Annotated in this window: 49 protein-coding genes; 29 read left to right on the forward strand and 20 right to left on the reverse strand. The window is 61.9% G+C overall.

Going from position 1 to position 41126, the window contains the following annotated elements:
* The first annotated feature begins 223 nt into the window (after nt 1–223).
* Nucleotides 224–952: a glycosyltransferase family 2 protein gene (locus NKI72_RS26195; RefSeq protein ID WP_352766841.1), complete on the forward strand. Its 729-nt coding sequence runs from the start codon at nt 224–226 to the stop codon at nt 950–952.
* Nucleotides 945–1277: a lipid-A-disaccharide synthase N-terminal domain-containing protein gene (locus NKI72_RS26200; protein ID WP_023674681.1), complete on the forward strand. Its 333-nt coding sequence runs from the start codon at nt 945–947 to the stop codon at nt 1275–1277. The genes NKI72_RS26195 and NKI72_RS26200 overlap by 8 nt, the downstream gene beginning before the upstream one ends.
* 42 nt (nt 1278–1319) lie before the next feature.
* Here NKI72_RS26200 and NKI72_RS26205 read toward each other — a convergent pair whose 3' ends face one another.
* Together NKI72_RS26205 and NKI72_RS26210 are read right to left on the reverse strand one after the other, a co-directional pair.
* Nucleotides 1320–1970, reverse strand: a complete 651-nt coding sequence (locus NKI72_RS26205; RefSeq protein ID WP_352836343.1) for an FMN-binding negative transcriptional regulator — start codon at nt 1968–1970, stop codon at nt 1320–1322.
* 6 nt (nt 1971–1976) lie between these two features.
* Complete coding sequence (locus NKI72_RS26210) at nt 1977–2651, reverse strand: alpha/beta hydrolase (protein ID WP_023674683.1); 675 nt, start codon at nt 2649–2651, stop codon at nt 1977–1979.
* 255 nt (nt 2652–2906) lie between these two features.
* Here NKI72_RS26210 and NKI72_RS26215 point away from each other — a divergent pair, with 255 nt between their 5' ends.
* From NKI72_RS26215 to sufA, 8 genes are all read left to right on the forward strand, one after another.
* On the forward strand, nt 2907–4085 hold the full coding sequence (locus NKI72_RS26215) for a cysteine desulfurase family protein (RefSeq protein ID WP_352836340.1): 1179 nt from the start codon (nt 2907–2909) through the stop codon (nt 4083–4085).
* Nucleotides 4086–4273: 188 nt separating this feature from the next.
* Nucleotides 4274–5791 carry a Fe-S cluster assembly protein SufB gene (gene sufB, locus NKI72_RS26220; RefSeq protein ID WP_023674685.1) on the forward strand — a complete coding sequence of 506 codons (1518 nt, stop codon included), beginning with the start codon at nt 4274–4276 and terminating at the stop codon, nt 5789–5791.
* Between the two features lie 19 nt (nt 5792–5810).
* Complete coding sequence (locus NKI72_RS26225; protein ID WP_352836337.1) at nt 5811–6077, forward strand: hypothetical protein; 267 nt, start codon at nt 5811–5813, stop codon at nt 6075–6077.
* A complete protein-coding gene (sufC, locus tag NKI72_RS26230) occupies nt 6077–6832 on the forward strand; it encodes a Fe-S cluster assembly ATPase SufC (RefSeq protein ID WP_023674687.1) in 756 nt (251 codons plus the stop codon). The genes NKI72_RS26225 and sufC overlap by 1 nt, the downstream gene beginning before the upstream one ends.
* 43 nt (nt 6833–6875) lie before the next feature.
* Entirely contained in the window at nt 6876–8144 is a 1269-nt protein-coding gene (gene sufD, locus NKI72_RS26235; RefSeq protein ID WP_352836334.1) for a Fe-S cluster assembly protein SufD, read from the forward strand.
* A gap of 179 nt (nt 8145–8323) precedes the next feature.
* Entirely contained in the window at nt 8324–9565 is a 1242-nt protein-coding gene (locus NKI72_RS26240; protein WP_352836331.1) for a cysteine desulfurase, read from the forward strand.
* 5 nt (nt 9566–9570) lie between these two features.
* Entirely contained in the window at nt 9571–9963 is a 393-nt protein-coding gene (locus NKI72_RS26245; RefSeq protein ID WP_352474719.1) for an SUF system Fe-S cluster assembly protein, read from the forward strand.
* A gap of 111 nt (nt 9964–10074) precedes the next feature.
* Nucleotides 10075–10455 carry a Fe-S cluster assembly scaffold SufA gene (sufA, locus tag NKI72_RS26250; RefSeq protein WP_006206001.1) on the forward strand — a complete coding sequence of 127 codons (381 nt, stop codon included), beginning with the start codon at nt 10075–10077 and terminating at the stop codon, nt 10453–10455.
* 143 nt (nt 10456–10598) lie between these two features.
* On the opposite strand, the gene NKI72_RS26255 is transcribed toward sufA, so the two are convergent.
* Nucleotides 10599–11096: a GFA family protein gene (locus NKI72_RS26255; RefSeq protein WP_352851214.1), complete on the reverse strand. Its 498-nt coding sequence runs from the start codon at nt 11094–11096 to the stop codon at nt 10599–10601.
* Nucleotides 11097–11186: 90 nt separating this feature from the next.
* On the opposite strand from NKI72_RS26255, the gene NKI72_RS26260 reads away from it, so the two are divergent.
* Entirely contained in the window at nt 11187–11510 is a 324-nt protein-coding gene (locus NKI72_RS26260; protein WP_352541445.1) for a TfoX/Sxy family protein, read from the forward strand.
* A 34-nt stretch (nt 11511–11544) separates the two neighbouring features.
* On the opposite strand, the gene NKI72_RS26265 is transcribed toward NKI72_RS26260, so the two are convergent.
* Nucleotides 11545–12468: a PfkB family carbohydrate kinase gene (locus NKI72_RS26265; RefSeq protein WP_352836327.1), complete on the reverse strand. Its 924-nt coding sequence runs from the start codon at nt 12466–12468 to the stop codon at nt 11545–11547.
* Nucleotides 12469–12745: 277 nt separating this feature from the next.
* Here NKI72_RS26265 and recA point away from each other — a divergent pair, with 277 nt between their 5' ends.
* From recA to NKI72_RS26285, 4 genes are all read left to right on the forward strand, one after another.
* Nucleotides 12746–13843: a recombinase RecA gene (recA, locus tag NKI72_RS26270; RefSeq protein WP_023674696.1), complete on the forward strand. Its 1098-nt coding sequence runs from the start codon at nt 12746–12748 to the stop codon at nt 13841–13843.
* Between the two features lie 259 nt (nt 13844–14102).
* A complete protein-coding gene (gene alaS / locus NKI72_RS26275) occupies nt 14103–16769 on the forward strand; it encodes an alanine--tRNA ligase (protein ID WP_352851220.1) in 2667 nt (888 codons plus the stop codon).
* 64 nt (nt 16770–16833) lie between these two features.
* On the forward strand, nt 16834–17214 hold the full coding sequence (locus NKI72_RS26280; protein ID WP_352851215.1) for a PhzF family phenazine biosynthesis protein: 381 nt from the start codon (nt 16834–16836) through the stop codon (nt 17212–17214).
* The gene (locus NKI72_RS26285; protein WP_352851216.1) at nt 17151–17627 is read left to right on the forward strand and encodes a PhzF family phenazine biosynthesis protein; all 477 of its coding nucleotides are present in this window, start codon (nt 17151–17153) and stop codon (nt 17625–17627) included. Before NKI72_RS26280 ends, NKI72_RS26285 begins: the two co-directional genes overlap by 64 nt.
* Before the next feature lie 134 nt (nt 17628–17761).
* On the opposite strand, the gene NKI72_RS26290 is transcribed toward NKI72_RS26285, so the two are convergent.
* From NKI72_RS26290 to NKI72_RS26300, 3 genes are read right to left on the reverse strand one after another with little or no spacing between them, the layout of a single operon-like run.
* Nucleotides 17762–18343, reverse strand: a complete 582-nt coding sequence (locus tag NKI72_RS26290; RefSeq protein ID WP_352819650.1) for a demethoxyubiquinone hydroxylase family protein — start codon at nt 18341–18343, stop codon at nt 17762–17764.
* Nucleotides 18344–18358: 15 nt separating this feature from the next.
* Nucleotides 18359–18979 (reverse strand): glutathione S-transferase family protein, encoded by a 621-nt coding sequence (locus NKI72_RS26295; RefSeq protein WP_352614106.1) that lies wholly within the window; start codon nt 18977–18979, stop codon nt 18359–18361.
* 11 nt (nt 18980–18990) lie between these two features.
* The gene (locus tag NKI72_RS26300) at nt 18991–20202 is read right to left on the reverse strand and encodes an NADP-dependent isocitrate dehydrogenase (RefSeq protein WP_352449387.1); all 1212 of its coding nucleotides are present in this window, start codon (nt 20200–20202) and stop codon (nt 18991–18993) included.
* Nucleotides 20203–20408: 206 nt separating this feature from the next.
* Here NKI72_RS26300 and NKI72_RS26305 point away from each other — a divergent pair, with 206 nt between their 5' ends.
* The 5 genes from NKI72_RS26305 (at nt 20409) to NKI72_RS26325 (ending at nt 24112) form a co-directional block, all read left to right on the forward strand.
* Nucleotides 20409–21275, forward strand: coding sequence for an RNA methyltransferase (locus tag NKI72_RS26305; protein WP_352766825.1), 867 nt, complete (start codon nt 20409–20411; stop codon nt 21273–21275).
* 116 nt (nt 21276–21391) lie between these two features.
* Entirely contained in the window at nt 21392–22144 is a 753-nt protein-coding gene (locus NKI72_RS26310) for a hypothetical protein (RefSeq protein WP_352745694.1), read from the forward strand.
* 106 nt (nt 22145–22250) lie between these two features.
* Nucleotides 22251–22895 (forward strand): DUF805 domain-containing protein, encoded by a 645-nt coding sequence (locus NKI72_RS26315; RefSeq protein ID WP_352836321.1) that lies wholly within the window; start codon nt 22251–22253, stop codon nt 22893–22895.
* Between the two features lie 139 nt (nt 22896–23034).
* On the forward strand, nt 23035–23847 hold the full coding sequence (gene murI / locus NKI72_RS26320) for a glutamate racemase (RefSeq protein WP_352851218.1): 813 nt from the start codon (nt 23035–23037) through the stop codon (nt 23845–23847).
* A 76-nt stretch (nt 23848–23923) separates the two neighbouring features.
* Nucleotides 23924–24112 (forward strand): DUF3008 family protein, encoded by a 189-nt coding sequence (locus tag NKI72_RS26325; RefSeq protein ID WP_023674705.1) that lies wholly within the window; start codon nt 23924–23926, stop codon nt 24110–24112.
* Nucleotides 24113–24202: 90 nt separating this feature from the next.
* Here the strand turns inward: NKI72_RS26325 and NKI72_RS26330 are convergent, their stop codons facing one another.
* Nucleotides 24203–24415: a hypothetical protein gene (locus NKI72_RS26330; protein WP_023674706.1), complete on the reverse strand. Its 213-nt coding sequence runs from the start codon at nt 24413–24415 to the stop codon at nt 24203–24205.
* Nucleotides 24416–24795: 380 nt separating this feature from the next.
* Between NKI72_RS26330 and rpsD the strand changes: the two genes are divergently transcribed.
* The 4 genes from rpsD (at nt 24796) to NKI72_RS26350 (ending at nt 27729) form a co-directional block, all read left to right on the forward strand.
* A complete protein-coding gene (gene rpsD / locus NKI72_RS26335) occupies nt 24796–25413 on the forward strand; it encodes a 30S ribosomal protein S4 (protein WP_023717376.1) in 618 nt (205 codons plus the stop codon).
* Between the two features lie 154 nt (nt 25414–25567).
* Nucleotides 25568–26455, forward strand: a complete 888-nt coding sequence (gene ttcA, locus NKI72_RS26340; RefSeq protein WP_352851219.1) for a tRNA 2-thiocytidine(32) synthetase TtcA — start codon at nt 25568–25570, stop codon at nt 26453–26455.
* Nucleotides 26445–27272 (forward strand): inositol monophosphatase family protein, encoded by an 828-nt coding sequence (locus NKI72_RS26345; protein ID WP_352772761.1) that lies wholly within the window; start codon nt 26445–26447, stop codon nt 27270–27272. Before ttcA ends, NKI72_RS26345 begins: the two co-directional genes overlap by 11 nt.
* A 49-nt stretch (nt 27273–27321) precedes the next feature.
* The gene (locus tag NKI72_RS26350; RefSeq protein WP_352501584.1) at nt 27322–27729 is read left to right on the forward strand and encodes a UCP034077 family protein; all 408 of its coding nucleotides are present in this window, start codon (nt 27322–27324) and stop codon (nt 27727–27729) included.
* An 18-nt stretch (nt 27730–27747) separates the two neighbouring features.
* Here NKI72_RS26350 and NKI72_RS26355 read toward each other — a convergent pair whose 3' ends face one another.
* Complete coding sequence (locus NKI72_RS26355; protein WP_502893744.1) at nt 27748–28947, reverse strand: multidrug effflux MFS transporter; 1200 nt, start codon at nt 28945–28947, stop codon at nt 27748–27750.
* Between the two features lie 207 nt (nt 28948–29154).
* Nucleotides 29155–29490 (reverse strand): Grx4 family monothiol glutaredoxin, encoded by a 336-nt coding sequence (gene grxD, locus NKI72_RS26360; protein WP_023674712.1) that lies wholly within the window; start codon nt 29488–29490, stop codon nt 29155–29157.
* Nucleotides 29491–29653: 163 nt separating this feature from the next.
* On the opposite strand from grxD, the gene NKI72_RS26365 reads away from it, so the two are divergent.
* Nucleotides 29654–30460, forward strand: a complete 807-nt coding sequence (locus NKI72_RS26365) for a phosphodiester glycosidase family protein (protein WP_352684188.1) — start codon at nt 29654–29656, stop codon at nt 30458–30460.
* A 12-nt stretch (nt 30461–30472) separates the two neighbouring features.
* Here the strand turns inward: NKI72_RS26365 and NKI72_RS26370 are convergent, their stop codons facing one another.
* The 3 genes from NKI72_RS26370 to NKI72_RS26380 form a co-directional block, all read right to left on the reverse strand.
* Nucleotides 30473–30706, reverse strand: coding sequence for a BolA/IbaG family iron-sulfur metabolism protein (locus NKI72_RS26370; protein WP_023674714.1), 234 nt, complete (start codon nt 30704–30706; stop codon nt 30473–30475).
* An 85-nt stretch (nt 30707–30791) separates the two neighbouring features.
* Nucleotides 30792–33029 (reverse strand): phosphoribosylformylglycinamidine synthase subunit PurL, encoded by a 2238-nt coding sequence (purL, locus tag NKI72_RS26375; RefSeq protein WP_352836318.1) that lies wholly within the window; start codon nt 33027–33029, stop codon nt 30792–30794.
* A gap of 148 nt (nt 33030–33177) precedes the next feature.
* Entirely contained in the window at nt 33178–34590 is a 1413-nt protein-coding gene (locus tag NKI72_RS26380) for an aminotransferase-like domain-containing protein (protein WP_352836315.1), read from the reverse strand.
* A 93-nt stretch (nt 34591–34683) separates the two neighbouring features.
* Here NKI72_RS26380 and NKI72_RS26385 point away from each other — a divergent pair, with 93 nt between their 5' ends.
* A complete protein-coding gene (locus NKI72_RS26385; protein ID WP_352449398.1) occupies nt 34684–34929 on the forward strand; it encodes a DUF1127 domain-containing protein in 246 nt (81 codons plus the stop codon).
* Nucleotides 34930–34955: 26 nt separating this feature from the next.
* On the opposite strand, the gene NKI72_RS26390 is transcribed toward NKI72_RS26385, so the two are convergent.
* From NKI72_RS26390 to purQ, 4 genes are read right to left on the reverse strand one after another with little or no spacing between them, the layout of a single operon-like run.
* Nucleotides 34956–35597: a Pr6Pr family membrane protein gene (locus NKI72_RS26390; protein WP_352836312.1), complete on the reverse strand. Its 642-nt coding sequence runs from the start codon at nt 35595–35597 to the stop codon at nt 34956–34958.
* A 4-nt stretch (nt 35598–35601) separates the two neighbouring features.
* Nucleotides 35602–36012, reverse strand: a complete 411-nt coding sequence (locus NKI72_RS26395; RefSeq protein WP_352836309.1) for a hypothetical protein — start codon at nt 36010–36012, stop codon at nt 35602–35604.
* 2 nt (nt 36013–36014) lie between these two features.
* Nucleotides 36015–36680, reverse strand: coding sequence for a glutathione S-transferase family protein (locus NKI72_RS26400; RefSeq protein WP_352836307.1), 666 nt, complete (start codon nt 36678–36680; stop codon nt 36015–36017).
* Between the two features lie 31 nt (nt 36681–36711).
* Nucleotides 36712–37380, reverse strand: a complete 669-nt coding sequence (gene purQ, locus NKI72_RS26405) for a phosphoribosylformylglycinamidine synthase subunit PurQ (protein WP_352836305.1) — start codon at nt 37378–37380, stop codon at nt 36712–36714.
* 119 nt (nt 37381–37499) lie between these two features.
* On the opposite strand from purQ, the gene NKI72_RS26410 reads away from it, so the two are divergent.
* A complete protein-coding gene (locus NKI72_RS26410; RefSeq protein ID WP_352766805.1) occupies nt 37500–38246 on the forward strand; it encodes a hypothetical protein in 747 nt (248 codons plus the stop codon).
* Here NKI72_RS26410 and NKI72_RS26415 read toward each other — a convergent pair.
* From NKI72_RS26415 to purC, 3 genes are read right to left on the reverse strand one after another with little or no spacing between them, the layout of a single operon-like run.
* On the reverse strand, nt 38232–38450 hold the full coding sequence (locus NKI72_RS26415) for a hypothetical protein (RefSeq protein WP_352766803.1): 219 nt from the start codon (nt 38448–38450) through the stop codon (nt 38232–38234). The genes NKI72_RS26410 and NKI72_RS26415 overlap by 15 nt on opposite strands.
* Nucleotides 38451–38468: 18 nt before the next feature.
* Nucleotides 38469–38711 (reverse strand): phosphoribosylformylglycinamidine synthase subunit PurS, encoded by a 243-nt coding sequence (gene purS, locus NKI72_RS26420; RefSeq protein ID WP_352766801.1) that lies wholly within the window; start codon nt 38709–38711, stop codon nt 38469–38471.
* A gap of 40 nt (nt 38712–38751) precedes the next feature.
* Nucleotides 38752–39546: a phosphoribosylaminoimidazolesuccinocarboxamide synthase gene (gene purC, locus NKI72_RS26425; protein WP_023674725.1), complete on the reverse strand. Its 795-nt coding sequence runs from the start codon at nt 39544–39546 to the stop codon at nt 38752–38754.
* 270 nt (nt 39547–39816) lie between these two features.
* Here purC and NKI72_RS26430 point away from each other — a divergent pair, with 270 nt between their 5' ends.
* Nucleotides 39817–40137 (forward strand): DUF1476 domain-containing protein, encoded by a 321-nt coding sequence (locus tag NKI72_RS26430; RefSeq protein ID WP_254817651.1) that lies wholly within the window; start codon nt 39817–39819, stop codon nt 40135–40137.
* 120 nt (nt 40138–40257) lie between these two features.
* Complete coding sequence (locus NKI72_RS26435; RefSeq protein WP_352474655.1) at nt 40258–41031, forward strand: HpcH/HpaI aldolase family protein; 774 nt, start codon at nt 40258–40260, stop codon at nt 41029–41031.
* The last annotated feature ends 95 nt before the right edge of the window (nt 41032–41126 follow it).

The raw sequence follows: 41126 nt of genomic DNA on the forward strand, positions 1-41126 counted from the left end.
GAGGGGTGTTGGACGGAGTGCCGTCGTTGCCAAGCTGGAACACCCCTCATCCGACCGCGCTTCGCGCGGCCACCTTCTCCCACAAGGGGAGAAGGGAGAACCCCAAGCGTGCGGCCTGCTTGCGTCATTGTTTCGGCTGGCGTAATGAGGCGCCGCGCCAGCGGGGCTCTTCCACTGGACCGCGCGGCATCGATCGAATGCCATATCCTGTGACAGAGTCGAGATGCCGGAGATATCCATCGTCATTCCTTGCCGGAACGAGGCGGCGAACCTGCCGCTTCTGCTCGACGAGATCGGCACTGCCATGGCCGGGCGGGACTTCGAGGTCATTGTCGTCGACGACGGCTCGACAGACGATACACCTTCGGTGCTTGCCGCAGAGGCAGCGCTTCGCCGGTTTCCGCTGCGCCATCTCAGGCATGAAAAATCCGCCGGCCAGTCGCTCTCGGTGCGCTCAGGCGCCTGGGCGGCGCGCGGCGATATCGTCGCCACCATCGACGGCGACGGCCAGAACGACCCCTGTTATATCCCAGTGTTGATCGACGCGCTGCGGCAGGCTGGTCCCGAAGTCGGGGCCGCGCAGGGACAGCGTCTGAAGCGCCGCGACAGCAAGATCAAGCAACTGGCGTCGCGTTTCGCCAACGGGCTGAGAAAAGCCATCCTGCACGACGAGACGCGGGATACCGGCTGCGGCCTCAAGGCGATCTACACCGACATTTTGCGGAAATTGCCGTTCTTCGACGGCACCCACCGCTTTGTTCCGGCGCTGGTCATCCAGGAGGGCTACCGCGTCGTCCATTGCGATGTCGTCGACCGCTCCCGCCGTCACGGCAAATCGAATTACGGCATCTTCGATCGCGGCCTGCAGGGCGTGCTCGATCTTGCCGGCGTCTGGTGGCTGCGCCGCAGGCGCCGCAGAATGCCCAAAGTAGAGGAAATCAGGCATGGGTAACGTGCTTCAGGAATTGGCGACCTGGCTTCACGATGTTTTCGTCAAGCAATTCGATGCCTGGGTTCTGCTCGGCTTCGTCGCCCAGTTCTTCTTCACCATGCGCTTTCTGGTGCAGTGGGTGGCGTCGGAAAAGGCCAAGCGCAGCGTCGTGCCGATCGCCTTCTGGTTCTTTTCGCTGTTCGGCGGCGGCCTGCTGCTGATCTACGCCATCCAGCGTCAGGATCCGGTGTTCATCGCCGGCCAGGCCATGGGCCTGTTGATCTACATCCGCAATCTCTGGCTGATCGCCAACGAGCGCAAGGCGGCGATGACCAAGGTCGATTGAGCCCGCCACCGCGGCCTGAACCGGTCGAGCAAGCAATCCGGATTACTTGCCGTCCAGCCCGCCGTAAGACCTTACCAGCCGGACCATGTCGGCCGAATCGGCAGTCTCGCTCTCGAGCCCCTCGGCGACACCGACGCGGTCGGCGGCCGGGCGGTTCTGGCTGACTTTCCATTTGCCGCTGATTTCGGTGATTTCGATCTCCAGGCCGACGATGCCTTTGATCTGCGACTGGATGAAGGGTGCCGGCGCGTCGGTCACCGCCCACGGCGCCGAGCGGCTGCCCTCCTGCGACATCGTCAGATCGGAAATCTGCTCGGCCAGCCAATCCTGGTCTTCGATCACCGTGACGCTGCCGCGCACCTGGACGATGGCGTAGTTCCAGGTCGGTACCACCTTGCCGGTTTCACGCTTGGTCTCGTACCAGGACGGCGTCACATAGGCATCGGCGCCCTGGAAGACGACCAGTACCGGCGCCAGGGGATTGTCGGCCAAAAGCCGCCATTGCGGATTGGCTTTGGCCAAATGGGCGCGCAGCCTGCCGTTCGGTGGCACATCCGCGTCTAGAAGAAAGGGAATCGCGTTGGCGACCGGCCCCTCGACGCCGTTCGACACCAGCAGGCCAAGCGGATGCGCCCGGATCAGCCCGTGCAGGACGTCCGGCCGTGTTTCCTGGAAGTGAGGCGGTTGGTACATCGCCGATTATCTCAGCCGCTTCGGCCGTGGGTCGGACAGTTCCCCAGCCAGCCGGCGATCTAGATAGTCCGCGCATTCCTCGATCAGAAGCTCCGCATGGTTGGCAAAGAAATGGTTGGCGCCGGGCAGGGTCTTCTGGGTGATGGTAATGCCCTTTTGCGTGTGCAGCTTGTCGACCAGGCCCTGCACGTCCTTGGGCGGCGCGACCTTGTCGGCGTCGCCGTGGATGATCAGGCCGGACGACGGGCATGGCGCCAGGAACGAGAAATCATAGGTATTGGGCTGCGGCGCGACCGAGATGAAGCCCTCGATCTCCGGCCGGCGCATCAGAAGCTGCATGCCGATCCACGAGCCGAACGAATAGCCGGCAACCCAGCAGCTCTTGGAATCCGGATGCAGCGACTGCACCCAGTCGAGCGCCGCGGCGGCGTCGGACAATTCGCCGGTGCCGTGGTCGAACTCGCCCTGGCTGCGGCCGATGCCGCGGAAATTGAAGCGCAGCGTGGTGAAATTGCGCTTCTGGAACATGTAGAAGAGGTCGTAGACGATCTTGTTGTTCATCGTCCCGCCGAACTGGGGGTGCGGGTGCAGGACGATGGCAATCGGCGCGCTCTTTTCCTTCGAGGGCTGATAACGACCCTCCAGGCGGCCGGCCGGACCGGTGAAAATGACCTCAGGCATGAAATACTCCACTTGGCATAAATTGCGCGGCGCCCGGAACAACTCTTCCTCTGGCCCCAGTCTTCCCTAGGCCTTGACGCAGGGCGAGCGTCTTTCTAGAAGCTAGTTTAGAATTGTTCAAAACTGGGCGGCCAAAAATTGTGGCTCGGCCACCCGCGCCGCAAGCCGCGTAAATAGGACGTCTTGCCTTGCAATTTCAAGGAAATAACGCGCTATCTTCGCGGAACGGCTTTTGAAGGGACCAGTTGGACAGAAATGGCCGGAGCACGCGCCTACCTCGACTACAACGCCAGCGCGCCGCTGCTTGCCTCGGCGCGCGCGGCGGTGGTGGCTGCGCTCGACGTTGCCGCCAACCCGTCCTCGGTTCATGCCGAGGGCCGCGCTGCACGGCGGCTGATCGAGGACGCCAGGCGCGACGTGGCGCGACTGGTCAACGCCAGGGCCGAGCATGTCGTATTCAACTCCGGCGCGACGGAAGCGGCCTCGACGCTGCTGACGCCGGACTGGCAAATGGGGCGCGGCGCTGTCCGTATGAGCCGGCTCTATGTGTCTGAGGCCGATCATCCTTGCCTGCTGCACGGCGGGCGTTTCCCCACGGGGCAGGTAATGCGGATCGGCGTCGACGCCGACGGCGTCGTCAGGCTCGACGTTTTGGCCGAGGCTCTCGCCCAGCATGACAAGGCCGAAGGCTTGCCGCTGGTGGCGATACACGCCGCCAACAACGAGACCGGCGTGATCCAGCCGGTTGGCCGCATTGCCGAAATCGTCAAGGCGGCGGGTGGCATCCTGGTGGTCGATGCCGTGCAGGCGGCCGGCCGCATTCCGCTCGATATGTCAGCGGGTTACGCAGACTATCTGATTCTCTCGTCGCACAAGATCGGCGGCTCAAAGGGCGTCGGCGCCATTGTCGCGGCGTCGGACCTGATGATGCCAAAGCCGCTGGTCAGCGGCGGTGGCCAGGAAAAAGGCCATCGCGGCGGCACCGAAAACCTGGCGGCGATTGCCGGGTTTGGCGCGGCGGCGCGAGAGGCGTCTGCCGGCTTGCAAACGATCGAAACGGTGCGGCAGCGTCGCGACGAAATCGAGGCGATCGTGAAAACGCTTGTTTCGGACGCCGAAATCTTCGGGACCGGCGCGCCAAGGCTTGCCAATACGACATTCTTCGCTATTGCCGGCATCAAGGCCGAGACGGCGCAGATTGCCTTCGACCTGGCCGGTGTGGCGCTGTCGGCCGGATCGGCCTGTTCGTCGGGCAAAGTCGGGCCGAGTCACGTGCTGAAAGCCATGGGTTACGGTGACGGCCTCGGCGCGTTGCGCGTGTCCATCGGCCACGCGACCAGCGCTGAAGACATTGAGCTGTTTCGTTCGGCGCTGGCGACGATCGTCGCGCGCCAAGCCGGTAAGGAAAAGGCAAACAGCGAAAAGGCCGCCTGAGCGCGGCAACGGAACGTTTGGGCCTTGCGGCCTGGTAGAGCCGTGCGTTCGAATTTGGCCGGGTGAATTTCCGGCATGAACGCACTATATGAAACGTACGCCGCCTCGGGTGCCTGATGGGTGCTCGTTTGCGGTGCCATAGTTTGAAAACTGCCGGGCCTTGACCCCGGCGTGGATGGAGAACGCTGATGCCTGCTGTGCAGGAGACGATCGATCGAGTTCGAAAGATCGATGTCGACCAGTATAAATACGGATTCCAGACCGAAATCGCGATGGACAAGGCCCCCAAGGGCCTGAGCGAAGACATTATCCGCTTCATTTCGGCGAAGAAGGACGAGCCGTCCTGGATGCTGGAATGGCGCCTGGAAGCCTATCGCCGCTGGCTGACGCTGGACGAGCCGAAATGGGCGCGCGTCCACTATCCCAAAATCGATTTCCAGGACCTCCATTATTACGCCGCGCCCAAGAGCACGCCGGGGCCGACTTCGCTCAGCGAGGTCGATCCCGAACTGCTGAAGGTCTATGAGAAGCTCGGCATTCCGCTCAGGGAACAGGAAATCCTCGCCGGCGTGCAGAAGACCGATGCGTCGGAGCTCGAGGAAGCCAGCGACAACGTCTACAAGTCGGGCCGCGTCGCCGTCGATGCGGTGTTCGATTCCGTCTCTGTCGTCACCACTTTCAAGAAGGAACTGGCGCAGGCCGGCGTCATCTTCTGCTCGATCTCGGAAGCCATCCGCGAGCATCCGGAACTGGTGAAGAAATATCTCGGTTCTGTCGTGCCGACCTCCGACAATTTCTACGCAACGCTGAATTCGGCCGTGTTCACCGACGGTTCGTTCGTCTTCGTGCCCAAGGGCGTGCGCTGCCCGATGGAATTGTCGACCTATTTCCGCATGAACGAGAAGAATACCGGCCAGTTTGAGCGCACGCTGATCATCGCCGAGGAGGGGGCTTACGTCTCCTATCTCGAAGGCTGCACGGCGCCGCAGCGCGACGAGAACCAGCTTCACGCCGCGGTGGTCGAACTGATCGCGCTCGACGATGCCGAGATCAAATATTCGACGGTGCAGAACTGGTATCCCGGCGACGCCGAAGGCAAGGGCGGCATCTATAATTTCGTCACCAAGCGCGGCGACTGCCGCGGCCATCGCTCGAAGATTTCGTGGACACAGGTCGAGACCGGTTCGGCCATCACCTGGAAATATCCGAGCTGCATCCTGCGCGGCGACGATTCCAGCGGCGAGTTCTATTCGATCGCCGTCTCCAACGGCTATCAGCAGGTCGACAGCGGCACCAAGATGATCCATTTGGGCAAGAACACGTCGAGCCGCATCATCTCCAAGGGCATCGCCGCCGGCTTCTCGCAGAACACCTATCGCGGCCAGGTCTCGGCCCACCGCAAGGCGACCAACGCCCGCAACTTCACCAATTGCGACTCCCTGCTGATCGGCGACCAGTGCGGCGCGCATACCGTCCCCTACATGGAAGCCAAGAACTCGACGGCGCAGTTCGAGCATGAGGCTACAACCTCGAAAATTTCCGAGGACCAGAAGTTCTACGTCATGCAGCGCGGCATCCCGGAGGAAGAGGCGATTGCGCTGATCGTCAACGGCTTCGTCAAGGACGTCATCCAGCAACTGCCGATGGAATTCGCGGTCGAAGCGCAGAAGCTGATCGGGATTAGTCTTGAGGGGAGTGTTGGGTGAGTTAACTGGAACGGCGATCATGGATTTGTTCAAGCGGATAGAAGGCTTGATATTTGCCGTTCTGATGCTCTTGCTGACATTGGCTGTTGGTGGTGCTGTGATGGTGTTGATAGGCGCAGTGTTTGGCTTGAGTTCGACAAAAACTATTGGTGGTTCGATTGCAGGCTTAAGCGCGGCTGGGTTTTTTGGCTGGATGTTGGTCACCAGCAAGTTTGTACGCCCTTTTCGAGCTTTTAGAAAAGTTCCGTCGCAGGCCGGGCACCGCGAACAAGAAAGTGGAAAATAATGCTTGAAATCAGAAACCTCCATGCCCGTATCGTCGATGACGGCACCGAGATCATCCGCGGCCTGAACCTGACGGTCAGGGCTGGCGAGGTTGCCGCCATCATGGGGCCGAACGGCTCGGGAAAATCGACGCTGTCCTATATCCTCGCCGGGCGCGAGGATTATGAGGTCACCGAGGGCGATATCCTCTACAACGGCCAGTCGATCCTCGAAATGGATCCGGCCGAGCGCGCTACCGCCGGCATCTTTCTCGCCTTCCAGTATCCGATGGAGATACCGGGCGTGGCGACGATGGAATTTTTGAAGGTTGCGATGAACGAGCAGCGCAAGGCGCGTGGCCAGGAGCCGCTGAAAATCCCGGAATTCCTCAAGCGCGTGAAGGAAGCGGCCGCCTCGCTCAACATGGACATGGCGATGCTGAAGCGGCCGCTCAATGTCGGCTTCTCCGGCGGCGAGAAGAAGCGTGCCGAGATCCTGCAGATGAAGCTGCTCGAGCCGAAGCTGTGTGTCCTCGACGAGACCGATTCCGGACTCGATATCGATGCGCTGAAGATCGTCGCGGACGGCGTCAACACGCTGCGCTCGCCGGATAGGGCCATTGTCGTCATAACCCACTACCAGCGCCTGCTCCAATACATCGTCCCGGATACGGTGCACGTGCTCTACAGGGGCCAGGTGATCAAGTCGGGCGACAAGTCGCTGGCGCTCGACCTCGAGGCCAATGGCTATGCCGGCGTGATCGGGCAAGCCGCGTGAGATGCAAGCGGGCCCGGAAGGCAAGCCAAACAAGGCGATACTGATGAATATGCACACGACACCCCAGCGGACATTAGCCGAAACGGCGCTGATCGACGCCTTTGGCGAGCGGCTGTCGCTGCTGCCCGGCGACGGCGCGGTGATGCTAAAGCGCGACGACGCCATCGAGGCGATCAAGAGCGGCCTGCCGACGCGGCGCATCGAATCCTGGCACTATACGGACCTGCGCCGGCTGCTGACCTCGGTGCCGGACTTCGATCCGGCAGCGGTCGCGAAAGCCATTGCGCCGATCGTCGAAGGCTCCAGCGTTTTACCGGTGCTGAACGGCGTTTCGAGCGCGAAATGGGCTGTTGTCGAGGGCGTCACGGTGCAGCGCCTGTCGGAGAAGCTGACCGACGGCAGCATCGCTCCGGGGTTAGATTCCTATGGCGCCGACGATGCCATCGGCGCGCTCAACACTGCCTTTGTCGCCGACGGCTATTTCGTCGACATCGCCGACGGTGCCCAACTGGAAAAGCCGATCGAATTGCAGAATTTGCAGGCCGGTGGACAGACGCATGTACGCCTGGCCGTCCGTGTCGGCGCCGGCGCCAAGGCTGTCGTCGTCGAGCGCCAGGCAGGCGAGGGGGCGGCGCTGGTCAGTTCGGTCAGCCAGCTTGTGCTTGGCGAGGGCGCCGAAGTGACATGGCTCATCGTGCAGGAGCATCCGGATACGGCGACGCATCTCGCCCAGTTCAAGGCGCATCTCGGCAAGAATTCGAAACTGACGCTGTTCGTCATGAATGCCGGCGGCAAGCTTGTCCGCCAGGAGGTCGTTGTGAAGACGACCGGCGAGGGCGCCGAATTCACCTTGCGCGGCATCAATCTGCTCGCCGGCGACACCCATACCGACGTCACCATGGTGCTCGACCACGCCGTACCGCACACAGCCTCGACCGAAGTCATCCGCAACGTGGTGACCGGCAAGGCGCGCGGCGTCTTCCAGGGCCGCATCAACGTCCACCAATATGCGCAGAAGACCAACGCCAAGATGGCCTGCAACACGCTGCTTCTGTCGGACGACGGCGAGTTCTCGACCAAGCCGGAGCTCGAAATCTTCGCCGACGACGTCGTCTGCGGCCATGGCGCGACCGTCACCGAGATCGACCACAGCCATCTGTTCTACCTGATGGCGCGCGGCATCGACGAGAAGACCGCGCGCGGCCTGCTGGTCAAGGCCTTCGTCGCCGAGGTGATCGAGGAACTGGACGACGAGGCCATCGTCGAGGCGCTGGAAGCACGGCTCGACGATTGGTTTTTGACGCACGGGTAGAGGTGACCGAGGGGTTGGTGCCAACACCCCTCATCCGTCGCCTTCGGCGCCACCTTCTCCCACAAGGGGAGAAGGAGAGGCGCTCTTCCTTCTCCCCTTGTGGGAGAAGGTGGCCGAGCGAAGCTCGGTCGGATGAGGGGTGCTGGACGGAATGAGGCGGTGCCTCGAGAGAGCTTGTAATGGACCAGAAAGTCGAAAACATCCCCTACGACGTCGAGGCGATCCGCCGCGACTTCCCGATCCTGTCGCGGCAAGTCTACGGCAAACCGCTGGTCTATCTCGACAATGGCGCCTCGGCGCAGAAACCGCAGGCGGTGCTCGACGCCATCCAGCACGCCTATTCCCAGGAATATGCCAACGTCCATCGCGGCCTGCATTTCCTGTCGAATGCCGCGACCGACGCCTATGAGAACGCGCGCAAGATAGTGCAGAGATTTCTGAATGCGCCGAGCACCGACAATATCGTCTTCACCTCCAACACCACGGCGGCGATCAACACGGTTGCTTATGGTTTCGGCATGCCGAACATCGGCGAGGGCGACGAGATCGTGCTGTCGATCATGGAGCACCATTCCAACATCGTGCCGTGGCATTTCATCCGCGAGCGGCAGGGCGCCAAGCTGGTCTGGGTGCCGGTCGACGATCTCGGCGCCTTTCACATCGAGGAGTTCGAGAAGCGGCTGACCAACCGCACCAGGCTGGTTGCCATCACCCATATGTCGAACGCGCTGGGCACGGTGACGCCGATCAAGGAGATTGTGCGCATCGCGCATGCCCGCGGCATTCCGGTGCTGGTCGACGGCAGCCAGAGCGCCGTGCATATGCCGATCGACGTGCAGGATCTCGACTGCGATTTCTTCGTCTTCACCGGCCACAAGGTCTATGGCCCGTCGGGCATCGGCGTGCTCTACGGCAAGAAGGATATTCTGGAGCGCATGCGCCCGTTCATGGGCGGCGGCGAGATGATCGAGGAGGTGACGCAAGACATCGTCACCTACAACGACCCGCCGCACCGTTTCGAGGCCGGCACGCCGCCGATCGTGCAGGCAATCGGGCTTGGTGCCGCGCTCGAATACATGGAAAAGATCGGCCGCGAGCGCATCGCCGCGCACGAGGCCGATCTGAAGGACTATGCGCATCAGCGGTTGCGCGCCATCAACTCGCTGCGCATCTTCGGCGATGCGCCCGGCAAGGGCGCCATCATCTCGTTCGAGCTGCAGGGCATCCACGCCCATGACGTGTCGATGGTCATCGACCGGCAGGGAGTGGCGGTCCGCGCCGGCACGCATTGCGCCCAGCCGCTGTTGAAACGCTTCGGCGTAACATCCACATGCAGGGCGTCGTTCGGCATGTATAATACCAGGGCCGAAGTCGATGCTTTGGCCGATGCGCTGGAAAAAGCGCGAAAATTCTTCGGGTGACGATCATGGATGATGCCAGCCACACCGCCGAGACCAATTCGGAAGCGACGACCAATGCGGCGGTTTCCGGATCGACAATCCCCGCCGACGAATTGGCGCGGCTGACCGACGACATCGTCTCGGCGCTGAAGACGGTCTACGACCCGGAAATCCCGGCCGACATCTACGAGCTCGGCCTGGTCTACAAGATCGACATCGAGGACGACCGCTCGGTCAAGATCGACATGACGCTGACCGCGCCCGGCTGCCCGGTGGCCGGCGAAATGCCGGGTTGGGTCGAAAATGCCGTCGGCGCCGTCGAAGGCGTTTCCGGCGTCGAGGTCAACATGACCTTCGATCCCCCCTGGTCGCCCGACCGCATGTCGGAAGAGGCACAGGTGGCGGTGGGCTGGTATTAGCATCCGACCAGACAGAGGCTGGCGCACTTGCGCCGGGTACAAAACTTCACCATTTTAGGTGAGGAATCATTCGGCAGGCCTTGAACCTGCAAAGAATGGAGAAGGAAAGACATGGGACGCTTCGCCGTCATCACGATGACCGAAAAGGCTGCCGACCGGGTGCGCGAGATCGTCGCGACCCGTGAGAATGCGCATGGCATTCGCCTTGGCATCAAGAAGGGCGGCTGCGCCGGCATGGAATATACGGTCGATCTGGTGACCGAGCCGAACACCAAGGACGACCATATCGAGCGCGATGGCGCCCATGTCTATGTCGCGCCGGAGGCGGCACTTTTCCTGTTCGGCACCGAGATGGATTTCGAGCAGACGACACTGCGAACCGGCTTCACCTTCCGCAATCCGAACCAGAGCTCGGCCTGCGGCTGCGGCGAATCGGTCGAATTGAAGCCGGCTGATCTGAAGGCACTGGCCGAGGCGCGCGCTTCGGCCTGAGGTTTTCGTTCTCCCCGTCACTATACGGGGAGAAGGTGGCCCGAAGGGCCGGATGAGGGGCCGAGCCGGCGTTCGCAATGTTTGCGCCGCCCCACATCTGCCTGCCGGCATCTTCTCCCCGTATAGCGACGGGGAGAAGAACGCTAATCCACCCACATCCCCGTTCGCTTGTGCCAGTCTGCGATCGACTCCTCCGGGTAGACATCGAAAACCTTGTCGCCCTTGCCGATATCCGGCTCGACCCAGTTCGCCTTGTATTTCAGCATCAGATGCACCTTCTCCGGCGGCTTTGGCAGGTCGGTGTCGATCGCCGAGGCAAACGGATGCACCAGCTCCGGCCAGGTCGGATCGTAGAGCCAGAGTGCCGTCCCGCATTTCGTGCAGAAGTTCCGCTCGCCGGTCGAGATCTCGCGTTGCGGGTGCTCGTCGTCCTCGATCTCGGCGCGGTAGACGCCGTGATGGCGCTTGCCCTGGATTTTCAGCGTCTGGTAATCGGCGCCGAGATTGATGGCAAAACCGCCGCCGCCCTGCTGCTTGCGGCAGATCGAGCAGTAGCACAGCATGAACGGCACCGGCGTGTGGCTTTCCACCTCGAAACGCACGGCATTGCACCGGCAGGACCCTTTGAGCAGAAGCGGCATGAGAAACTCCGACGAAAGTGATTTGCACTTTGTCAGGATGGCGCCGGTTGCGGCGATGACAAGGGGAAATCCGGGTGACATGATCGCCGCATGGACAACGAGCGCATAGAAGAGCTTTTCGAAGGCCTCGGCCCGGTCAGCATCCGCAAGCTGTTCGGCGGCAAGGGCATCTATTTCGACGGCGTCATCGTCGCCATCGTCATCGGTGGCGAATTGATGCTGAAGGCCGACGCCGAAAGCGCCCCGGATTTCGAAGCGGCCGGCTGCCGGCAATGGACCTATACCGGCTCGCGCCACGGCAAGCTCGTGTCGATGCCCTATTGGAGCGTTCCCGACAGCGCGTTCGACGATCCCGACGAGATGGCGATCTGGTCGCGCCGCGCCTACGAGGCAGCACGGCGCGCCGGCAAATAGGCTGCGTCATGCTTCGGCAATTCCGGGCCGCACTTCATGCCAGGTCCCGCGCCTCGGGCACGAGCGCCAGCGCCTCGGCAAAGCCAGCGCTGGTGAAGGCGGCACTCTCGACGACGAGCATAGCTGCGGCAATGCCTTCGCGCAGTGCCGCGCGCAGCGTCAGGCCGCGCAGCAGGGCAGCGATCGTGGCGCCTGCCAATGCGTCGCCGGCGCCGGCAGCATCGGTCCGCTTTTGCAGCGGCGGTGGCGAGATCGAGAACGCGCCCAATTCGTCGAAACCGAGCACTGGTTCGTCGCCGGCGGTGATCACGCCGCTTTTCAGCCCGGCGCGTCTCAGGCCGTCGACGATGCCTTGATCGATTTGGACGCCGGCGAGCACGCCGGCCTCGCGCCGGTTCATGAAGGCCATCGCCAGACGGTCGAGCACCGGCGTCAGCCGCGCCGCTTTGTTGGGCGAGACCGCAAGCGCAAACACCGGCTTGCCGGCGGCGAGTGCCGCCAGCCGCTCCAGCGCGGTCGACGGCAGGTTGGCGTCGCACAGCACCGCGTCGGCCGAACCGATCGCTTCCCGCACCTTGGCACGGCGGATCTGCTTGGGAAGCGCCAGTTCGTAGAGCACCATGTCGGCAAGGCCGGCGATCAGCCCGCCGTCGCTGTCGATCAGCATCGTATGGCTTGGCGTCGCGCGGTCGAGGAACACCGCCGACAGGTCGGCAATGCCGGCCTCGGTGACGGCGCGTAAAACCGTGTCGCCAAGGGCATCGCCGCCGCGCACCGAAAGCAGCGAGGCCGAGACGCCGCGGCGCACGGCACAGCGCAAGGCGTTGAAGACGGCGCCGCCGACATGCTCGCGCATCGTGCCCGGATTAGACGCTGCTGGCACGAAGGCGCCGGCAACCCGGCCGCGCCGCTCGATATAGGCGCCGCCCACGGCCAGGATCGTTGAGGATTTGATCATGCCGTCAAAATGCCCTTTAGCTGTTGCCCGGGGGAGACTAGGTCGCCGGGCGGAACCCCGCAATCGCGGGTCCGATTCGGTTGGTGACGGCAACGGCGCCGTATGCGAGGCGAGACACATCGGAAGCAATAATTGCGAAACAAAAATAGAACAAATAGCGATATACGTTATTTTTCAAACCCTTGGTGCTCATTGACAAATGAGAACAAATGAGGTACATTCTTTTAAGGATTGCGGGATTGTCCGGCCTCCATTGACGACCACGGGGTGATGTATCATGGCTCAGAATTCTTTGCGGCTTGTAGAGGACAAAGCGGTGGACAAATCAAAGGCTCTGGATGCGGCGCTGTCGCAAATCGAGCGTGCCTTCGGCAAGGGCTCGATCATGCGGCTCGGCGCGAACGAGCAGGTCGTCGAGATCGAAACGGTGCCGACCGGCTCGCTTGGGCTGGACATCGCGCTTGGCGTCGGCGGCCTGCCACGCGGCCGCATCGTCGAGATCTACGGGCCGGAAAGCTCGGGCAAGACGACGCTGGCGCTGCACACGGTGGCCGAAGCCCAGAAGAAGGGCGGCATCTGCGCCTTCGTCGATGCCGAGCACGCGCTCGACCCGGTCTATGCCCGCAAGCTCGGCGTCGATCTCGAAAACCTGCTGATCTCGCAGCCCGATACCGGCGAGCAGGCGCTGGAGATCTGCGACACGCTGGTGCGCTCCGGCGCCATCGACGTGCTGGTGGTCGATTCGGTGGCGGCGCTGACGCCGCGAGCGGAAATCGAAGGCGAGATGGGCGATTCGCTGCCCGGCCTGCAGGCCCGCCTGATGAGCCAGGCACTGCGCAAGCTGACCGCCTCGATCTCGCGCTCCAACACCATGGTCATCTTCATCAACCAGATCCGCATGAAGATCGGCGTCATGTTCGGTTCGCCCGAGACGACGACCGGCGGCAATGCGTTGAAATTCTATGCCTCGGTCCGCCTCGACATCCGCCGCATCGGCTCGGTCAAGGATCGCGACGAGGTCGTCGGCAACCAGACCCGCGTCAAGGTCGTCAAGAACAAGCTGGCGCCGCCCTTCAAGGTGGTCGAGTTCGACATCATGTATGGCGAGGGCGTCTCCAAGACCGGCGAGCTGGTCGATCTCGGCGTCAAGGCGGGCGTGGTCGAAAAGTCGGGCGCCTGGTTCTCCTACAATTCGCAGCGTCTTGGCCAGGGCCGCGAAAACGCAAAACTGTTCCTGCGCGACAATCCCGACACGGCGCGCGAGATCGAGCTGGCGCTACGGCAGAATGCCGGGCTGATCGCTGAGAAATTCCTTGAGAACGGCGGCTCCGAAAGCAGCGACGACGGTTTCGAGGACGACGCTGGGGTGATGTAGGGCAAGCGACGCCTCGCTGAGCCTCAGCCAGGTTTCGATTTGATGTTTTGATTGTGAGTTTGCGTAATCGATGCGTTTCGAACCGCCGGCCCAGGGCCGGCGGTTCGCGTTTGACGGCGAGGCAGACGCATTTCAAGGCGCTGGTGAAAGCCGGGATTTGAGCCCATTTGGTGTTTCTGGACAGGCTGCGGTGCGACCGCTAAAAGGCCATGTCTATTTTCCGCCGGCAGCCGGCGGTTCTCTCGAAAAGGCAGTATTCATGAGTGGCGTCAACGAGATCCGGTCGGCATTTCTCGACTATTTTCGCAAGGAAGGTCACGAGGTCGTCGCGTCAAGCCCGCTGGTGCCGCGCAACGACCCGACGCTGATGTTCACCAATGCCGGCATGGTGCAGTTCAAGAACGTTTTCACCGGTCTGGAGAAGCGGCCGTATTCGCGCGCCACGACCGCCCAGAAGAGTGTTCGCGCCGGCGGCAAGCACAACGACCTCGACAATGTCGGCTACACTGCGCGCCACCTGACCTTCTTCGAGATGCTCGGCAATTTCTCCTTCGGCGACTATTTCAAGGAGCGGGCCATAGAGCTTGCCTGGAACCTGATCACCAGGGAGTTCGGGCTGAAGAAGGACAAGCTGCTGGTCACCGTCTACCACACCGACGACGAGGCGGCTTCGTACTGGAAGAAGATCGCCGGCCTTTCGGACGATCGCATCATCCGCATCGCGACTTCGGACAATTTCTGGGCGATGGGTGACACCGGGCCTTGCGGGCCGTGTTCGGAGATATTCATCGACCGTGGCGAGCATATCTGGGGCGGCCCTCCCGGCAGCCCCGAGGAGGATGGCGACCGTTTCCTCGAATTCTGGAACCTGGTGTTCATGCAGTATGAACAGGTGACGAAGGACGAGCGCGTCGACCTGCCGCGTCCGTCGATCGACACAGGCATGGGTCTCGAGCGCATGGCATCTATCCTGCAAGGGGTTGAAAGCGTCTTCGAAACCGACCTGTTCCGCCACCTGATCGACGCTGCGTCTTCGGCGCTTGGCAAAGGTCCGGATGCGGGCACCGCCGCATCGTTCCGCGTCATCGCCGACCATTTGCGTTCGTCCTGCTTCCTGGTCGCCGACGGCGTGCTGCCGTCCAACGAAGGCCGCGGCTACGTGCTTCGTCGCATCATGCGCCGCGCCATGCGCCACGCGCAGTTGCTCGGCGCCCACGATCCGCTGATGTGGCGCCTGGTGCCGGCGCTGGTCCGCGAGATGGGCCAAGCCTACCCGGAACTGGTGCGCGGCGAACAGATGATCACCGAAACGCTGAAGCTTGAGGAAACTCGTTTCCGCAAGACGCTGGTGCGCGGCTTGGGCTTGCTTTCCGAGGCGACGGAAACGCTGGCCTCCGGCGACATGCTGGATGGCGAGACAGCGTTCAAGCTCTACGACACCTATGGCTTTCCGCTCGATCTGACGCAGGATGCGCTGCGCCAGCGCAACATCTCGGTCAACCTTGCCGGCTTCACCGAGGCGATGGAGCGGCAGAAGGCGGAGGCGCGCAAAAGCTGGGCTGGTTCCGGTGAGGCCGCAACCGAGACGATATGGTTCGCGGTGCGTGAGGAGACCGGCGCCACCGAATTCCTGGGTTATGAGACCGAGCAGGCCGAAGGCCTCGTCCAGGCGCTGGTCAGGGACGGCAAAACCGTCGACAGCGCCGGCAAGGGTGACGCCGTTGCCGTGGTTGTCAACCAGACGCCGTTCTATGGCGAGTCCGGTGGCCAGATGGGCGACACCGGCGTCATTTCGGGCGACGGGTTCTCGATCGAAATATCCGATACCCAGAAGAAGGCCGATGGGCTTTTCGTCCATCTCGGCAAGGTGGCTACCGGCACGGTCAAGACGGGCGCGACCGTCGAGCTGAAGGTGGACCACGCGCGGCGCACCAGGCTGCGCGCGAACCATTCCGCCACGCATCTGATCCATGAGGCGCTGCGCGAGGTGCTGGGTACCCATGTGGCGCAGAAGGGCTCGCTGGTCGCGCCCGAGCGTCTGCGCTTCGACATCTCCCACAACAAGCCGATCTCGCCTGACGAGCTCGAAGAGGTCGAGCGCATGGCAAACGAGATCGTCGTTCAGAACGGCCCTGTAACCACGCGGCTGATGTCTGTCGACGACGCCATTGCCGAAGGCGCCATGGCGCTGTTTGGCGAGAAATATGGCGATGAAGTGCGCGTCGTTTCGATGGGCACGGGCTTGCATGGCGCCAAGGCCAACCGGCCTTATTCGGTCGAGCTATGCGGCGGCACGCATGTCAGGGCGACCGGCGATATCGGCTTGGTGCGCATCCTGTCCGACAGCGCGGTCGCTGCCGGCGTTCGCCGCATCGAGGCGTTGACCGGCGAGGCGGCCAGAAAGCATCTCGACGAACAGGACAAGCGGCTGAAGGCGGCCGCCGCCGCGCTGAAGATTTCGCCGGCCGATGTGCCGGCCCGCGTCGAGGCGCTGCTCGACGAACGCAAGAAGCTCGAAAAGGAGCTGACAGAGGCGCGCAAGAAGCTGGCGCTGGGCGATCGCTCGCCAGCCGGTGTGCCGGCGGAAAACGAAACCATTGCCGGTGTCGGTTTTCTCGGCAAGGCGGTATCGGGCGTCTCGCCAAAGGATCTTAAGCCGTTGGCCGATGCCGGCAAGAAGTCGCTCGGCTCCGGCATCGTCGTCTTTGTCGGCGCCGGCGAGGACAACAAGGCAAGCGTCGTCGTCGCCGTCACCGATGATCTGACCGGCCGCTTCAGCGCCATCGATCTGGTGCGCGTCGCGTCCGCGGCATTGGGCGGGCAGGGCGGCGGCGGGCGACCCGATATGGCTCAGGCCGGCGGCCCGGACGCCTCGAAGGCCGAAGACGCGATCGCTGCGGTGAAGGCGGCTCTCGAAGCGGCGTGAACCTGCACCGGGGGCGGCACGGCCGAAATGGCGCGTCGCCCAGCGGATATCTTTGAGGGCCGATATGCCGACGCTGACGATGTATCAGGTCGATGCCTTTGCCGAACGGGGCTTCCAGGGTAACCCTGCCGCCGTTCTCCTTTTAGAGGAATGGCTGTCGGAGCAGGTAATGCAGGCCATCGCCAACGAAAACAATCTTGCTGAAACCGCGTTTGTGCGGCCGAATGGCAAAGGTTGGGATTTGCGCTGGTTCACGCCGGTCCACGAAGTCGACTTCTGCGGCCACGCCACTCTTGCGGCCGCCCATGTGCTGGCTACGGAATACAATGGTCAGGGCGAAATGGCCTTCGCCACCCGGGTCGGCGAGCTGCGGGTTTCCCGGTGGGAAGGGGCTATCAGCTCGATCTGCCTTGTTTTCCGCCGCAGCCCGTCGAGGAAGAGCTGAACTCGGCGCTGCAAGCGATATTGCCTCAGCGGCCGGTTGCGAGCTTCCGCAATTTCGAGAACCTGTTTGTCGAGCTTGCCGACGAGACAACCGTGCGATCTTTCGTTCCCGATCTGCTCAGGATCGGACGTTTTCATCCTCTCGGCCTGGTTATTACCGCGCCTGGGCGAGCCCACGATTTCGTCTCCCGTTACTTCGTGCCTGGGGCGGGCATTCCCGAGGATCCGGTAACCGGCTCCATTCATGCGACGCTGGTGCCTTACTGGTCTGAAAAACTCGGCAAGACGCATCTGTCGGCATTCCAATGCTCGCAGCGCGGCGGGCATTTGCTATGCGAACTGGCCGGAGATCGCGTGCTGATCACAGGCCGTGCGAAGACCTTCATGAAGGCGGAGATCTACCTTCCCGATTGAGCGGCTTGCCAATTCGGTGGCTGCTTCGCCTGAGCCAGGTGTCCAGATCACGGTATGGCGTTAGGGCCGGGCGGCGGCCCGATGGCGCAGGGCAGTGGCCCCAAAGAGGCGGCGCTAGAACGGCATAGCGCTCATCAGAGATGCCTTGATGCCTTCAGGGCACGCGTCATTCGCGTCGAGTCCCCCCAGGTCGACAGCCAAATCAGGCAGTCGGTGGTAACGGAGATCGCTGCGCGCAGGCGGTTCAGCAACGGTCCAGGCGAGGTCAGCTGCTCTTCGGCGTGACGGAGATGGGCAAGCTCTTCTTCGCGGATGGACAGGATGATGCCGTGCAACTCGTGATCGCGTCCGGTGAGAAAGAACAGCTGATCATCGAGATGGCGGTGCACCGCCGCTTCGACAGCTGCGGTGCAGGCCCAGACGCCTTGCGGGCCGAGCAGGGCAGTGAGGAAACCCAGCAGCCAGCCGCCCCAGCTCCAGAATTGCATCACGCGACACGGTCGGGAATTTCGCAGTGGCATGGCTGCATGGAAACACGCGCAATGGGTGCGCTCGTGCCCAAGCATCTCCGACAAAGACGGCACGCAGTCCGGCCAGAAACGCTTCGCGACAAGAATCTGTGCCGAATAGATTCTGATCGCGCCGTACTCGCCGGCGTGGTTGACTCTGACTATTCTGGCCACCGTCAGTGCGTCCTGGTGAGAGAGCTTGGCCATGAATGCGCTCGAGAGTTAAGTCAGCCTGCCGGCAACGCTCGCACGCGCCGCAATGCGGGTCCACCAATTCTGGATCTCGGCAAACTCGGCCAGCAGGGCTTGTCCCTCGGCGACCTTGACGAAATAGCCGATGATCGGTGCGGCGTGCAGGTCGGCCAGCGTCAGGTCCGTTCCCAACAGCCAAGGCCCTTCAGCTTTCAGCGAGGAGAGCGCCTGCAATGCCGTTCTTGCCTGCCGCAACCCGTTGGCGATCACGGCTTCGTCGGGCGGCGTTGTTTCCAGCCGCTCGACCGCGACATCCCAGACCATGGTCCTGTAGGCATAGGCGTCGAGCAGGCCGGTGATCTGGTTCATGCGTGCTCGAGGCCGGGCTTCGACCGGTTGCAGCGCCGGGCCGCCAAAGGCTTCGTCGACATAACGGGCAATCGCGCCGGTCTCGTAGAGGCGAAAGCCGTCATGTTCGAAGGCCGGGATGCGGCCGAACGGCTGGTGCTCGAAATACCAGCCGGGAATGCCGTCCGCGGCAAAGATGTCGACGGGCACGAGCTCGTAGCCGACGCCCTTTTCCTCCAGCACCAGCCGCACGATGCGCACATAGACGCTGTAATCCGCGCCGTAGACGACGGGCTTGCCCATGCCGGTTGGGCTCAGGCCATCGCTTTCTGCAAATTCTCGTCGATCTTATCGAGGAAGCCAGTGGTCGAAAGCCATGGCTGGTCGGGGCCGATCAGCAGCGACAGGTCCTTGGTCATGAAGCCGGACTCGACCGTCTGGATGCAGACCCTTTCCAGCGTCTCGGCAAAGCGCCTCAGTTCGGCATTGTCGTCGAGCTTGGCGCGGTGCGCGAGGCCGCGCGTCCAGGCAAAGATCGAGGCGATCGAATTGGTCGAGGTCTCCTCGCCCTTCTGGTGCTGGCGATAGTGGCGGGTGACGGTGCCGTGCGCGGCTTCCGCCTCGACGGTCTTGCCGTCCGGCGTCATCAGCACCGAGGTCATCAGGCCGAGCGAGCCGAAGCCTTGCGCCACCGTGTCGGACTGCACGTCGCCGTCATAATTCTTGCAGGCCCAGACATAGCCACCCGACCATTTCAGGCTCGAGGCCACCATGTCGTCGATCAGCCGGTGCTCGTACCAGAGCTTCTTAGCTTTGAATTCTGTTTCGAACTCCGCCTCGTAGACCTCCTGGAAGATGTCCTTGAAGCGGCCGTCATAGGCTTTGAGGATGGTGTTCTTGGTCGAGAGGTAGACGGGGTAATTACGCAGCAGGCCGTAGTTCAGGGAGGCGCGGGCGAATTCGCGGATCGATTCGTCGAGATTGTACATGGCCATGGCGACGCCGGCGCCGGGTGCGTCGAAGACGTCGTGCTCGATCACCTGGCCGTCCTCGCCGACGAATTTGATCGTCAGCTTGCCCTTGCCGGGGAAGCGGAAGTCGGTGGCGCGGTACTGGTCGCCGAAGGCGTGGCGGCCGACGATGATCGGCTTGGTCCAGCCGGGCACCAGCCGCGGCACGTTCTTCATGATGATCGGCTCGCGAAAGATGGTGCCGCCGAGGATGTTGCGGATGGTGCCGTTCGGCGACTTCCACATCTTCTTCAGCTTGAATTCCTCGACGCGCTGCTCGTCGGGCGTGATCGTCGCGCATTTCACGCCGACGCCGTATTTCTTGATGGCATTGGCCGAATCGATGGTCACCTGGTCGTTGGTGGCGTCGCGGTGCTCGATGCCGAGGTCGTAATATTCGAGCTTGAGGTCGAGATAAGGGTGGATCAGCTTGTCCTTGATGAACTGCCAGATGATGCGGGTCATCTCGTCGCCGTCGAGTTCGACGACCGGGTTCGCCACCTTGATCTTCGCCATGGAAAGAATGCCTCGCTTTTGGGGAACGGAACGGCCTTGCCCGCACGGCTGCCGGCCCTGGGATGCGGCCCGTATATCAAAGGCTTTTTGGCCGCGCAAACGGCGAACCGCGCCGTAGTGCCGGCATTCCTTGCGAAAGCTTCATTTTCGCCGCCAAATGTGGCAGGGGACTGCGAAATGCCGCAAACAGCAGTTCACTGACAACCATGGCCGCTACCCAGGATCCCGCCACCCCTCTTGCCTCCGGAACTCCAGCGTCCGGTCCGGCGATCATCCTGGTCGAGCCGCAGCTCGGCGAGAATATCGGCATGGTTGCGCGCGCCATGGCCAATTTCGGCCTTTCCGAGCTGCGGCTCGTCAATCCGCGCGACGGCTGGCCGAGCGAGAAGGCGCGTGCCGCCGCAAGCCGCGCCGACCACGTCATCGATGCCGTCAAGGTGTTCGATGACCTCGCTTCGGCGGTTGCCGATTTGAACTTCGTCTTCGCCACCACGGCGCGCGCGCGCGACAATTTCAAGCCGGTGCGCGGTCCGGTCGAGGCGGGCAGGGCAATGCGCGCGCGGCAGCGGGCCGGCCAGCGCACCGGCATCCTGTTCGGCCGCGAGCGCTTCGGCCTCTATAATGACGAGGTCGGCCTTGCCGACGAGATCGTCACCTTCCCCGTCGATCCAGCCTTCTCCTCGCTCAACATTGCCCAGGCGGCCCTGCTGATGTCCTATGAATGGATGAAGTCCGGCCTGGAAGACGAGACCAGGACCAACTTCTCCGGCCCCGAAATGCCGCCGGCTGCCAAGGAAGAATTGCACGGCCTGTTTGCGTATCTGGAAGGTGCACTGGAGGCGCGCGGCTATTTCCGCCCGGCAGCGAAGAAGCCGAAGATGGTCGACAATTTGCGCGCTGTGCTGACCCGCCCCGGCTTTGCCGAGCCGGAGCTCAAGGTGCTGCGCGGCATAATATCATCGCTGGACAGGTTCTCGCCGGCCATGCCGCGCGGCGACGGATCGCCCGGCGACGATCCAAGGCGGCTCCCGGCGGCGGCCCGGCGCGCTGGTAAGGCGACAGACAAAGACTAGGTGTTTGTTCCCAACGGGAGCGCATAAAAAGCAATTGCCATTGACTGCCAAGGCGGGTGTGCTTCTTCTGCTGGCGACGCCCTTAATCAGTGAGAGAGATCGTGCCCAGAGCTATCTTGCCCGCGTTTGTCTTATTCTGTCTGTTATCTGAAATGTCTGCGGCGTCGGAATTTGAAAAGCCATCGAGCACACTTCCCGCACAGCAAGCCATTGAAAGATTGTTACCCAATTCCGTGCTCCGCGTCGGAATGCCTAGACAAGAACTGGAGGAAGTTATCAGGTCACGCTATCCCGATTGGGAGCGTTCGGAAAAGAAACGAGCGCTCAACAACCGCAAGGACATGTCACTTTCACTGGAGGCTCGCTCTGCATATTTGCAGACCATCTCAATATCTCACGAAGAGAAAGAGCAGAACCTGATATTCAGATATAGGTTTGCGTTGACGTCGCCGCTAACCGGCAGCCACGTCTACTCGATAGTATACGGAGTCGAGTCAAATACCTCGAACCTGATTTCAATAGACGACTGGGCCAACGGTTTGCATTCAAGATGGGGCGATGAGCATGGTGGCACGCGATCTGATGCGAAGGCACGTGCGACGTATTTCTTCGACACGGAATGGCGCTTAGTTGAGAATGCTGGGAACAAGTGCGCCCCGATATATCCGGCACTCTATCGCCTAGATGAAAAAACCGTCGGTGCGATAGCTGCGGTATCAAGCCTTCTGGACGCAACGGGATGCACATTCAGTCGAGACAGCATTTTAGAGATCAAAGAAGGCGCAGTCGTTCAATCGACCTTCTACACCGTCGATTTTAGGCTTCAGGTGAACGACGTTTTGAAGCGGGTAGCATTTGGGCTTCAGTGAACAAAGCCGACTTTGTCAACGGCCCTAAGCTTCGAATCCCGCCACCTCACCAGTAACCGAATGTTATTCGATATGATCCATTGTCCGGCGAACGATGGGTCCTCGGATGTTCAATTCAAATATCGGGCGTCTTCGCTTTTTCTTCTATTCTGCGGCCTTGCTGGTTGCGGAAATCGTGACCTTTGTGCTGTGCGTCGTGCTGACCATCGGCATCGAGGGTTTGGCCAATTCGAAGCCCGGACCTTCCAGGGAAGGGCTGGCCGCGGCTGTTCTCGTTACCTCGCTGGTGATTGTTCTGTTCCGCGCGAATTTCGCCTGGCGTCGAAGCCGCGACGCGCAAGGGTCGGGTTGGATCCTTTGGTCGTATATCGTGTTCTCGACGCTGTTCGCGATCCTGCAGGCCGGCACTGTTCTTGTCGTAAAATTCGACGGCGAAGATTCGCATTCCGGCCTTAACCTGCTGGGATTGGCTCTTGTCGGGCTGTGGGCCGTCATCTTGGCGGGCAAGCCGGCGGGCGGTGGCTCTGCGGATATGGCGTCATCCCTGAGTTTCGACGATTTCGACCCGCCCGGGCCGCTGCGCGGCGCCGCCGCGCTCCATTCAGCGTCAGCCGCCGGCGCGACGGCCCTGGCTCCAGCCTACGCCACGCGGGCCGCGCCGGTGCCGTCGAACCACGCTGCATCTCAACCTGCATCTCCGGCGAACGGCCGGCCGCGGCCCGGCGGCTTCGGCAAGCGCGGCCTTGTGTGACCGGCTCGCCGCATCAAGGCCATGATGGTTCCACATAGAAGCGGCCGGGATAAAGCATCATTGGCCGAAGCAGAAAGCATCGGCCGGGCCTCCCTCGTGATCTCGTTTGTGATTCCCAGCCCTTAGTGACTCAATGACAATGACCGATCCATCGAGCGCCCGTCCGATCCTGATGTTCGATTCCGGCATTGGCGGCCTCACCGTGCTGCGTGAGGCGCGTGTCTTGATGCCTGATCGCCGCTTCATCTATGTCGCCGACGACGCGGCGTTCCCCTTCGGCGGCTGGGAGGAGCCGGCGCTGAGAACACATATCCTGGAGTTGTTCGCCAGGCTGCTCGACCGGTTTTCGCCGGCTATCTCGGTCATCGCCTGCAACACCGCCTCGACACTGGTCATCGATGCCTTGCGCGAGAGGTTTCCCGGCCACCCTTTCGTCGGCACCGTGCCGGCCATCAAGCCGGCGGCGGAACGCACGCGCTCAGGCCTGGTTTCGGTGCTGGCTACGCCCGGCACCGTCAAGCGCCAGTACACGCGCGACCTGATCAGCAAATGGGCGCAGAAATGCCATGTCCGCCTGGTCGGCAGCGACAGGCTGGCGGGATTGGCCGAAGCCTATATGCGCGATGGCTTTGTCGACGAGGACGCCGTGCGCGCCGAGATCGCGCCGTGCTTCGTCGAGCATGACGGGCTGCGCACCGACATCGTCGTGCTTGCCTGCACCCATTATCCGTTTTTGGCCAACCGCATGCGCAAGACAGCACCGTGGCCGGTCGACGGGCTCGCCCCGGCCGAGGCGATCGCACGCCGGGCGCTGTCGCTGCTTGCCGATACCGAGGCCCGCTATCGCAGAGAGGCACTGCCGGAAGGCGCCGACCTTGCATTCTTCACCTCGAACAGCGCCGATTTTCCGACGCGCCGGCTGATGCAGGGATTTGGCCTGGCGATATCCTGATCGCAGGCAATTTTCGCTTTGGGAACATCACACCGGACAATGCGTTTTCCTCTCATTGGAAACGGGAGAAACCATCATGCCAGCCACCTCAAAAGCCCAGCAGAAAGCGGCCGGCGCGGCATTGTCAGCCAAGCGCGGCGAGACCAAGAAGGGCGCGCTCAAAGGCGCGTCGAAGGGAATGTATAAATCCATGAGCGAAAAACAGCTCGAGGAATTCGCCGAGACCAAGCGCAAGGGCCTGCCGGAAAAGAAGTCGAAACACTGATCGACTGGCCATTCTGACGGCGGATGCCGGTCAATAAAAGGCCCGCGGCTGAGCCGCGGGCCATGAAGTCTCAACGGGCGAGGACGAAAATTACCAGTTCCAGCCCCACCCGCAGCGCCGCACTTTGTAGCGGATCACCTTGCGATGACCGTGGCGCCACACCACCTTCTTCTTGACCACGATGCGGCAGACCTGGTGATGCCTGTGCCCATGCCAATGCCGGGCCTGCGCCGGCTCGGGCGCGACCGCCATCGTGCCGGCCATCACCGCGGCTCCTACCAACGTAAGGAAGAACTTCTTCATGCGAATTCCAGCTCCTCTGACTTCAGTCCCTTCCTGATGCCGCTGGCGCAACCTCCCGCCACATCCGGCACGTTCTACAACCGTAACACTATCCGGTTCGGCGATTCGCGCCAGCCGGAAGCTTGACAGCGGTTAAATCTCCGTTTAACCAGCCCACCAACACCGGGCCGCAATGCCCGGTGGTTTTCTTTATGTGTGCAAGACGTTTGGGAAGCCGGTTTTACTTTCCTTATGTCTTGCTTGAAATGACGTGTCCCGTGGGTTTTCCGTCGCGTTGCGTGGAAAACCCTGTCAGGTCTCGAAAACGGAGGCCAGAGGAGGGCGCGTTTCCTTCACCCGGACCATGAGGTTCCGGGTGTGTTGTTTTGAAAGGGAATGCGATGAGCAAGCGCGAATCCGCGAAGTACAAGATCGACCGCCGTCTTGGCGAAAACATCTGGGGCCGCCCGAAGTCCCCGGTCAACAAGCGTGAATACGGCCCCGGCCAGCATGGCCAGCGCCGCAAGGGCAAGCTTTCCGATTTCGGCCTGCAGCTGCGCGCCAAGCAGAAGCTGAAGGGCCACTATGGCGACGTTTCGGAAAAGCAGTTCCGCAAGGTCTATGAAGAGGCGGACCGCCGCAAGGGCGACACCTCGGAGAACCTGATCGGCCTGCTCGAATCGCGCCTCGACGCGGTCGTCTACCGCGCCAAGTTCGTGCCGACCATCTTTGCGGCGCGCCAGTTCGTCAATCACGGCCACGTCAACGTCAACGGCAAGCGCGTCAACATCGGCTCGTACCGCTGCAAGCCAGGCGACGTCATCGAAGTGCGCGAGAAGTCGAAGCAGCTGGTCATCGTGCTGGAATCGGTGGGGCTGGCCGAGCGCGACGTGCCCGATTACATCGAGGCCGATCACAATAAGATGACCGCGGCATTCACGCGCATCCCCGGCCTGGCGGACGTTCCGTTTGCCGTGCAGATGGAACCGAACCTGGTCGTCGAATTCTATTCGCGCTGATCGGCGCGTTCGTCGCGATACAATCGAAGGCCGCCCGTCGAGGCGGCCTTTTCTTTTTTCGTTTCCTTTTCCGCGGCGTGATTCCGAAATCGATTTCGGTTTTCGGTCCGATGCGCTACTGCGGGCGGCAACAGGATCTTGGGGCCGACGCGCCATGAATATGCTGCCAGACGCCGAAACACTCGAACCGGTCGCCGATACCGAAGGCGGCTTTCATCCGCTGTTTGCCGATGTGCCGTCCTCCGTCGAGTTCAATAAGCTGCGCAAGCGGCTGTTGCGGCTTGCCCGCCAGGCGATCGACGATTTCGCCATGGTGAGGCCCGGCGACCGTTGGCTGGTCGCTCTGTCGGGCGGCAAGGATTCCTACGGCCTGCTCGCCGTGCTGCTTGATCTCAAATGGCGCGGGCTGCTGCCGGTCGAGCTGTTGGCCTGCAATCTCGACCAGGGCCAGCCGAACTTTCCCAAGCACATATTGCCCGATTATCTCGACAGCTATGCCATTCCGCATCGCATCGAATATCAGGACAGCTATTCGGTGGTCACCGACAAGCTGGCCGAGGGCAGCACCTATTGCTCGCTGTGCTCGCGGCTGCGGCGCGGCCATCTCTATCGCATTGCCCGCGAGGAGGGCTGCTCGGCGCTGGTGCTCGGTCATCACCGCGAGGACATACTGGAAACCTTTTTCATGAACCTGTTCCATGGCGGACGCCTCGCCGCCATGCCGCCGAAGCTGCTCAACGACGAAGGCGATGTCATGGTGCTGCGGCCGCTCGCCTATTGTGCGGAAGCCGATCTCGAGAAATTCGCCGGCGCCATGAAATTCCCGATCATTCCGTGTGATCTGTGCGGTAGCCAGGAAGGCCTGCAGCGCAACGCCATGAAGGCGATGCTCGACGACATCGAGAAGCGCATGCCCGGCCGCAAGGACACGATGATCCGCGCCATGACCAATGTGCGGCGTTCGCATCTGCTCGACAGGAAACTGTTCGATTTCGCCGCCCTCAACGAAACCCTCACCACCAGGCGTCCCGATGACATTTGACGATAGCGCGATCGACTGGCTTGCCGACCTTCTGTCGGAAGCCGCCGTCGCCGAGATCATGCCGCGCTTTCGCCGGTTGAGCGAGGGCGACGTCCGTCGCAAGACCTCGGCCGCCGATCTCGTCACCGAGGCCGACGTCAATGCCGAACGGCTCATCACCGCCAGGCTGCGCCAGCGTTATCCCCACGCAATGATCGTCGGCGAGGAGGCCTGCTCAGACGACCCGACGCTGCTCGACGGTCTCGGCGATGCCGAACTCGCCTTCGTCATCGACCCGGTCGACGGCACCTTCAACTTCGCCTCCGGCGTGCCGCTTTTCGGCGTCATGCTTGGCGTCGTGATCAAGGGCGAGACGGTCGCCGGCATCATCCACGATCCCGTCGGCAAGGATTGGCTGATCGGCGTTAGTGGCGCCGGCAGCCATATCCGCCATGCCCATGGCAATCTGGAAAAGGTCCATGTCGCCAAACCGGCGCCGATGTCGGAAATGACCGGTGCGGTCTCATGGCACTACGTGCCCGAGCCGGACCGCTCACGTTTGGCGCGCAACCAGACCAAGTCGCTATCGCAGTTCAATTATCGCTGCGCCGCCCACGAATACCGCCTGCTGGCCAGCGGCCACGGCCATTTCGTCGTCTACAACAAGCTGATGCCCTGGGATCACCTGCCTGGCGTGCTGATCCATGCGGAGGCGGGCGGCCATGCCGCGCGCTTCGACGGCAGCGCCTATCTGCCGTCGCATGTCGGAGGTGGCCTGCTGGTCGCGCCGGACCGGGAGAGCTGGCGGGAGCTGCGCCGCGAGCTCTGGGCGGAATAACTCTTCGCTGCCAAAGTTGTCCAATCCTGTGCGAAACCGGAGACCTCGAATGAAACCTCGGTCCGCAATTGTTGCAACCGCCTTTGCCCTTGCCTTGGTTGCCGGTGTCAATGAAGCAAGCGCTGGGGAACGCGCATGTCGCAGTCCCGACTCCGTCGACACCATAGACGAGATGTTCTCCGCGATCTTCGCCTGTTGGAAGCCGCCGCCCGGAACCGCGGGCATGACCCTGACGCTGCAGTTCTCAATTCGCCGAAACGGCACGCTTATCGGCAAGCCGCGCGCCACTTACTCCCATCTAGGGGACGATGGTCCGCTCAATCGGGCCTTCGTGGCTTCCGTCCTCGAGGCGCTCGACAAGGCTCTTCCACTGCCCGTTTCGGACAGTATGGGTGGAGCAATCGCAGGACGTACGCTGTTCCCCCGCTTCACCGCGGTCAGTGAGGGTGCATCCTAGGCGCACGCGCAATGTGCATTAAACCGGCGGGTTATGCGGCTGGAACAGTCTGCCGCGCTCGGCCAGCAGGATCATCAGCAGCGCCGCCACCGACACGCTGCAGAACCCGGCGGCCAGCGGCGTCACCGTGCCGTTGAAGGCTTGGCCGATCAGCGTACCGAGAATGCCGCCAAGAAATGTCTGCATGAACCCAAGGATCGACGACGCAGTGCCGGCCAGGTGCCCCAGCGGCTCCATGGCGAGCGCGTTGAAGTTCGCGCCGAGCGCGCCGAACGGGACCATGGCGCAGGCAAAGAAGGTAATGAAGAGCCAGAGCGGCATCTTTATTTCGATGGAAACGACCAGCCAGGCAAGGCTGATGGCCAGAAACAGCAGCAACGCGCTTTGCGACAGACGGCGCATGCCGATGCGGCCGACGAGGCGCGAGTTGAGGTAGTTCGAAAAAGCAAGTACGCCGGCAACCCCCGCGAAGATGACGGGGAACATCTCGCCGACATTGAACACGCTGACATAGATCTGCTGGGCCGAGGCGATGAAGCCGAACATGGCGCCGAAGATGAAGGTGCTGGCGAAGGCATAGCAGAGCGCGATGCGGTTGGTGAGAACGATGCGGAAGCCGCCGATGATGGAGGACAGCGTCAGCGGCCGGCGATATTCGGGGTGTAGTGTCTCGGGCAGGCGCAGCAGCGACCAGGCGGACACGATCAGCGCGCCGGCTGCCATGGTGACGAAGATCACATGCCAGGTCGCAAACAGCATGATGAACTGGCCGATACCGGGCGCCACCACCGGAATGGCCATGAACACCATGAAGATCAAGGACATGACTTCGGCCATGCGCCTTCCGTCGAACGTATCGCGCACGATCGAGACGGCAATGACGCGCGTCGCCGCCGCGCCGATGCCTTGCACCGCCCGGCATAGCAGAAGCGTGGCGAATGACGGGGCGATTGCCGCAGCGCCGGCCGCCAGGACGTAGATCACCAGCCCTGCGACAAGCGGCGCGCGGCGCCCGAAGCGGTCCGAGATCGGCCCGAAGAACAGCTGTCCGCCGCCAAAGCCAAGGATATAGGCGGTGACAACATATTGCCGGTGGTTTTCATTTTCGATGCCAAGCGAAGCGCCGATCTGCTGCAGCGCCGGCAAAATAATGTCGATTGCCAGCGAATTGAGCGCCATCAGCGCCGCGCACAGCGCAATGAATTCCCAGCGCGGAATGGGCAAGGTGCTTGCCTTTTGCTGCGCTTGTGCTTGCTGATCCAAGGCCAGTCCGATCCTCAAACGAAAATGCGCCGGCTGGCCGACGCATCCATTCGTTGATTGCCCGATAGCGGGCAGAACTTTTTGCCAAGGTGGGGGCTGCCCCGGCGCTTAGCGCATGACCCCCGAAAATCGCAGGCGGAAGGTCATACGCAGAAACAGAAGTCAGGCGGCGCCTTTGACGCTGACGCCCTTTTCGACGAGGAAGGTCTGCAATTCGCCCGCCTGGAACATCTCGCGGATGATGTCGCAGCCGCCGACGAACTCGCCCTTGACGTAGAGCTGCGGGATGGTCGGCCAGTTGGAATAGTCCTTGATGCCTTGCCGCAGTTCGGCCGACGTCAGCACGTCGACGCCCTTATAGTCGGCGCCGATATAGTCGAGGATCTGCACGACCTGGCCGGAAAATCCGCATTGCGGGAAGCCGGGCGTGCCCTTCATGAAGAGAACGACGTCGTTGCCCTTCACTTCATTGTCGATGTAGTCGTTGATGCCGCTCATGGAATACCCTTTCATGCCTGTGGGAGTCAGGCTCGAACATTACCCTTCAAATAAACCCATGGGTTGCGCGAAACAAGATGTTTGCCGCCTTGCCATGCAAATGGCGCAAAGGAACGTCTGATCTTGGGCCAAGAGCGTTGGCCACCATCTTTCCCGAGGCGCGATGAAAAGACGATATCTCGCCGGGTTCCTCCTCGCCGTTCTGTTCGCCGCACTGTCCTTGATCTGGTGGGCCAGGTCGCCGAGACAGCCATCTCTCGTCGTCGGCGGTGAATTACCGGCGCCGTGCCGCGACGCGAGCTTCGAGGCGGTCGCCTATGTCGTCTGCGAAATCGATCTGCGCCACTATGACATCGGTGTGTTCCACGCAGGCCTTGACGGCAAGGCTTTCGGTTCACTGGACAAATTCGACAAGGCGATGGCGGATCATGGCCGGCCGGTGCTGCTCGCCATGAACGCCGGCATGTATCACCAAGACCTGACTCCGGTCGGCCTTCTCGTCGAAGACGGCCGGGAGAAGGCGCCGATCAACGTCGCCGACAGCGAAGGGAATTTCTTCCTGAAACCGAATGGCGTCTTCCTGGTCCGGAAGGACGGCAAGGCGGCGGTCATGGAGACAAGCGCCTATGCTGCGACCAGACTGGACGTGATGTTTGCCACGCAATCCGGCCCGATGCTGGTGATCGACGGCCGGCTTCATCCCCGCTTCGAGCAAAACGGCACATCGCGCTATATCCGCAATGGCATCGGCGTGCGTGACGAAAACACTGTCGTGCTGGCGATCTCGCGCTCTGAGGTCAGCCTCGGCAGCTTCGCGCGACTGTTTCGAGATGCGCTCAATTGTCCCAACGCGCTTTTCTTCGACGGGGTCGTTTCGGCGCTGTCGAACGGCGAGCGGATGATTGTGGGTGGAAGCTATCCGGTCGGGCCGATCATCGCCGTGACCGGTAAGAAGCTTGCGAGCCGGTAACTGCAAGAGAGCTCAGTCCGGCACGCTGGTCTGCAGGGCAAGCGCGTGCAACACGCCGCCCATATTGCCCTTCAGCGCGTCATAGACCATCTGGTGCTGCTGGACCCGGCTTTTCCCGCGAAAGCTTTCGGCCACAACCTCAGCCGCATAATGGTCGCCGTCGCCGGCCAGGTCGCGAATCGTCACCTTGGCGTCCGGAATGCCTTCCTTGATCAGCCGTTCGATGTCGTGGGCGTCCATTGCCATGTGAGGATTCCTTGTTCAGGTCGTGATCTCATAGATATGGTCGAAATGGCGGATGAACCACAGCGAAACGGCCCTCTCGATCACATCACGGGTCCACGACCTCATTTGCCATGAAGCGAGGGAACCAGGATTCGTGGGCGTCGGTCAATTCGCTGACCGGTATCGCACGCGCCTCGCCCAGCTTCAGTTCGCTGCCGCCGGTCGAGCCGATCCACGGCGCAAAAACGCCGAGCTTGTTTTGCTGTTCGCGAATGGCGTCCCATTGCTCGCTCTGCGGGTCGATCGACAGCGTCAAGAGATAGCGGCCCTGGTCCTCGCCGAACCAGACCGGGATTGGATCTGTGCCGATCAGGCCGGGGATGGTCGCGCCGATGCCGGAGGCCATCGCCATCTCGGCCAGCGCCACCGCGATGCCGCCATCGGAAACGTCATGCGCCGCGGTAACGACACCGGAGCCGATCAGTGCCCGCACATGGTCGCCGACCCGCTTCTCGTGGCCGAGATCGACCGGCGGCGGCGGGCCGTCGGCGCGGCCAAAGATGTCGCGCATATAGACCGACTGGCCAAGATGCGAGCCCCATATCGTCGGCGCGCCGACCAGCACGATCATCTGGCCTTCGGCGGCAAAGCCGATGCGCACCATTTTCGACCAGTCGGCAATCACACCGACGCCGCCAATGGTCGGTGTCGGCAGGATGCCTTGGCCGTTGGTCTCATTGTAGAGGGAGACGTTGCCGGAGACGATCGGGAAGCCAAGCGCCCTGCAGGCATCGCCAATACCTTTCACCGCGCCGACCAACTGACCCATGATCTCCGGCCGTTCCGGATTACCGAAATTGAGGTTGTCGGTGGCCGCGAGCGGCAGAGCACCGGTGGCGGTAAGATTGCGCCAGCATTCGGCAACCGCCTGCTTGCCGCCCTCGTAAGGGTCGGCTTCGCAATAGCGCGGCGTCACGTCGGAGGAGAAGGCGAGCGCCTTGGTCGGGTGGCCGTCGACGCGCACGACACCGGCGTCGCCGCCGGGAAGCTGCAGCGAATTACCTTGGATCAGCGTGTCGTACTGCTCCCACACCCAGCGGCGCGAGGACAGGTCTGGTCCGCCCAGCAGCTTGAGCAGTGCCTCGGCCACGTCGGCTTGCGGTGCATCGCCGGCCAGCGGCGCCGGCTTCTTCGGCTCGACCCAGGGACGGTCATATTCCGGCGCCTGGTCGCCGAGATCCTTGATCGGCAGATTGGCAACCTCGTCGCCCTGATGCAGCACGCGAAAGCGCAGATCGTCGGTGGTCTTGCCGACGATGGCAAAGTCGAGGCCCCATTTGTGGAAGATCGCCTCGGCCTGTTTTTCCTTTTCGGGGCGCAGCACCATTAGCATGCGCTCTTGGCTCTCCGAAAGCATCATCTCATAGGCGCTCATGCGCTCTTCACGCACCGGCACCTTGTCGAGATCGAGCTCGATGCCGAGGTCGCCCTTGGCGCCCATTTCGACTGCCGAGCAGGTGAGGCCGGCGGCACCCATGTCCTGGATGGCGATAACGGCGCCGGACGCCATCAGTTCGAGGCAGGCTTCGAGCAGGCATTTTTCGGTGAACGGATCGCCAACCTGCACGGTGGGCCGCTTCTCGTCGATCTTGTCGTCGAACTCGGCCGAGGCCATGGTGGCGCCGCCGACGCCGTCGCGCCCGGTCTTGGCGCCGAGATAGACGACCGGCAGGCCGACGCCCTTGGCCTCGGACAGAAAGATTGCATCAGTCTTGGCAAGCCCCGCGGCAAACGCATTGACCAGGATGTTGCCATTGTAGCGGGCGTCGAAATTGACCTCGCCGCCGACCGTCGGCACGCCGAAGGAATTTCCATAACCACCGACGCCGGAAACGACGCCGGCAACGAGATGCCTGGTTTTGGGATGGTCCGGCGCGCCGAAACGCAGCGCGTTCATCGCCGCGATCGGCCGCGCGCCCATGGTGAAGACATCGCGCAGGATGCCGCCGACGCCGGTCGCCGCTCCCTGATATGGCTCGATATAGGAGGGGTGGTTATGGCTCTCCATCTTGAAGACGACGCAGTCGCCGTCGCCGATGTCGACCACGCCGGCATTCTCGCCCGGGCCCTGGATGACTTGCGGCCCGGTGGTCGGCAGCGTGCGCAGCCACTTCTTCGAGGATTTGTAGGAACAATGCTCGTTCCACATCGCGGAAAAAATACCAAGTTCGGTAAAGCTCGGTTCGCGCCCGACCAGGTCGAGGATGCGCTGGTACTCGTCGGGCTTCAGCCCGTGCGCGGCAATGAGTTCAGGAGTGATCGGCACGGAATTGGAAATGGTCATGATCGGCAATTGTGTCCTTGGGATCGAGTCCCGTCTTATCGCAAGCGTTGCAGCCGATACACCCCGTTGGATGACTAAAACGATGGAAAGCAACAGCTGACCGCAAGTAGCGAAAGATCGCCACTCGACCCGCCGGTTTCAAGCCGGTTCAGGAAAAGCTGTCGTAGCCGGCGCGGCCCTCGTCCAGAAGCCGCCGGATCACCGCGACGCCGTGCGCGATATCGTCCCGCTGTCGCGGCTGCGAGATGCCAAACCGCACGCCGTGAAAGGCCTGTTCGGAACGCCCTGCCTTGAACTCATCCTCGTCGTCGATGAGCACGCCATGTTCGAGGCAGGCCTGCTTGAAAGTGCCGGAAAGCCATGGGTCCGGCAAAGTGAGCCAGACGAATGGCACGTTATCCAGCGCCTTGAAATCGAAGCCGTCGAGTGTCTCGCGCACGATCGCGATGCGCGCACCGATCTCGGCAATGCTGCGCTTGCGCACCTCAGCGGCCTGACCGGACAGCACCAGCCGGCTGCCCACCTCCGCCAGCAGAAAGGGCAGGCCGCCCGTCATCATCTTGTGGGCAACCCGGATGCGGTGACGATAGGCCGGCGGGCAAGCGAGCCAGCCGCCGCGAACACCCGCCGCAACCGATTTCGACAGGCCGCCGGCAACGATGGTCCGTTCGGGAGCATATTCGGCCATTAAAGGCGTTGGGTCATCGGTCAGTCCGCCATAGAGATCGTCCTCGATCAGGACGACGTTATATTGACGGGCGACATGCGCGATTGCCTCGCGGCGCGATGCCGACAGCGTTGTCAGCGTCGGGTTCTTGGCCGTCGGCATCAAAAACATCATCTTCGGGTGCCTTTGTGCGCAGACGCGCTCGAAATCCTGGGGATCGATGCCCTCGTCGTCAGTCGCCACCAGTGCGGTCCGGCGACCGATCAGGCCGGCACTGCGCGAGATCTGCGAATAGGTGAGGTGCTCGAAGACGACATAGTCGCCGGGGGCGGTGAGCCCCGCAATGGTTGCCATCACGGCGACGTGGGTGCCGAGCGTGGGAACGATTGCATCCGTCGCCGGGCGATAGGAATTGCGCGACAGCCAGCGCCTGCCGGCTTCGAACCAGCGGTCCGGGAAATCACGAGTATAGCTTGAAATCTCATGCGGATGGTCTTGCGCCGTGCGTGTCAACACATCGGCGACGATGGCACCCTGGCCGACATCCGGTGCGGCGGTGCTATCGAAGCGCAGCTTGTCGCCGGGCGCATCCATATAGCGCGTGCCTTGTTCGACCGGCCCCAGGAAATCCGGCTTTGCGCTCTCCGACTGTTGAGCGAGAACATAGGTTCCGCGGCCGACCTCGCCGCTGACCAGTCCCCGCTCGCGCAGCAATTGATAGGCCCTGCCAACCGTGCCGACGGTCGTGCCGATGTCGTATGCCAGATCGCGCTGCGGCGGCAGCTTTGCCCCTGCACCGATCAGGCCGCGGTCGATGTCCGTCTCGATGGAATCAGCAAGCCGCTGATAGAGCGGGCCGGTGCGGGCGGTCAGGTCTGGAAGCCAAGTTGTCATGGTGACAATTTTTTACATTGCACCGAAATGAGAGTCAATACATATGGAGCGGGCCGTACGAAAAGGCACAATTGCAATCTTGGCAGAAAGAAAATGGGTACAATAGAGACAATCCGCTACGCGGCAGTTGAATTGACCGGAAGCCGCTCGTCGGGCCGGAGATCCTATGTTCGCGGGCTCGTGCAAGTGGTCACGTCATTCGTCCGATGGATCGACAGCCTGCTGGATCGCCGCCGCAGTCGGCTGGTCCTGCTCGAGATGACCGACGCCCAGCTCAAGGATATCGGCATTTCACGCTGCGATGCCCATCGTGAAGGTCTGAGGCCGTTCTGGGACTGAGGAGTTCGACGGGGCGCTATCGCGCGTTAGCGGACGCCCGCCGCCCTGATCCGCGTGACACCGTGGTCCACAAGCACCGCCACAATGCACAGCATCAGAAAGAGCCCGGTGATGGCCAGAGCCGAGACGGCGACGCTGGTCGCGCCGTTCTTGGCGAGATCGAGGAACGGGTAGGGCACTTCACCGGCAATCGGCGCCCGCAGCAGCGCGTAGGCCAGATAGGCGATCGGATAGATCATCCACCAGGAGATGTCGCGCCACCGCGTCGAGCCGTCGGCGCCTGCCACAAGCCACCACAGCACGAACAACACCGGCGTCACATAGTGCAGGAGCACATCGCAGAGCAGGAACAGCCCTTGCGGCTGCCAAAGCTGCGCCAGGACCGTTGCATAAACGATGAGGACCAGCGTTATGGCGACGGCTACGCCCGCCCGCATCCGTGGCGCGGCAAAGGCCGGAAACCATGCATAACCCGTCGACGACAGCAACGAGGCAAGGACGAGCACCGCGCCGATGTTGGTCAGGATGGTGAAGAAGCTGAAATAGAAGACCAGCGAGCCGGCAAAGCCGCGGCCGGCTTCCATTGATGCCGGGACGGTGATGCAGAGCTGCAGGACGAGCCCGGCCAGGCCGACGACCAGACCGATGATCTGCAGCACGCGACCCATTGGGCTAGGCAGCAGCGCCGCAGGCCGGATTACCCGCCTGCCAGCGGGCAATGTCCGAGCCAATGCGCGCGCCGAGCGGTTCCGCCATCAATGGGCCGAACACGTCGACGCGGCTCGAATTGCCTTGCGCCTGCACGACCAGCAGCGGCTTTCCGCCATAATGCTTGGCCGGCACCAGCAGGAAGCGGGGCGTGCCGCCAAACGAATTCAGTTCGTTGGCCATCTGGTAAGATTTGAAGGCAGGGTCCTTGCTGGCGATCCAGCATTTGTGGGCAGCGATTGCCACCTGTTCCATGGCAAGCAGTGACGCGCTCTTGCCCGCCGGCGCCGGCGTGCTCTTCGGGCCTGACTGGCATGAGGCGAGTACAAGCCCGGCGGCAGTAGCGACGGCGAGGCGCGTGGTCGTCGGTCTCATGTTCAAGCGGCGCCCATCTCGAGTTCGGACAGAAACACCTTCAGACCGTCTGTCATCTCACCCCAGACGCGCGACAGCGCCGGATGCTGCAAGGCAATCTGCTCGTAGGCATCGAATTTCGGATAGGCGTCAAGCAAATCGGGGCGGCCGATCGTCGCCCTGAAATTGTTGAAGACGAAGCGGGTCGGCGTCAGCCAGGCATCGGCGAAGGAGATGTCGTCGCCGAGCGCGAACGGGCCATGCGCCATGCGGGCCTCGATTGCCGCAAGCCCGTGATGCAATTGGGCGAACTGTGCCTTGATCTCCGCCTCGTTGCGCTGCGGCACGAAATAGAGTTCGAACAGCTTCATGGTCGGGGCGAGCACGTCGAGGTCGGTGATGCGGGCGAACATGCGCACCAACGCCCGGTCTTTCGTATCCTTGGGCAGCAGCGCCGGCTCGGGGAAACGCTCCTCCAGATATTCGGCAATGACTACCGATTCGACGATCGTTTCGCCGGAACCGGTGATCAGCACCGGAATCCTGTTGAGCGGCGAGATGGCACGAAATGCCTCGGGGATGGGAAACCCCGGCGGCGGTACAATGAGCTTGAGCGGCACGTTCTTGATGTAGGCCAACGCCCGCACGATCGACGAATAGGGCGACAACGGCCGCGAATAGAGTTTCATGACCGTCGCTCCAGGAGGAAAATTGAAGGCATCAAGCGGCGATGCCCAGCGCGCTTTCGAACAGCGCCCGGCCGTCGCTGCCGCCATGCGCCGCTTCGATCAGGTTCTCGGGATGCGGCATCAGGCCGAGCACATTGCCGCGGCCGTTGACGATACCGGCAATGTCGTTGATCGAGCCGTTGGGATTTGTGCCTACGGCATAGCGGAACACCACCTGGCCTTCGCCTTCGAGGCGGGCCAGCGTTTCGGCATCGGCAAAATAATTGCCGTCATGGTGCGCCACCGGCGCGCGGATGATCTGGCCCGGCTGATAGCGGCGGGTGAACATCGTGTTGGCGTTGGCGATCTGCAGCTTCACCTGACGGCAGACGAATTTCAGCGAGGTATTGCGCATCAATGCGCCCGGCAGCAGGCCGGCCTCGACCAGGATCTGGAAGCCGTTGCAGACGCCGATGACCGTGACGCCCTTGGCCGCCTTTTCGGCCACAGCCCGCATTACTGGCATGCGCGCGGCAATGGCGCCGCAGCGCAGATAATCGCCAAAAGAAAAGCCGCCGGGAATGGCGATCAGGTCGACATCGGGAATGTCGGTGTCGGTCTGCCAGACGGTGACCGGCGGCGTGCCGGAAATCTTGGTCAGCGCCGCGATCATGTCGCGGTCGCGATTGAGGCCGGGGAGCAGGACGACGGCTGATTTCATGGCGTGTCCAATTGAATCACGAGGCATATCCAAGTTTGGCGTATCGGCGGCGTATTCACGGGTCAAGCGGCAGTTAAGGCTTTTGGGCTATTTAACGACGGCAAACCGGGCGAACGCATTTGAAGAGCGGCTGGGAACTGAAATTCGAAGACCGACACTGGGCCGCCGGGGTCTCCGGTGCGATTGTCCTGCTTGTTTCCGCATTTATCTATGCGTTCTTTTCTCAAGCTGACGCAACCTTTGCGACGGCGTTTTCGAAAGCGCTTTCTCTGAAAGTCGATCTCGGGCGGTGCTCCTCGTCTTTTGCCAATCTGATCATGGCGCAGATTTCCTATGCATTGACGATCTGCCTGGTGCTTCTGGGCCTCATGGCGTGCCTTGCCGTGGTTTGTGTTCGAGACGCTGCGAACAGGGCCGGATATCTCAAGCTTCTGCTTGGGACATCTGCGTTCATTCTCATCTTGCTGGCAATGGCGATGAACGACGACGGGTTTTGGCTAAGTTCAACAGGCCGCAGATTTTTCGGGCGGCGATTGAGCATAGCTGACGCATGCCTACAGAGTCACAATACTAATTTTATTCGCATTTACGTGATGAGCATCTGGCTTGGTTTTGGGTCTTGGATGCTTATTATGATGGATATTCTGTGCTTTCGAGCGATAGCTCTCCGTCGAAACCATAACGATTTGCCAACTGACTCGGGGCTGCATGCCGAAATACTGGACATTCATGCTAAATACGGCGGTGTGAGGCGGCCAACCCAGGCTCGACGATGGAAGTTATCGGCAGTGGTAGTGGCGGGCCTCTTTTTGGCCGCAGGAATTCACGGGCTGTACAAACTGGCTCTCGTTTTAGGCGCGCTCTAAGCGGCGTTCGCTATGCCCAAGGCGATCGTCCTGCCGCGCCAGCACACCGTAAATGTTCTTCACATCGCCCTCGGTGGCGATGAGATGACCACGGATCGAACCCAACTCGGACTTTACTTCGCCAAGTGTCAAATCCATCCTGTCCAGCCGCGACTGAATGGATTTGAGGACTTCAAAAATCAGGCTTCCATCGATCTCGGTCATCTACCCTCCGGGACAACCTCAGGTAATGGCCACACTATAATTCTCAATCACCGTATTCGCCAGAAGCTTGTCGCACATGGCTTTCAGATCCGCCTCGGCCTTGGCCTTATCGCCCTCGGCAAGCTCGATATCAAAAACCTTGCCTTGCCGCACCTGGCCGACGCCGCCGAAACCCATTCCGGACAGCGCATGCTCGATTGCCTTGCCTTGTGGGTCGAGCACGCCGTTCTTGAGGGTTACGGTAATGCGGGCCTTGATCACGCTGGACATGCTCCTGTTCACCTGTTGAGCTGGCAAGCCATCAATGTGGCTTGCCTTTGACGCCGTCGGTCGATGCGACGAGCACCGGTCCGGCCGGGCGCGGCGGCTCGTTCTCGTTCATGATGCCGAGGCGGCGGGCAACTTCCTGATAGGCTTCGACCAGCCCACCCATGTCACGGCGGAAACGATCCTTGTCGAGCTTATCCTGTGTCGCCACGTCCCACAGCCGGCAGGAATCCGGCGAGATCTCATCCGCAACGACGATGCGCATCATATCGCCTTCGAACAGGCGGCCGCATTCGATTTTGAAATCGACCAGCTGGATGCCGACGCCCATGAACAGGCCGGAAAGGAAGTCGTTGACGCGAATGGCCAGTGCCATGACATCGTCGATCTCCTGTGGGCTCGCCCAGCCGAAGGCGGTGATGTGCTCTTCCGATACCATCGGATCGTCGAGTGCATCGGCCTTGTAATAGAATTCGATGATCGAGCGCGGCAGCACGGTGCCTTCCTCGATGCCCAGGCGCTTGGCCAGCGAGCCGGCGGCGACGTTGCGCACCACCACTTCGAGCGGGATGATCTCGACTTCCTTGATCAACTGCTCGCGCATGTTGAGCCGGCGGATGAAGTGGGTCGGAATGCCCATCCGGTTGAGGTGGTTGAAGATGTGCTCGGAAATGCGGTTGTTGAGCACGCCTTTGCCATCGACGATTTCATGCTTCTTCTTGTTGAAAGCGGTAGCGTCGTCCTTGAAGAACTGGATCAGCGTGCCAGGCTCCGGTCCCTCATAAAGGATCTTGGCCTTGCCTTCATAAATGCGGCGGCGATTTTTCATCTGATTTTTCTCTGGATTTGCGGGCAGGCGGCAAGCGACCAGTTCCTGTCCGTCTGCCTAAAATAAGATGGCGACGGTGGGGTTCAATGCCGGTGTCTATCCCAATCGCACTGTTTGCTCAATCGGCAAATCCTTTCAATCAACCGCTTTCGGGCACCGAAATGCCGCAGCGCAGCAAGCAATGTAGCATATTGACCGGCCCGCGCCCTTTTGGTTTGTGCTCCGGCAACACATATTGGCACAACGAATCGGATTTCACGGAGGGATGCCATGAGCAGCATGAAAGACCGCGAAGAGGGCTTTGAGCGCAAATTCGCATTCGACGAGGAACTTCGGTTCAAGGCTGCGGCACGCCGCAACAGAGCGCTCGGCCTGTGGGCTGCCGAAAAGCTCGGCAAATCCGGCACCGATGCCGACGCTTATGCCAGGGAAGTAGTCGTCAGCGACATCGAGGAAGCCGGCGATCACGACGTTTTCCGCAAGATACGCAAGGATTTCGATGCGGCGGGCATCGACCAGTCGGACCATCAGATCCGCCGCACCATGGATGAATTGATGGCGCAGGCGATCGAGCAGATCAAGAACACCTGATTTTTCAGCCGGTACCGATCGAATGCTGGACCAATCGACCGCCCGGCCTAACCGCGCGGTTTTTCTTTGCCTTTGCGGTCATTTCCGGCTGAATTGCTGCAAGCAAAGAGGAAATCGCCAATGTCCCTGAAGTCACGCCTTGCGGTCGACGAGACGCTGTTCACCGCATGGTCCGGCGTGCCGGATGCCTTGACGGTCGAGATACTGGCCAGGCAAGGGTTCGACGCGGTTACGCTCGACATGCAGCATGGGGGCCATCACGAGGACAGCGTGCTGCGCGGGCTTGTGCCGGTGCTGGCCGCCAACAAGCCGGCTTTGGTGCGCATCCCGGTCGGCCGCTTCGACATGGCCAGCCGCGCGCTCGACTTCGGCGCCGAGGCTGTGATTGCGCCGATGGTGAATTCAGTGGCGGACGCAAAGCTGTTTGCCGCCGCCATGAAATACCCGCCGCTCGGCGAGCGCTCCTGGGGTCCCACCTATGCTTTTCCGCGCCATGGCAAGGGCGATTATGCCGACTGGCTGCGCGACAGCAACCAGCGCACCATGGCGTTCGCCATGGTCGAAACGCGCGCCGCGCTTGATGCACTCGACGGCATTCTCGACACGCCGGGTATCGACGGGATCTTCCTCGGCCCGTCGGATTTCTCGATCGCCTGGTCGAAGGGGACCACCGTCAGTTCGACGCTGGAGAGCATGATGGAGACCGTCGCCTCGATCGCCGAGCGCACCCGCAAGGCCGGCAAGCATGCGGCGATCTATGTGATGGAACCGGCCATTGCCGGTCGCGTGGTGTCGATGGGCTACCGGCTGCTGGCGTTGGGTTCCGAGCATTCGCTGATTTCGCTTGGGGCAAAGACCCTGCTGAGCAGCGTCAGGGATTCGATCGCTTCCTAGAGTATCCGTGTTGGTCAAGGGAGAGATGGTGTCCAGGTCCGATTGTCCCTGAGTAGTGCGTTTGCGAGGATGATGAGCTTTCGCATGATGGCTGT

This window comes from Mesorhizobium sp. M0437 (genome assembly GCF_040321335.1).
Taxonomy (GTDB): Bacteria; Pseudomonadota; Alphaproteobacteria; order Rhizobiales; family Rhizobiaceae; genus Mesorhizobium.

What these genes read in the sequence shown, in the direction of transcription:
- NKI72_RS26205 (WP_352836343.1), bottom strand. Translation starts at nt 1,970, where the DNA reads ATGTACCAACCGCCTCACTTCCAGGAAACACGGCCGGACGTCCTGCAC.
- NKI72_RS26345 (WP_352772761.1), top strand. Translation starts at nt 26,445, where the DNA reads ATGACATTTGACGATAGCGCGATCGACTGGCTTGCCGACCTTCTGTCG.
- NKI72_RS26240 (WP_352836331.1), top strand. Translation starts at nt 8,324, where the DNA reads ATGGACCAGAAAGTCGAAAACATCCCCTACGACGTCGAGGCGATCCGC.
- NKI72_RS26435 (WP_352474655.1), top strand. Translation starts at nt 40,258, where the DNA reads ATGTCCCTGAAGTCACGCCTTGCGGTCGACGAGACGCTGTTCACCGCA.
- NKI72_RS26290 (WP_352819650.1), bottom strand. Translation starts at nt 18,343, where the DNA reads ATGGCCAAGCTCTCTCACCAGGACGCACTGACGGTGGCCAGAATAGTC.
- NKI72_RS26300 (WP_352449387.1), bottom strand. Translation starts at nt 20,202, where the DNA reads ATGGCGAAGATCAAGGTGGCGAACCCGGTCGTCGAACTCGACGGCGAC.
- recA (WP_023674696.1), top strand. Translation starts at nt 12,746, where the DNA reads ATGGCTCAGAATTCTTTGCGGCTTGTAGAGGACAAAGCGGTGGACAAA.
- NKI72_RS26195 (WP_352766841.1), top strand. Translation starts at nt 224, where the DNA reads ATGCCGGAGATATCCATCGTCATTCCTTGCCGGAACGAGGCGGCGAAC.
- NKI72_RS26210 (WP_023674683.1), bottom strand. Translation starts at nt 2,651, where the DNA reads ATGCCTGAGGTCATTTTCACCGGTCCGGCCGGCCGCCTGGAGGGTCGT.
- NKI72_RS26380 (WP_352836315.1), bottom strand. Translation starts at nt 34,590, where the DNA reads ATGACAACTTGGCTTCCAGACCTGACCGCCCGCACCGGCCCGCTCTAT.
- rpsD (WP_023717376.1), top strand. Translation starts at nt 24,796, where the DNA reads ATGAGCAAGCGCGAATCCGCGAAGTACAAGATCGACCGCCGTCTTGGC.
- NKI72_RS26225 (WP_352836337.1), top strand. Translation starts at nt 5,811, where the DNA reads ATGGATTTGTTCAAGCGGATAGAAGGCTTGATATTTGCCGTTCTGATG.
- NKI72_RS26370 (WP_023674714.1), bottom strand. Translation starts at nt 30,706, where the DNA reads ATGGCAATGGACGCCCACGACATCGAACGGCTGATCAAGGAAGGCATT.
- alaS (WP_352851220.1), top strand. Translation starts at nt 14,103, where the DNA reads ATGAGTGGCGTCAACGAGATCCGGTCGGCATTTCTCGACTATTTTCGC.
- NKI72_RS26350 (WP_352501584.1), top strand. Translation starts at nt 27,322, where the DNA reads ATGAAACCTCGGTCCGCAATTGTTGCAACCGCCTTTGCCCTTGCCTTG.
- NKI72_RS26215 (WP_352836340.1), top strand. Translation starts at nt 2,907, where the DNA reads ATGGCCGGAGCACGCGCCTACCTCGACTACAACGCCAGCGCGCCGCTG.
- NKI72_RS26415 (WP_352766803.1), bottom strand. Translation starts at nt 38,450, where the DNA reads ATGACCGAGATCGATGGAAGCCTGATTTTTGAAGTCCTCAAATCCATT.
- NKI72_RS26385 (WP_352449398.1), top strand. Translation starts at nt 34,684, where the DNA reads ATGGGTACAATAGAGACAATCCGCTACGCGGCAGTTGAATTGACCGGA.
- NKI72_RS26200 (WP_023674681.1), top strand. Translation starts at nt 945, where the DNA reads ATGGGTAACGTGCTTCAGGAATTGGCGACCTGGCTTCACGATGTTTTC.
- NKI72_RS26315 (WP_352836321.1), top strand. Translation starts at nt 22,251, where the DNA reads ATGTTCAATTCAAATATCGGGCGTCTTCGCTTTTTCTTCTATTCTGCG.
- NKI72_RS26365 (WP_352684188.1), top strand. Translation starts at nt 29,654, where the DNA reads ATGAAAAGACGATATCTCGCCGGGTTCCTCCTCGCCGTTCTGTTCGCC.
- sufA (WP_006206001.1), top strand. Translation starts at nt 10,075, where the DNA reads ATGGGACGCTTCGCCGTCATCACGATGACCGAAAAGGCTGCCGACCGG.
- NKI72_RS26400 (WP_352836307.1), bottom strand. Translation starts at nt 36,680, where the DNA reads ATGAAACTCTATTCGCGGCCGTTGTCGCCCTATTCGTCGATCGTGCGG.
- NKI72_RS26330 (WP_023674706.1), bottom strand. Translation starts at nt 24,415, where the DNA reads ATGAAGAAGTTCTTCCTTACGTTGGTAGGAGCCGCGGTGATGGCCGGC.
- NKI72_RS26395 (WP_352836309.1), bottom strand. Translation starts at nt 36,012, where the DNA reads ATGAGACCGACGACCACGCGCCTCGCCGTCGCTACTGCCGCCGGGCTT.
- purL (WP_352836318.1), bottom strand. Translation starts at nt 33,029, where the DNA reads ATGACCATTTCCAATTCCGTGCCGATCACTCCTGAACTCATTGCCGCG.
- NKI72_RS26305 (WP_352766825.1), top strand. Translation starts at nt 20,409, where the DNA reads ATGGCCGCTACCCAGGATCCCGCCACCCCTCTTGCCTCCGGAACTCCA.
- purC (WP_023674725.1), bottom strand. Translation starts at nt 39,546, where the DNA reads ATGAAAAATCGCCGCCGCATTTATGAAGGCAAGGCCAAGATCCTTTAT.
- sufD (WP_352836334.1), top strand. Translation starts at nt 6,876, where the DNA reads ATGAATATGCACACGACACCCCAGCGGACATTAGCCGAAACGGCGCTG.
- NKI72_RS26260 (WP_352541445.1), top strand. Translation starts at nt 11,187, where the DNA reads ATGGACAACGAGCGCATAGAAGAGCTTTTCGAAGGCCTCGGCCCGGTC.
- NKI72_RS26265 (WP_352836327.1), bottom strand. Translation starts at nt 12,468, where the DNA reads ATGATCAAATCCTCAACGATCCTGGCCGTGGGCGGCGCCTATATCGAG.
- NKI72_RS26325 (WP_023674705.1), top strand. Translation starts at nt 23,924, where the DNA reads ATGCCAGCCACCTCAAAAGCCCAGCAGAAAGCGGCCGGCGCGGCATTG.
- purQ (WP_352836305.1), bottom strand. Translation starts at nt 37,380, where the DNA reads ATGAAATCAGCCGTCGTCCTGCTCCCCGGCCTCAATCGCGACCGCGAC.
- grxD (WP_023674712.1), bottom strand. Translation starts at nt 29,490, where the DNA reads ATGAGCGGCATCAACGACTACATCGACAATGAAGTGAAGGGCAACGAC.
- NKI72_RS26390 (WP_352836312.1), bottom strand. Translation starts at nt 35,597, where the DNA reads ATGGGTCGCGTGCTGCAGATCATCGGTCTGGTCGTCGGCCTGGCCGGG.
- murI (WP_352851218.1), top strand. Translation starts at nt 23,035, where the DNA reads ATGACCGATCCATCGAGCGCCCGTCCGATCCTGATGTTCGATTCCGGC.
- sufB (WP_023674685.1), top strand. Translation starts at nt 4,274, where the DNA reads ATGCCTGCTGTGCAGGAGACGATCGATCGAGTTCGAAAGATCGATGTC.
- NKI72_RS26430 (WP_254817651.1), top strand. Translation starts at nt 39,817, where the DNA reads ATGAGCAGCATGAAAGACCGCGAAGAGGGCTTTGAGCGCAAATTCGCA.
- ttcA (WP_352851219.1), top strand. Translation starts at nt 25,568, where the DNA reads ATGAATATGCTGCCAGACGCCGAAACACTCGAACCGGTCGCCGATACC.
- NKI72_RS26245 (WP_352474719.1), top strand. Translation starts at nt 9,571, where the DNA reads ATGGATGATGCCAGCCACACCGCCGAGACCAATTCGGAAGCGACGACC.
- NKI72_RS26255 (WP_352851214.1), bottom strand. Translation starts at nt 11,096, where the DNA reads ATGCCGCTTCTGCTCAAAGGGTCCTGCCGGTGCAATGCCGTGCGTTTC.
- sufC (WP_023674687.1), top strand. Translation starts at nt 6,077, where the DNA reads ATGCTTGAAATCAGAAACCTCCATGCCCGTATCGTCGATGACGGCACC.
- NKI72_RS26280 (WP_352851215.1), top strand. Translation starts at nt 16,834, where the DNA reads ATGCCGACGCTGACGATGTATCAGGTCGATGCCTTTGCCGAACGGGGC.
- NKI72_RS26295 (WP_352614106.1), bottom strand. Translation starts at nt 18,979, where the DNA reads ATGGGCAAGCCCGTCGTCTACGGCGCGGATTACAGCGTCTATGTGCGC.